At 59.7% G+C, this 49,572-nt stretch carries 47 protein-coding genes and 1 other RNA gene; 34 read left to right on the top strand and 14 right to left on the bottom strand.

Features of this window, described 5'->3' with window-relative positions; all coding sequences use genetic code 11:
• Positions 1 to 264: 264 nt before the first annotated feature.
• Positions 265 to 933: a gamma-glutamylcyclotransferase gene (locus AC3WWR_RS23215; RefSeq protein ID WP_020797262.1), complete on the top strand. Its 669-nt coding sequence runs from the start codon at positions 265 to 267 to the stop codon at positions 931 to 933.
• Here the strand turns inward: AC3WWR_RS23215 and glpT are convergent.
• Positions 909 to 2,258, bottom strand: a complete 1,350-nt coding sequence (gene glpT / locus AC3WWR_RS23210) for a glycerol-3-phosphate transporter (RefSeq protein ID WP_033045731.1) — start codon at positions 2,256 to 2,258, stop codon at positions 909 to 911. The genes AC3WWR_RS23215 and glpT overlap by 25 nt on opposite strands.
• A gap of 330 nt (positions 2,259 to 2,588) precedes the next feature.
• Here glpT and AC3WWR_RS23205 point away from each other — a divergent pair, with 330 nt between their 5' ends.
• Positions 2,589 to 3,203: an energy transducer TonB gene (locus AC3WWR_RS23205; protein WP_033042149.1), complete on the top strand. Its 615-nt coding sequence runs from the start codon at positions 2,589 to 2,591 to the stop codon at positions 3,201 to 3,203.
• Between the two features lie 50 nt (positions 3,204 to 3,253).
• On the opposite strand, the gene AC3WWR_RS23200 is transcribed toward AC3WWR_RS23205, so the two are convergent.
• A complete protein-coding gene (locus tag AC3WWR_RS23200; protein ID WP_020797265.1) occupies positions 3,254 to 4,231 on the bottom strand; it encodes an NADPH:quinone oxidoreductase family protein in 978 nt (325 codons plus the stop codon).
• A gap of 150 nt (positions 4,232 to 4,381) precedes the next feature.
• On the opposite strand from AC3WWR_RS23200, the gene AC3WWR_RS23195 reads away from it, so the two are divergent.
• Positions 4,382 to 4,789 carry a flagellar basal body-associated protein FliL gene (locus AC3WWR_RS23195; protein WP_020797266.1) on the top strand — a complete coding sequence of 136 codons (408 nt, stop codon included), beginning with the start codon at positions 4,382 to 4,384 and terminating at the stop codon, positions 4,787 to 4,789.
• A 113-nt stretch (positions 4,790 to 4,902) separates the two neighbouring features.
• Here AC3WWR_RS23195 and AC3WWR_RS23190 read toward each other — a convergent pair whose 3' ends face one another.
• On the bottom strand, positions 4,903 to 5,355 hold the full coding sequence (locus AC3WWR_RS23190; protein ID WP_020797267.1) for an EVE domain-containing protein: 453 nt from the start codon (positions 5,353 to 5,355) through the stop codon (positions 4,903 to 4,905).
• A 195-nt stretch (positions 5,356 to 5,550) separates the two neighbouring features.
• Here AC3WWR_RS23190 and AC3WWR_RS23185 point away from each other — a divergent pair, with 195 nt between their 5' ends.
• Positions 5,551 to 5,706, top strand: coding sequence for a hypothetical protein (locus AC3WWR_RS23185; protein WP_020797268.1), 156 nt, complete (start codon positions 5,551 to 5,553; stop codon positions 5,704 to 5,706).
• A gap of 33 nt (positions 5,707 to 5,739) precedes the next feature.
• On the opposite strand, the gene AC3WWR_RS23180 is transcribed toward AC3WWR_RS23185, so the two are convergent.
• The 4 genes from AC3WWR_RS23180 to AC3WWR_RS23165 all read right to left on the bottom strand — a co-directional run bounded on the left by AC3WWR_RS23180 (position 5,740) and on the right by AC3WWR_RS23165 (position 7,180).
• Positions 5,740 to 6,345 carry a 5-formyltetrahydrofolate cyclo-ligase gene (locus AC3WWR_RS23180; RefSeq protein ID WP_033042138.1) on the bottom strand — a complete coding sequence of 202 codons (606 nt, stop codon included), beginning with the start codon at positions 6,343 to 6,345 and terminating at the stop codon, positions 5,740 to 5,742.
• A gap of 102 nt (positions 6,346 to 6,447) precedes the next feature.
• A non-coding RNA gene (gene ssrS / locus AC3WWR_RS23175) (6S RNA) lies at positions 6,448 to 6,626 on the bottom strand.
• A 30-nt stretch (positions 6,627 to 6,656) separates the two neighbouring features.
• Entirely contained in the window at positions 6,657 to 6,974 is a 318-nt protein-coding gene (locus tag AC3WWR_RS23170) for a cell division protein ZapA (protein WP_008055229.1), read from the bottom strand.
• Positions 6,971 to 7,180, bottom strand: coding sequence for a TIGR02449 family protein (locus AC3WWR_RS23165; protein WP_007982902.1), 210 nt, complete (start codon positions 7,178 to 7,180; stop codon positions 6,971 to 6,973). The genes AC3WWR_RS23170 and AC3WWR_RS23165 overlap by 4 nt, the downstream gene beginning before the upstream one ends.
• A 197-nt stretch (positions 7,181 to 7,377) precedes the next feature.
• Here AC3WWR_RS23165 and AC3WWR_RS23160 point away from each other — a divergent pair, with 197 nt between their 5' ends.
• The 10 genes from AC3WWR_RS23160 (at position 7,378) to gcvP (ending at position 19,958) form a co-directional block, all read left to right on the top strand.
• Positions 7,378 to 7,935, top strand: a complete 558-nt coding sequence (locus AC3WWR_RS23160) for a YecA/YgfB family protein (protein ID WP_020797270.1) — start codon at positions 7,378 to 7,380, stop codon at positions 7,933 to 7,935.
• A gap of 26 nt (positions 7,936 to 7,961) precedes the next feature.
• On the top strand, positions 7,962 to 9,296 hold the full coding sequence (pepP, locus tag AC3WWR_RS23155) for a Xaa-Pro aminopeptidase (RefSeq protein ID WP_020797271.1): 1,335 nt from the start codon (positions 7,962 to 7,964) through the stop codon (positions 9,294 to 9,296).
• Complete coding sequence (gene ubiH, locus AC3WWR_RS23150) at positions 9,293 to 10,480, top strand: 2-octaprenyl-6-methoxyphenyl hydroxylase (protein ID WP_020797272.1); 1,188 nt, start codon at positions 9,293 to 9,295, stop codon at positions 10,478 to 10,480. The genes pepP and ubiH overlap by 4 nt, the downstream gene beginning before the upstream one ends.
• Complete coding sequence (locus AC3WWR_RS23145; RefSeq protein WP_033042136.1) at positions 10,473 to 10,958, top strand: DUF4442 domain-containing protein; 486 nt, start codon at positions 10,473 to 10,475, stop codon at positions 10,956 to 10,958. Before ubiH ends, AC3WWR_RS23145 begins: the two co-directional genes overlap by 8 nt.
• A 9-nt stretch (positions 10,959 to 10,967) precedes the next feature.
• On the top strand, positions 10,968 to 12,185 hold the full coding sequence (locus tag AC3WWR_RS23140) for a 2-octaprenyl-3-methyl-6-methoxy-1,4-benzoquinol hydroxylase (protein WP_168759239.1): 1,218 nt from the start codon (positions 10,968 to 10,970) through the stop codon (positions 12,183 to 12,185).
• A gap of 221 nt (positions 12,186 to 12,406) precedes the next feature.
• Positions 12,407 to 13,411 (top strand): extracellular solute-binding protein, encoded by a 1,005-nt coding sequence (locus tag AC3WWR_RS23135; protein ID WP_020797275.1) that lies wholly within the window; start codon positions 12,407 to 12,409, stop codon positions 13,409 to 13,411.
• Positions 13,412 to 13,549: 138 nt separating this feature from the next.
• Positions 13,550 to 15,166: an ABC transporter permease gene (locus tag AC3WWR_RS23130; protein ID WP_033044230.1), complete on the top strand. Its 1,617-nt coding sequence runs from the start codon at positions 13,550 to 13,552 to the stop codon at positions 15,164 to 15,166.
• Positions 15,167 to 15,321: 155 nt separating this feature from the next.
• Positions 15,322 to 16,404 carry a glycine cleavage system aminomethyltransferase GcvT gene (gcvT, locus tag AC3WWR_RS23125; RefSeq protein WP_020797277.1) on the top strand — a complete coding sequence of 361 codons (1,083 nt, stop codon included), beginning with the start codon at positions 15,322 to 15,324 and terminating at the stop codon, positions 16,402 to 16,404.
• A gap of 50 nt (positions 16,405 to 16,454) precedes the next feature.
• Positions 16,455 to 16,838 (top strand): glycine cleavage system protein GcvH, encoded by a 384-nt coding sequence (gene gcvH / locus AC3WWR_RS23120; protein ID WP_020797279.1) that lies wholly within the window; start codon positions 16,455 to 16,457, stop codon positions 16,836 to 16,838.
• 246 nt (positions 16,839 to 17,084) lie between these two features.
• The gene (gene gcvP / locus AC3WWR_RS23115; protein WP_492599109.1) at positions 17,085 to 19,958 is read left to right on the top strand and encodes an aminomethyl-transferring glycine dehydrogenase; all 2,874 of its coding nucleotides are present in this window, start codon (positions 17,085 to 17,087) and stop codon (positions 19,956 to 19,958) included.
• A 146-nt stretch (positions 19,959 to 20,104) separates the two neighbouring features.
• Here the strand turns inward: gcvP and AC3WWR_RS23110 are convergent, their stop codons facing one another.
• The 3 genes from AC3WWR_RS23110 to AC3WWR_RS23100 form a co-directional block, all read right to left on the bottom strand.
• Complete coding sequence (locus tag AC3WWR_RS23110; RefSeq protein WP_020797281.1) at positions 20,105 to 20,422, bottom strand: DUF2388 domain-containing protein; 318 nt, start codon at positions 20,420 to 20,422, stop codon at positions 20,105 to 20,107.
• A gap of 70 nt (positions 20,423 to 20,492) precedes the next feature.
• Positions 20,493 to 22,277 carry a type IV pilus assembly ATPase TfpB gene (gene tfpB / locus AC3WWR_RS23105; RefSeq protein ID WP_020797282.1) on the bottom strand — a complete coding sequence of 595 codons (1,785 nt, stop codon included), beginning with the start codon at positions 22,275 to 22,277 and terminating at the stop codon, positions 20,493 to 20,495.
• Positions 22,278 to 22,366: 89 nt separating this feature from the next.
• A complete protein-coding gene (locus tag AC3WWR_RS23100) occupies positions 22,367 to 22,705 on the bottom strand; it encodes an ACT-like domain-containing protein (protein WP_083349886.1) in 339 nt (112 codons plus the stop codon).
• A 126-nt stretch (positions 22,706 to 22,831) separates the two neighbouring features.
• Here AC3WWR_RS23100 and AC3WWR_RS23095 point away from each other — a divergent pair, with 126 nt between their 5' ends.
• Positions 22,832 to 23,302, top strand: coding sequence for an Lrp/AsnC family transcriptional regulator (locus AC3WWR_RS23095; RefSeq protein ID WP_020797284.1), 471 nt, complete (start codon positions 22,832 to 22,834; stop codon positions 23,300 to 23,302).
• Positions 23,303 to 23,388: 86 nt separating this feature from the next.
• On the opposite strand, the gene AC3WWR_RS23090 is transcribed toward AC3WWR_RS23095, so the two are convergent.
• Positions 23,389 to 24,756: a CYTH domain-containing protein gene (locus AC3WWR_RS23090; RefSeq protein WP_020797285.1), complete on the bottom strand. Its 1,368-nt coding sequence runs from the start codon at positions 24,754 to 24,756 to the stop codon at positions 23,389 to 23,391.
• A 156-nt stretch (positions 24,757 to 24,912) separates the two neighbouring features.
• Between AC3WWR_RS23090 and argE the strand changes: the two genes are divergently transcribed.
• Both argE and argA read left to right on the top strand, forming a co-directional pair.
• On the top strand, positions 24,913 to 26,082 hold the full coding sequence (argE, locus tag AC3WWR_RS23085; protein ID WP_020797286.1) for an acetylornithine deacetylase: 1,170 nt from the start codon (positions 24,913 to 24,915) through the stop codon (positions 26,080 to 26,082).
• A gap of 148 nt (positions 26,083 to 26,230) precedes the next feature.
• A complete protein-coding gene (gene argA, locus AC3WWR_RS23080; RefSeq protein ID WP_020797287.1) occupies positions 26,231 to 27,529 on the top strand; it encodes an amino-acid N-acetyltransferase in 1,299 nt (432 codons plus the stop codon).
• 148 nt (positions 27,530 to 27,677) lie between these two features.
• Here argA and tauA read toward each other — a convergent pair whose 3' ends face one another.
• A complete protein-coding gene (tauA, locus tag AC3WWR_RS23075) occupies positions 27,678 to 28,667 on the bottom strand; it encodes a taurine ABC transporter substrate-binding protein (RefSeq protein ID WP_083349885.1) in 990 nt (329 codons plus the stop codon).
• Positions 28,668 to 29,030: 363 nt separating this feature from the next.
• Here tauA and AC3WWR_RS23070 point away from each other — a divergent pair, with 363 nt between their 5' ends.
• The 9 genes from AC3WWR_RS23070 (at position 29,031) to AC3WWR_RS23030 (ending at position 38,143) form a co-directional block, all read left to right on the top strand.
• On the top strand, positions 29,031 to 30,368 hold the full coding sequence (locus AC3WWR_RS23070) for an OprD family outer membrane porin (RefSeq protein WP_492599108.1): 1,338 nt from the start codon (positions 29,031 to 29,033) through the stop codon (positions 30,366 to 30,368).
• A 399-nt stretch (positions 30,369 to 30,767) separates the two neighbouring features.
• Positions 30,768 to 32,129, top strand: coding sequence for an OprD family porin (locus AC3WWR_RS23065; protein WP_492599107.1), 1,362 nt, complete (start codon positions 30,768 to 30,770; stop codon positions 32,127 to 32,129).
• A gap of 380 nt (positions 32,130 to 32,509) precedes the next feature.
• Entirely contained in the window at positions 32,510 to 33,148 is a 639-nt protein-coding gene (locus tag AC3WWR_RS23060) for a peroxiredoxin (RefSeq protein WP_020797291.1), read from the top strand.
• A 312-nt stretch (positions 33,149 to 33,460) separates the two neighbouring features.
• Positions 33,461 to 34,054, top strand: coding sequence for an NADPH-dependent FMN reductase (ssuE, locus tag AC3WWR_RS23055; RefSeq protein ID WP_492599106.1), 594 nt, complete (start codon positions 33,461 to 33,463; stop codon positions 34,052 to 34,054).
• 106 nt (positions 34,055 to 34,160) lie between these two features.
• Positions 34,161 to 35,126 carry a sulfonate ABC transporter substrate-binding protein gene (locus AC3WWR_RS23050; RefSeq protein ID WP_020797292.1) on the top strand — a complete coding sequence of 322 codons (966 nt, stop codon included), beginning with the start codon at positions 34,161 to 34,163 and terminating at the stop codon, positions 35,124 to 35,126.
• A 25-nt stretch (positions 35,127 to 35,151) separates the two neighbouring features.
• Positions 35,152 to 36,300, top strand: coding sequence for an FMNH2-dependent alkanesulfonate monooxygenase (gene ssuD / locus AC3WWR_RS23045; protein ID WP_492599105.1), 1,149 nt, complete (start codon positions 35,152 to 35,154; stop codon positions 36,298 to 36,300).
• A gap of 8 nt (positions 36,301 to 36,308) precedes the next feature.
• Positions 36,309 to 37,091, top strand: coding sequence for an aliphatic sulfonate ABC transporter permease SsuC (gene ssuC / locus AC3WWR_RS23040; protein ID WP_020797294.1), 783 nt, complete (start codon positions 36,309 to 36,311; stop codon positions 37,089 to 37,091).
• Positions 37,088 to 37,894, top strand: a complete 807-nt coding sequence (gene ssuB / locus AC3WWR_RS23035; RefSeq protein WP_020797295.1) for an aliphatic sulfonates ABC transporter ATP-binding protein — start codon at positions 37,088 to 37,090, stop codon at positions 37,892 to 37,894. Before ssuC ends, ssuB begins: the two co-directional genes overlap by 4 nt.
• Positions 37,895 to 37,927: 33 nt before the next feature.
• Positions 37,928 to 38,143: a TOBE domain-containing protein gene (locus tag AC3WWR_RS23030; RefSeq protein ID WP_007967989.1), complete on the top strand. Its 216-nt coding sequence runs from the start codon at positions 37,928 to 37,930 to the stop codon at positions 38,141 to 38,143.
• A 40-nt stretch (positions 38,144 to 38,183) separates the two neighbouring features.
• Here the strand turns inward: AC3WWR_RS23030 and AC3WWR_RS23025 are convergent, their stop codons facing one another.
• Positions 38,184 to 38,819, bottom strand: coding sequence for a TetR/AcrR family transcriptional regulator (locus AC3WWR_RS23025; protein WP_020797296.1), 636 nt, complete (start codon positions 38,817 to 38,819; stop codon positions 38,184 to 38,186).
• 225 nt (positions 38,820 to 39,044) lie between these two features.
• Complete coding sequence (locus tag AC3WWR_RS23020; protein ID WP_015097275.1) at positions 39,045 to 40,421, bottom strand: glutamine synthetase family protein; 1,377 nt, start codon at positions 40,419 to 40,421, stop codon at positions 39,045 to 39,047.
• A gap of 278 nt (positions 40,422 to 40,699) precedes the next feature.
• On the opposite strand from AC3WWR_RS23020, the gene AC3WWR_RS23015 reads away from it, so the two are divergent.
• From AC3WWR_RS23015 to AC3WWR_RS22980, 8 genes are all read left to right on the top strand, one after another.
• Positions 40,700 to 41,059, top strand: coding sequence for a gamma-glutamyl-gamma-aminobutyrate hydrolase family protein (locus AC3WWR_RS23015; protein ID WP_083349880.1), 360 nt, complete (start codon positions 40,700 to 40,702; stop codon positions 41,057 to 41,059).
• Between the two features lie 37 nt (positions 41,060 to 41,096).
• On the top strand, positions 41,097 to 42,455 hold the full coding sequence (locus AC3WWR_RS23010) for a glutamine synthetase family protein (protein WP_008064954.1): 1,359 nt from the start codon (positions 41,097 to 41,099) through the stop codon (positions 42,453 to 42,455).
• A 59-nt stretch (positions 42,456 to 42,514) separates the two neighbouring features.
• On the top strand, positions 42,515 to 43,879 hold the full coding sequence (locus tag AC3WWR_RS23005) for an aspartate aminotransferase family protein (protein WP_033041957.1): 1,365 nt from the start codon (positions 42,515 to 42,517) through the stop codon (positions 43,877 to 43,879).
• A 169-nt stretch (positions 43,880 to 44,048) separates the two neighbouring features.
• A complete protein-coding gene (locus tag AC3WWR_RS23000; RefSeq protein WP_020797300.1) occupies positions 44,049 to 45,161 on the top strand; it encodes a polyamine ABC transporter substrate-binding protein in 1,113 nt (370 codons plus the stop codon).
• A 188-nt stretch (positions 45,162 to 45,349) separates the two neighbouring features.
• Positions 45,350 to 46,447, top strand: a complete 1,098-nt coding sequence (locus AC3WWR_RS22995; protein ID WP_033041955.1) for a polyamine ABC transporter substrate-binding protein — start codon at positions 45,350 to 45,352, stop codon at positions 46,445 to 46,447.
• Positions 46,448 to 46,519: 72 nt separating this feature from the next.
• Positions 46,520 to 47,662, top strand: coding sequence for an ABC transporter ATP-binding protein (locus tag AC3WWR_RS22990; protein WP_020797302.1), 1,143 nt, complete (start codon positions 46,520 to 46,522; stop codon positions 47,660 to 47,662).
• 35 nt (positions 47,663 to 47,697) lie between these two features.
• On the top strand, positions 47,698 to 48,579 hold the full coding sequence (locus AC3WWR_RS22985) for an ABC transporter permease subunit (protein WP_231989931.1): 882 nt from the start codon (positions 47,698 to 47,700) through the stop codon (positions 48,577 to 48,579).
• Positions 48,576 to 49,463, top strand: a complete 888-nt coding sequence (locus AC3WWR_RS22980) for an ABC transporter permease subunit (RefSeq protein WP_020797304.1) — start codon at positions 48,576 to 48,578, stop codon at positions 49,461 to 49,463. Before AC3WWR_RS22985 ends, AC3WWR_RS22980 begins: the two co-directional genes overlap by 4 nt.
• Positions 49,464 to 49,572: the final 109 nt, after the last annotated feature.

Genomic DNA, 49,572 nt, shown 5'->3' with positions numbered 1-49,572 from the left:
GGCTGCGATCTTTTGACCTTGCCTTGAAGATCAAAAGATCGCAGCCTGCGGCAGCTCCTACAGTTCCTCCCGTTATAACTCTCTATATAGCCGATCGGTATTTATAAAATAATATAAATGTCGGTAGGTTATATATCGTTCAAGTAATTAATTAAGAGTTGCGCCAATGCGCTTCAATTACTTGAATACATATGTGCCTTATTGCTACAGCGGTGCGTTCTATTTAGTAACTGTCTACTCGCGGGGAGCTGAACGCTATTCGCCATGAGCGCCATTGAATCTTCGTTTCTGAACCTGTCCTATCCTCCGCAGCTCGATCTGGGGCCGCAACTCACGCACGAACAATTGCTCAGCTCTATGCAGTCGACCATGGCGCGCCACAAAGGCGGGCCGGTGTGGTTGTTCGCGTATGGGTCGCTGATCTGGCGCCCTGAATGCACGGCGGTCGAGCGCGTTCGTGGGCGAGTGCATGGCTATCATCGCGGTTTGTACCTGTGGTCCCACGAGCATCGTGGCACGCCGGAAATGCCCGGGCTGGTCTTTGGTCTGGATCGCGGCGGCTCCTGCAGCGGTTTCGCCTATCGCTTGCCTGATGAACAGCTGGACGCGTCGTTGTATGCGCTATGGAAACGTGAGATGCCATTTCCGTCCTATCGCCCGCACTGGCTCAACTGCCGACTGGAAGACGGCAACCAGGTTCAGGCATTGGGATTTGTCCTGGAGCGGCATCTGCCCAGTTATGCCGGCAACCTGCCGGATCATGTCCTGAGCCACGTGTTCGAGAACGCTTGCGGGCGCTACGGCACTACTCGCGATTATGTCGAGCAGACCGCCCACGCCCTGCGTAGCCACGCCATGCCAGACCGCAATCTGGAGGCGCGGCTCAAGCGCTGCAAGTCAAAGGATGATCAAGCCAGTGCTTCGCGGCTCTGACTGGCGACTTGCTTGTGCCATAGGGTTGGCGCCAGGAAGGCCATCGCCAGCAGGCAGGCGCTGATCAGCAAGATGAAACCGCCGTCCCAGCCGAAATGGTCCACGGTGTAGCCCATCGCTGCACTGGCCGCGACCGAACCTCCCAGGTAGCCGAACAGCCCCGTGAAGCCCGCAGCCGTACCGGCGGCTTTCTTCGGTGCCAGTTCCAGTGCCTGCAGGCCGATCAGCATCACCGGGCCGTAGATCAGGAAGCCGATGGAGACCAGCGCAATCATGTCGACAGTCGGGTTACCGGCCGGGTTGAGCCAATACACCAGTGTCGCCACGGTCACCAATGCCATGAACACCATGCCTGTCAGGCCACGGTTGCCACGGAAGATCTTGTCTGACATCCAACCGCACAGCAACGTGCCCGGAATACCGGCCCACTCATAGAAGAAATACGCCCAGGACGTCTTGTCCACAGTGAAGCCCTTGGCCTCCTTGAGGTAGGTCGGTGCCCAGTCCAGCACGCCGTAGCGCAGCAGGTAGACAAAGACGTTGGCCAGGGCGATGTACCAGAGCATCTTGTTGCGCAGCACGTACTTGACGAAGATTTCCTTGGCGCTGAATTCCTCTTCGTGGCTCGCGTCGTAGCCTTCCGGATAGTCGTTCTTGTACTTCTCGATTGGCGGCAGGCCGACCGATTGCGGGGTGTCGCGCATGGTGATGAAGGCAAACACCGCCACGGCCATGGCCACTGCCGCCGGTACATAAAACGCAGCGTGCCAGTCGTTGAACAGGCCCATGCCGATCAGGAACAGTGGGCCGATCAAGCCACCACCCACGTTATGCGCCACGTTCCACAGCGACACCACGCCACCGCGTTCCTTCTGCGACCACCAGTGGACCATGGTCCGCCCACTTGGCGGCCAGCCCATGCCCTGCGCCCAGCCGTTGATGAACAGCAGGATGAACATGATGGTCACGCTGGACGTCGCCCAATGTGCGAAACCGAACGTGAACATCACCGCTGCCGAGACCAACAGGCCGAACGGCAGGAAGTAGCGCGGATTGGAACGGTCGGAAACGATGCCCATCAGAAACTTGGACAAACCATAGGCAATGGCAATCGCCGACAGCGCCACGCCCAATTCTCCACGGGTATAGCCCTCTTCGATCAGATAAGGCATGGCCAGGGAGAAGTTCTTGCGCAGCAGGTAGTAACCGGCGTAACCGATAAAGATACCGGCGAAGATCTGCCAGCGCAGGCGTCGGTAGGTGCTGTCTATTTTTTCTTCAGGCAGCGGAGCCTGATGTGCGGCAGGACGAAAGAAAGCAAACATTCAAGAGCTCCAAATTTCTTGTTTTGACTGCGGATGCGAATGTTACAGTTTCGTTACCGAAAATAGCATCGGTTCTCATCGACAAAACAGCGGAAATGTTGGAAATCGAGCGTTCTTTTATGAACATGTCGCTCAGACGTAAATGAAGGGCGGTGTAGGAAGCGTTACCGTTTCGACGTAGATGTGCCTGATCTGAACGCAATAGGGCAGCTTTTTGGGAAAGGTCCTGCGCTTTTACCGGAAGCCATGACCTTCAGCCCAAAGCCTTCGATCTTTACCCTTTGTCTGGCAGCCAGGTTTGGCGATGCAGGGTAAGAAGGGGGATGCGTTATGCGGTGGGTTATGTGTTTGGTGCTGTTGGTTTTGTCTGTTGAAAGTAGGGGAGGTGACGTGTTCCTGATACCGGAGCACAACCCCAAGCCGATTTATCCGCCAGCGCTGCAACGGGCCGGAATCATCGGTGATGTCAGGGTCAGGTTTACGGTCCATGCCGATGGCTCGGTCAGCAAGGTAAGTATTTTGCAAAGCGATCATCATGATTTGGCCGAGGCGTGCAGGGTGGCGATAGGGCAGTGGCGGTTCAAGCCATGGACGGTTGAGGATGGGAAGCCTGCGGAGCAGGAAGTGATTGCGCCGATGGTCTTTGGATTCAATTCAGCGTTACCCCTTCATCTCAATGAATGGCTTAAGAAACTGAAATGTCGCGATCTCAATGAAGTCACGGTCAACACGCCCGAACACGCCTGGGCTGATACCACTGCGTTCCACTACACCCGTGCCTATTTATCGAATGCCTTTTCTGCCACAACGTTGCCTAACGAGCGTCGCCTGGCGCTGATAGCCGGGATGAACAGGAAGGTGCCGGTCATTGTCAGGGAATGCCTGAACAATCCGGTGTCCAGGTACGTGAGGTTTTTACCGGAGGATATTCGCAAGTTGCTTTAGTTTGGGGCGGCCTGGACACCATTGATGGGAGTCCAGACCGTGTGGCGGGCTCAGCGAACCTGCACAACCACCTTGCCAACGGCCTTGCGCTGGCCCAGGTCATTGATGGCCTGCGCGGCATTGCTTAGCGGATACACCTGCGACACCAGCGGCTTCAACTTGCCTTCGGCAAACCAGCCAAACAATTGCTGGAAGTTGGCGGCGTTATCCTGCGGCTGACGCTGGGCGAACGAGCCCCAGAACACGCCGAGTACAGCCGCGCCCTTGAGCAGTGCGAGGTTTACTGGCAGTTCGGGAATGCGTCCGCTGGCAAAGCCCACCACCAGCAGGCGGCCGTTCCAGGCGATGGCGCGGATGGCCTGGTCGAACAGGTCGCCGCCCACCGGGTCGTAGATCACGTCGGCACCCTGGCCATCGGTCAGGCGCTTGATTTCGTCCTTGAGGCTGGTTTCGCTGTAGTTGATCAGCTCGTCGGCACCCGCGGCCTTGGCCACGGCAAGTTTTTCCGCGCTGCTGGCCGCGGCGATCACCCGGGCGCCCATGGCCTTGCCGATTTCCACAGCCGCCAGGCCGACACCGCCGGAGGCGCCCAGTACCAGCAGGGTTTCGCCGGGTTGCAGGTGGGCGCGCTGCTTGAGGGCGTGCATCGAAGTGCCATAGGTCATGCTGAAGGCGGCGGCGGTGTTGAAGTCCATGGAAGGCGGAATCGGCAACACGTTGTAACCCGGCACCGCGACCTGTTCGGCGAAGCTGCCCCAGCCGGTAAGGGCCATGACCCGGTCACCGACTTTCAGGTGGCTGACTTTTTCGCCCACGGCGCTGACTACGCCGGCGGCTTCACCGCCGGGGGAAAAAGGGAAGGGCGGCTTGAATTGGTACTTGCCCTCGATGATCAGCGTGTCGGGAAAGTTCACCCCGGCGGCGTGCACCTCCAGCAGGATTTCGTTCTTCTTCGCGACAGGACTGGCGACGTCTTCCAGCACCAGCGATTCGGCAGGGCCGAAGGCTTTGCACAGCACGGCTTTCATCAGGGCTATTCCTTTGGGAGTGTTGGCCGATAAGTGTAGGTGTGTGAGTCGACGGGTCAACGAGCATGCCCGGCCCTGATAACCAGCCATAAGCTTGTGCTGGCGTAGCGGGTGGTTATGCTAGGCCGCAAACCGGATAAGGAGCGAATTGTGAAAGCGTGGATCATGTTGTTGCTGGGCCTTTCCTTGCCTATGGCAGCGGTGGCCGAAGAGGCCAAGGAAGAGGTGGCGCCGAAGGTCAATTACGTCACCTTGAGCCCGCCGTTCGTGGGCAACTACGGGCTCGATGGCACGCCGAAGCTCAAGGTCTACAAGGCTGATGTGGCATTGCGTGTGACGGGTGACGAGGCCGCCAAAGCGGTGAAGGCCAACGAACCGTTGATTCGTAATCAACTGGTGGCGCTGTTTGCCCAGCAGTCCACCGAGACGATGAACAATGTCGAGGCTAAGGAAAAGCTGCGTCAGGAAGCCCTTAAGCAAACCCAGCAGATCATGAATGATGAAACCGGCAAACCGGTGGTTGAGGACCTGTTGTTCAACAACCTCATCATCCAATAAGGCTTGCGTTGCCCGGACGGGCCTCTTCGCGAGCAGGCTCGCTCTCACATTGGAATGCGTCCCCTGTGGGAGCGAGCCTGCTCGCGAAAGCATTCTGATTGCCGCCGCACATCTTACGGCTTAAGTGCTATCACCGCCGCCCACTGCTCCGCCGTCACCGGCATCACCGAAAGCCTCGAACCCTTCTGTACCAAAGGCATCTCCGCCAGCGCCGCCTGTTGCTTCAGATAATCGAGCTTCAACACCCTGGAAAACGTTTCCACATGAGCGACATCGATAGCACTCCAGGCGTTTTTATCCGGTGTTGCCTTAGGGTCGTAGTAATGGCTCTCAGGCTCCAGCGCCGTCGGGTCCGGATACGCCGCTTCGACAATCTTGCCAATCCCGGCAATCCCCGGCTCAGGGCAGCTCGAATGGTAGAAAAAGAACTCGTCCCCCACCGCCATTGCGCGCAAAAAATTACGCGCCTGATAGTTGCGAACCCCGTCCCAGCGCGCTCTGCCAAGCTGCTCCAGGCCTTTGATCGAGAGTTCGTCGGGCTCGGATTTCATCAGCCAATAGGCCATGGTTTGGCTCCTTGCGAAGTGGGTGGAAAGGTTGTCGGGCAATTTTATGACAAACCGACAGTCGGTTGACGCCAGCATTTGCGTGCGGGTTCACGTTGTCGCAAAATGCCGGCCTTTCAAGCTTGACGCTGCTGCACGGCCTACAAACGGAAACCGCTGCTGTCATCGTGTTGATATGCCTTTGGGGGGCAATCGATGAAACGCAAACCGGATTTACTTTGGATTTTGGTTATTTTGTTCGGCCTTGGCGTCGTGACCACTGGCTATGCCCAAAGCCTGTGGAACAACAAGACCGATGCACCCATCGAGGTCTCGGCGCTGCAGCAACAGTCGACAGCCTTCAAGCGCTGATCCTTGCTTTTTGACGCCTGAGCGTGGTGGCGTCTAGCCTGCGTAATACCAGGCCTTGTCCGTCACCGTTCCTTGCAACGGCACATCCCAGCTCGCTTGAGCCAGTCGCTCGACCTTCTGGCATTCATGGGCCAGCCCTAGCAATGTCGGTTTACGCCAGTCATTGCGGCGCGCCAGGTAGGCGAGGCTTCGATCATAGAAGCCGCCGCCCATGCCCAGGCGTCCGCCAACATCGTCAAACCCCACCAATGGCAGCAGCACCAGGTCCAGCGCCCAGACTTTGCGTTGTCGTGCGAGGTTGTGCCTGGGTTCGAGGATACGGAAGCGATTGGGCTTGAGCTTTTCGCCGGGGCGGATGCGCTGGAACACCATTTTGGTTCGCGGCCAGGCACTGAGCACCGGCAGATAGGTGGCCTTGCCCCGACGTTGAGCCGCACGCAACAACAGGCGCGGATCGATTTCACCGTCGGTGGGCAGGTAAAGAGAGATGTGTTTGGCGCGGCGGAACAGCGGTTGCTGGGCCAATTGCTTGTACAGCCCGCGAGCCGCCTGGCGCTGCTGACTGGTTGTCAGTGCGCGGCGGGCCTTGCGCAGCATGCGTCGAAGTTGCGGTCGAGGGAGCAGCGCAGGTTCGGTCATGGATTTTGGCTTCGGCAATACGGTTACCTAAAGCGCCTCTGTAAAAAAGCAGAGCAGTAAAAACGCCGATGCCGGTATTAAAACCGGCATCGGACTGGAATCAGGCTCCCCGGATGTGCCGCTGTCGACTTAGCCCTTGAACCCGAAAGTTCAAGGTGGAAGACGCAGTAGGCTTTAAGGCTTTCCGTCTAGCGGACATGCACACCAGCCCAACGTGCGACCTCCAGGGTATAGCAAATCGGCTCAGGGACATCGCCAACTGGCAAGCACCCCAGGGAGTGATCAGAGTATACCGCAAGCGGTGACGCGAATCAGCCCTTGGTGACATCCGGATCAGTGGCGAGCACCAGATCGACGCGATCGAGCAGGTCGCGCACCTGTTCGCGGGTTGAACCGCTGGCCTGGATATCCGGTCGTTCTTCCTTGTGCAGCAAATCGTGCGTGATGTTCAGCGCGGCCATCACGGCGATGCGATCGGCGCCGATGACTTTGCCGCTGCTGCGGATTTCGCGCATCTTGCCGTCCAGGTAGCGAGCGGCGCTCACCAGGTTGCTGCGCTCTTCCTGGGGGCAGATGATCGAATATTCTTTGTCGAGGATCTGCACAGTGACGCTATTGCTTGAACTCATGAGTCTTGCTCCAGGGCCTTGAGGCGCGAAATCATCGATTCGACCTTACGCCGGGCGATTTCGTTTTTTTCAATGAGGTGCGCGCGTTCCTCGCGCCAGGTCTTTTCCTGAGCTAGTAAGAGTCCATTTTGGCTCTTAAGTTGCTCGACTCGGGTAATCAACAGTTCGAGTCTGGCCATCAGCGCTTGCAGGTCGGTGTCTTCCATTGTGTCCACTGTTCGTCTGATGGGTGGTAACTGTAGGAGCGAGCATGCTCGCGATGAACCTGAGAACGCCGCGGGGTGTCAGGACCCCAGGGATATCGTTGACGACCATCGCGAGCGTGCTCGCTCCTACAGGGGTAGTCGATGTAGGATACAAGGCCTTCATTCTAGACATAGCGCCGTCTGGCGCCTAGCTGCCCATGACCATTCAGAATTCCCCGTACCAAGGCTTCGCCACCCTGCTGACCTCCAGCGGTCATAACGTCTCGCCTGCCGAACTGCACGGCCTGCTGCTCGGCCGCAGTTGCGCCGGCGCCGGTTTCGACGCCGAAGGCTGGCTGATCGACGCCGCCGAACTGCTCGAAAGCGAGCCGCAGGACAACGTTCGCAGCGCCCTGATCGGCCTGCAAGAGATGGTCAAGGGTGAGCTCACCGGCGACGACGTAACCGTGGTCCTGTTGCTGCCGACCGACGACGCTCCGCTGACCGAACGCGCCGTGGCTCTGGGCCAGTGGTGCCAAGGCTTCCTCAGTGGTTTCGGCTTGAATTGCCGCGACAGTAGCATGCTCAGCACTGAGGCAACTGAAGTGTTGCAGGATCTTGCAGCCATTTCCCAGGTGCAAGACGCGCTGGAAGAGTCCGAAGACGGCGAAACCGACTATATGGAAGTCATGGAGTACCTGCGCGTCGCGCCGCTGCTGCTGTTCTCGGAAACCAAGAAAGACGCAGCGGCTGCGGCCAAGCCGTCGCTGCACTGATCAATGCCAGGGAACGCCATCTGCCCATGATTCATATCCCGAAATCGGAATACAGCCGTCGCCGCAAGGCCCTGATGGCGCAGATGGAACCCAACAGCATCGCCATCCTGCCCGCCGCCGCGGTAGCCATCCGCAACCGCGACGTCGAGCACGTCTATCGCCAGGACAGCGACTTCCAGTACCTCAGCGGTTTTCCCGAGCCTCAGGCCGTGTTGGTCCTGATGCCAGGGCGCCTGCATGGTGAATACATCCTGTTCTGCCGTGAACGCAACGCCGAACGCGAGTTGTGGGACGGCCTGCGCGCCGGGCAAGAGGGTGCGATTCGCGACTTCGGTGCCGACGACGCCTTCCCGATCACCGACATCGACGACATCCTGCCCGGCCTGATCGAAGGCCGTGACCGCGTCTACTCGGCCATGGGCAGCAACCCGGAATTCGACCGGCACCTGATGGAATGGATCAACGTGATCCGCTCCAAGGCCAACCTCGGCGCCCAGCCGCCGAACGAATACGTTGCCCTGGATCACCTGCTGCACGACATGCGCCTGTATAAATCGGCGGCAGAGGTGAAGGTGATGCGCGAAGCCGCACGGATTTCCGCCCAGGCACACGTGCGTGCGATGCAGGCCAGCCGCGTCGGGTTGCATGAGTTCAGCCTGGAAGCCGAACTCGATTACGAGTTTCGCAAAGGCGGGGCGAAGATGCCGGCCTACGGCTCGATCGTCGCGGCGGGGCGCAATAGCTGCATCCTGCATTACCAGCAGAATGACGCGCTGCTCAAGGACGGCGATCTGGTGCTGATCGACGCCGGTTGCGAGATCGACTGCTACGCCAGCGACATCACGCGTACCTGGCCGGTCAACGGCAAATTCAGCGCAGAACAGAAGGCAATCTACGAATTGGTGCTGGCCGCCCAGGAAGCCGCGTTTGCCGAGATTGCCCCGAACAAGCACTGGAACCAGGCCCACGAAGCCACGGTGCGGGTGATTACCTCGGGCCTGGTCGAGCTGGGACTGATGCAGGGTAACGTCGACGAACTGATCGCCAGCGAAGCCTACAAGGCGTTCTACATGCACCGCGCCGGTCATTGGCTGGGCATGGATGTGCATGACGTCGGCGAGTACAAGGTCGGTGGCGAATGGCGCGTGCTGGAAGTGGGCATGGCGCTGACCGTGGAGCCGGGGATCTACATTGCTCCGGACAACCAGAGCGTGGCGAAGAAATGGCGCGGCATTGGCGTGCGCATCGAGGACGATGTCGTGGTCACCAAGGCCGGCTGTGAAATCCTGACGAAAGGCGTACCGAAAACCGTCGCCGAGATCGAGGCCCTGATGGCGCAAGCACGGACACAAGCGGCATGAATCGAGTCAACCTGGCGATTATCGGTGGCGGCCTGGTCGGCGCCAGTCTGGCGTTAGCCTTGCAGGCCGGGGCAAAGGCCCGTGGCTGGAAGATCGTGCTGATCGAACCGTTTGCCCCCGGGGACAGCTATCAACCCAGTTACGATGCGCGTTCCACGGCGTTGTCCTTCGGTGCGCGGCAGATTTATCAGCGCCTGGGCGCCTGGCAGGAAATCTCCCGCCGCGCAGAGCCGATCAAGCAGATTCACGTCTCTGACCGTGGGCGTTTTTCCACGGCGCGACTGTCGGCGATGGAAGAGGGCGTTCCGGCGCTGGGGTATGTGGTGGAAAACGCCTGGCTTGGCCATTGCCTGTGGCAAGGCCTGGACCAGGACGTGATCAGTTGGCGTTGTCCGGCGGAAGTCACGCGCATGGAGCCGCTCACTGATGGCTACCGCCTGACCCTGAATGACGAAACCACGCTCGATTGCGACCTTGCGGTGCTCGCCGATGGCGGCCGTTCAGGCTTGCGCGAGCAACTGGGCATCGGCATCAAGAAACGCCCATACAACCAGAGCGCGCTGATCGCCAACATCACCCCGAGCGAAGCCCATGACGGCATGGCGTTCGAACGTTTCACCGACGACGGCCCAATGGCGTTCCTGCCGTTGCCGGACAATCGTTGCGCGCTGGTCTGGACCCGCCAGGGCATGGATGCACAGCGCCTGGCCGCCCTTGATGAGCGCAGTTTCCTGAGCGAGCTGCAGGGGGTGTTCGGTTATCGCCTTGGCACGTTGAAGCAAGTCGGTGTGCGGCACTTGTATCCGCTGGCGCTGGTGGAGGCCGAAGAGCAGGTGCGCTCGCACCTGGTGGTTCTCGGCAATGCTGCCCACAGCCTGCATCCGATTGCCGGCCAGGGGTTCAACCTGTCCCTGCGCGATGCCCAGGCGCTGGCCGATGCGCTGCTCGCCAGCGAACGCCTGCCGGGCGACTTCGCCACCTTGCAGGATTACCGCGAGCGCCAGCGATTGGACCAGAGCCTCACCGTGGGCTTCTCCGACCAGGTCACGCGCCTGTTCGGCAGTACTCAGCCGCTGGTCTCATTGGGCCGCAATCTGGGCCTGCTCGGTCTTGATCTGCTGCCGCCGGCCAAGCGCTGGTTCGCCCGGCAAGCCATGGGCCTGGGTACTCGCCCTGATGTTTAAGTGGCTGACGCGCAGGTTTGGCAAGGCCCGCTTGATGTGCCGGTTCATGAACCTCTATCCGCCGTACCTTGGTGCCGGGGTTCGGGTGCGGTACATCAGCGATGACTTTCGTGATGTCCAGGTGTCCATGGGCTTGAGTTGGTACAACCGCAACTACGTCGGCACGCAGTTTGGCGGCAGCCTGTATTCAATGGTCGATCCGTTCTTCATGCTGATGCTGATGGAAAACCTTGGTCGCGAGTACATCATCTGGGACAAGTCCGCCGACATCGATTTCATTGCGCCGGGCAAAGGCCCGGTATTCGCCCGTTTCAACATCGATGACACCTTGCTCGACGAGATCCGCCGGCAGACGGCGGAGGGCAAGAAGTACCTGCCGCAATTGCAGGTCGATATCCATGACGGCGCCGGCCACCTGGTGGCGCGTGTCGGAAAAACCCTTTACGTGCGGCTCAAGCCGCAAGCGAGACAGGCTTAAAGCATGGAAATGCGCGCAGATCTGCTGATTGTCGGGGCCGGAATGGTCGGCAGCGCCCTGGCGCTGGCGTTGCAGGACAGCGGGCTGGAAGTCCTGCTGCTCGATGGCAGCCCGTTGAGCGTCAAACCCTATGACCCGCAGGCGCCGTTCGAGCCGCGCGTGAGTGCATTGTCCATTGCCAGTCAGCGAATTCTCGAACGCCTGGGTGTTTGGGACGGTATTGCCAGCCGGCGCAGCAGTCCCTACAGCGACATGCACGTCTGGGACGGCAGCGGCACCGGGCAAATCCACTTTTCGGCGGCCAGCGTGCATGCCGATGCCCTGGGCCATATCGTCGAGAATCGTGTGGTTCAGGACGCCTTGCTCGACCGCTTGCACGACTGTGACCTGGGCATGCTGGCCAATGCGCGCCTGGAACAAATGCGCCGCTCCGGCGACGACTGGCTGCTAACCCTGGCCGATGGCCGCACCTTGCGCGCGCCGCTGGTGATCGCGGCGGATGGGGCCAACTCGGCGGTGCGACGCCTGACTGGTGTCGCCACGCGGGAATGGGATTACCTGCATCACGCCATCGTCACCAGCGTGCGCAGCTCTAAACCTCATCAAGCGACCGCCTGGCAGCGGTTTACCGACAATGGCCCGCTGGCGTTCCTGCCGCTTGAACGCGACGGTCAGCAGGATTGGTGCTCGATCGTCTGGTCGACCACGCCGAGCGAAGCCGGGCACTTGATGGAACTCGATGACGAGGATTTCTGTCGTGCGCTGGAGCGGGCCTTCGAAGGTCGACTTGGCACGGTACTGAGTGCGGACCCACGCCTGTGCGTGCCGCTGCGTCAGCGCCATGCCAAGCGGTACGTGGCAGAGGGCCTGGCCTTGATCGGCGATGCCGCGCACACCATTCACCCGCTGGCCGGGCAGGGCGTGAACCTCGGTTTCCTGGATGCTGCCGTGCTGGCCGAAGTGCTATTGCAAGCGGCAACCCGTGGCGAGCGACTGGCGGACGTGAAGGTGCTGAGCCGTTACGAACGTCGGCGGATGCCGCATAACCTGGCGTTGATGGCGGCAATGGAAGGTTTTGAACGGCTGTTCCAGGCTGACCCGTTGCCGGTGCGCTTGTTGCGTAATGTCGGGTTGAATTGGGTCGATCGGATGCCCGAGGCCAAGGCGCTGTTTGTGCGTGAGGCGTTGGGGTTGATCGGGGATTTGCCGGCGCTGGCCAAGGCTTGACATCTTTGCTGCGGCTGATGGCCTCTTCGCGAGCAGGCTCGCTCCCACAATGGAATGCATTACAACAGTGGGAGCGAGCCTGCTCGCGAAGGCGTCGGTACATTCACCATTGATTCCCACCCGTGCAACATCTGGTAACTCCTCCGGAAACTGTTCGATTGAGAAGCGAAATGTGAGTCCTTATCATTTGATCTCACTTTTTCAATCGAGAGACCGCTCCCATGTTGGCACCGAAGCGTCTACTGACCGCACTGGCCCTGACCCTGATCGGCAGCACCGCCGCCCAGGCCGCTGACGAGGTGGTGGTCTATTCCTCGCGCATCGATGAACTGATCAAGCCAGTGTTCGATGCCTACACCGCGAAAACCGGCACCCAGGTGAAGTTCATCACCGACAAGGAAGCGCCGCTGATGCAGCGAATCAAGGCCGAGGGTGAGAACACTCCCGCCGACCTGCTGCTGACCGTCGATGCCGGCAACCTCTGGCAAGCCGAGCAGATGGGCATCCTCCAGCCCTTCACCTCGAAAACCATAGACGCCAACATTCCGCTGCAATACCGTGCGGCCTCCCACGCCTGGACCGGCCTGAGCCTGCGGGCGCGGACCATCGCCTATTCCACCGACCGAGTGAAACCGGGCGAACTGACCACCTACGAAGCACTGGCCGACAAGAACTGGGAAGGCCGCCTGTGCCTGCGCACGGCGAAAAAGGTCTACAACCAGTCCTTGACCGCCACCCTGATCGAAGTGCACGGCGCCGAGAAAACCGAGCAGATCCTCAAGGGCTGGGTCAACAACCTGTCCACTGACGTGTTCTCCGACGACGTGGCAGTGCTCGAGGCCATCAATGCTGGCCAGTGCGACGTGGGCATCGTCAATACCTACTACTACGGTCGCCTGCACAAGCAAAAACCGGATCTGCCGGTTAAACTGTTCTGGCCGAACCAGGCGGATCGCGGCGTGCACGTCAACCTGTCGGGCATTGGCCTGATCAAGCACGCGCCGCATGCGGAAGCGGCCAAGGCCCTGGTGGAGTGGATGACCACGCCAGAGGCACAGAAGATCTTCGCTGATGTGAATCAGGAATACCCGGCCAACCCGACCGTGCAACCCTCCGCCGAAGTCGCTGCGTGGGGCAAGTTCGTCGCCGATACCCTGCCGGTGGAAGTTGCCGGCAAGCGCCAGGCCGAAGCGATTCGCATGATGGATCGCGCTGGCTGGAACTGAGTCGCCCGCAATAAAGAGCAAAAGATCGCAGCCTTCGGCAGCTCCTACAGGGTGATCACCGACCCAATGTAGGAGCTGCCGGAGGCTGCGATCTTTTTGCGTTTTCCCTACACTTCAAGATTTTGCGAGAGCTATACCTTGGCCCACCCCGCCCAACGCCGCTGGTATCCCCTGGTCTTCGCCATCGCTGCGCTGGTCCTGCTTCCCCTGAGTGTCCTGCTGCTGTCCTGGCAAGCCATCGACCCGCAGATCTGGTCCCACCTCTGGGAAACCCAGATGCCGCGCCTGCTGGGCAACACCCTGACCCTGGTATTCGGTGTCGGCGTTGGCGTCACGGTCCTGGGGGTGAGCCTGGCCTGGCTCACCAGCCTTTGCGAATTCCCCGGTCGGCGTTGGCTGGACTGGGCACTGATGCTGCCCTTTGCGATTCCGGCCTACGTGCTGGCATTCGTCTTTGTCGGGCTGCTGGATTTTGCCGGTCCCGTGCAAACCCTGTTGCGAGAGTGGTTCGGCAGCGGCCTGCGTTTGCCGCGTGTGCGCTCCACGGGAGGGGTGATCCTGGTCCTGGTGCTGGTCTTCTATCCTTACGTTTATCTGCTGGCGCGCACCGCTTTCCTGGCTCAGGGCAAGGGGCTGATGGAAGCGGCACGGGTGCTCGGTCAATCCCCATGGCAGGCGTTCTGGCGCGTGGCGATGCCCATGGCGCGCCCGGCCATCGGTGCTGGCGTAGCCTTGGCGCTGATGGAAACCCTGGCGGATTTCGGTGCCGTGTCAGTGTTCAACTTCGACACCTTCACCACCGCCATCTACAAGACCTGGTACGGGTTCTTCAGCCTCTCCAGCGCCGCGCAACTGGCCAGCCTGTTGCTGCTGGTGGTGATGCTCGTGCTCTACGGCGAGCGGCGTGCCCGCGGCGCCAACCGTGCGAGCAATGAACGGCCACGGGTCAAGGCGTTGTATCACCTGCGCGGTCTCAAGGCACTGTTGGCGACGGGGTGGTGCGCTCTGGTGTTCGCCTGCGCCTTTGTCATTCCTATGCTGCAGCTGGTGGTGTGGTTCTGGCAGCGCGGTCGCCTGGATCTGGATGAGCGTTACACCGGCCTGATCATTCACACGTTGTACCTGGGGGCGATGGCGGCGTTGATCACCGTCAGTGTCGCCCTGGTATTGGCGTTTGCCCGGCGGCTGGCGCCGACCCGGGGGATTCGCGCCGGGGTGAGCCTGGCCAATCTTGGCTACGCCTTGCCCGGATCGGTGCTGGCGGTTTCGATCATGCTGGCGTTCAGTTACCTCGATCGCGTGTTGGTGATCCCGCTCTCCGGCTGGCTCGGCGGGGCTGGCAAGCCATTGTTGCTGGGCAGTCTGTTGGCGCTGCTGCTAGCTTACCTGGTGCGCTTCATCGCTGTGGCCTACGGTCCGCTGGAAAGCAGTCTGGCGCGTATACGGCCATCTTTGCCCGAAGCGGCACGTAGCCTGGGCGTCAGTGGGCCGCGACTGTTTTTCAAAGTGTATCTACCTTTGCTGCTCCCCGGTTCGATGAGCGCGGCCTTGCTGGTGTTCGTCGATGTGCTCAAGGAAATGCCCGCGACCCTTCTGATGCGCCCGTTCGGCTGGGACACGCTGGCGGTGCGGATTTTCGAAATGACCAGTGAAGGTGAGTGGGCGAGGGCGTCTTTACCGGCCTTGACCCTGGTTTTGGTCGGGCTGCTACCAGTCATCGGATTGATACGACGTTCGGCGCATCGAAACAGCTAGGTGCCAGTCCTACACCTTGCGGCTACAATGCGCGGCATTCGGTGCGGTCCGTCTGACAGATAAGGTAGTGAAAGCGGCTGGAAGCCTTTTATTTCAAGGTTCCCGCACAAATTATCACTCGACCGCACCTTCGCCACGCCCGGAAGGAGAAACCCATGGGACAGCGTACGCCTCTGTATGACCTTCATCTTGCCCTCGGCGCGAAGATGGTCGATTTTGGCGGTTGGGATATGCCTCTGCATTATGGATCCCAGGTCGAGGAGCACCATCAAGTGCGCCGCGATTGCGGTGTTTTTGATGTATCCCACATGACCGTGATCGATGTCGACGGCCCCCAGGCCAAGGCTTGGCTCCAGCATTTGCTGGCCAACGACGTCGAACGCCTGCATAAACCCGGTACCGCGTTGTACAGCACCATGCTCAATGAGCGCGGCGGTATCGTCGACGACATGATCGTCTATCGTCTCGAAAGCGGTTACCGCTTGGTGGTCAACGCCTCCACCCGCGACCAGGACCTGGCGTGGATGCAGGCGCATCTCGATGGTTTCGACGTACAGCTCAACGAGCGATCCGAATTGGCAATGCTGGCCATTCAAGGCCCCCATGCCCGGCACAAGATTGCCGAGCTGGTGAGCCAGGCACGCGGCGCACTGATCCAGAAACTCAAGCCGTTCGAAGGTCGGCCCGACGGTGACTGGTTCATCGCACGCACCGGCTACACCGGTGAAGACGGCCTGGAAATCATTCTGCCTGCCGACCAGGCGCCGGGGTTCTTCAACGATCTGGTGGGGGCGGGCATTTCCCCCATAGGCCTGGGCGCGCGCGACACCCTGCGGGTCGAGGCGGGCATGAACCTGTACGGTCAGGACATTCACCAGGACGTTTCCCCGCTGGCCTCCAATATGGCCTGGAGCATCGCGTGGGAGCCTTCCACTCGCCAGTTCATCGGCCGCCCGGCGCTGGAAGCCGAGCGCAGCGGTGGCGTACAACATAAACTGGTCGGTCTGGTCCTTGAGGAACGCGGGGTTTTGCGCGCTCATCAGGTGGTTCGCATCGCCAATGTTGGCGAAGGGGAGATCACCAGTGGTAGTTTCTCTCCTACGCTAAGCAAGTCCATTGCACTGGCGCGGGTGCCGATGGCCACCGCCGACCGCGCGGAAGTGGAAATCCGTGGCAAGTGGTACCCGGTCCGAGTGGTCAAGCCGACCTTCGTGCGCCATGGCAAAACCTTGATCTAACCTTTCCCGGCGGATGTTGACCGCCGATAAATTTCCTGAGGACACAGAACATGAGCAATATCCCTGCCGACCTGCGTTTTGCCGAGAGTCACGAATGGGCTCGCCTGGAAGCCGATGGCACCGTCACCGTGGGCATCAGCGATCACGCGCAGGAAGCGCTGGGTGATGTGGTGTTCGTTGAGCTGACTGAAGTCGGCAACGTCTTCGCCGCCGGTGATCAGTCTGGTGTGGTGGAGTCGGTCAAGGCCGCTTCCGACATCTATTCCCCGGTTGCCGGTGAAGTGATCGCGGTCAACGAAGCTCTGAGCGGTGAGCCTGAGTTGCTCAACTCCGACCCGTACGGCGCGTGGATCTTCAAGCTCAAGCCAAGCAACACGGCTGACCTGGACAAGCTGCTTGATGCAGCGGGTTACAAGGCCGCCATCGGCGAGTAAGCCTTCAGCGTTATCTCAAAGCCCCGACCTGTCGGGGCTTTTTTGCTTCTGGCGATTTTTCCCCTGTAGGAGCGAGCACGCTCGCGATGGTCGTCAACGATGACGCTGGAAGCCTGACACCCCGCGGTGTTCTCAGGTTCATCGCGAGCATGCTCGCTCCTACAAGGGTTCGGGTCTGGCATCGACTGCTATGCTGGATTGACCGAGTTGCATCGACGCTGAGCGCCAGCCAAGAGAGAGCCCGTCATGTCCCAGTTGCCGTCCCTGAGCCAGTTACGCGACCCCAATGCCTTTCTTCGCCGCCACCTTGGCCCTGATGCCGCCGAGCAGCAGGCGATGCTCGACAGCCTTGGCCTCGGCAGCCGGGTCGAATTGATCGAGCAGACGGTCCCGCCGGGAATCCGCCTGAACCGACCACTCGACCTGCCGCCAGCCCTCGACGAAGAAGCCGCACTGGCCAAGCTGCGCGGTTACGCTGAGCAAAACCAGGTCTGGACCAGCCTGATCGGCATGGGCTATCACGGCACGTTGACCCCCGCCGTCATCCTGCGCAACGTCCTGGAAAATCCCGGCTGGTACACCGCGTACACGCCCTATCAACCGGAAATCGCCCAAGGCCGGCTTGAAGCGCTGTTGAATTTCCAGCAGTTGACCATCGACCTCACGGGACTTGAACTGGCCAACGCCTCGCTGCTGGATGAAGCCACTGCGGCCGCGGAAGCCATGGCCCTGGCCAAGCGGGTTGCCAAGTCGAAAAGCAATCTGTTCTTTGTCGACGAAAACTGCCATCCGCAGACCATTTCCGTGGTGCAGACCCGTGCCGAAGGCTTCGGGTTCGAGCTGATCGTCGACGCTGTGGATAAGTTGAAACAGCACCAGGTATTTGGTGCACTGCTGCAATATCCCGACACCCACGGCGAGATCCGTAATCTACGTCCGCTGATTGATCATCTGCATGCCCAGCAGGCGCTGGCGTGTGTCGCCACTGATTTGCTGAGCCTGCTGCTGCTCACCCCGCCGGGGGAGCTGGGTGCCGACGTGGTGTTCGGTTCATCCCAGCGTTTTGGCGTGCCCATGGGTTACGGCGGCCCTCACGCGGCGTTTTTCGCCAGCCGTGACGAGTACAAGCGGGCGATTCCCGGCCGCATCATCGGCGTGTCAAAAGACGCCCGCAGCAACGTTGCCCTGCGCATGGCGCTGCAAACCCGCGAGCAGCATATCCGTCGTGAAAAGGCCAACTCGAACATCTGCACCGCTCAAGTGCTGCTGGCCAATATCGCCAGTTTCTACGCGGTTTATCACGGCCCCGAAGGGCTGAAACGGATTGCCCAGCGCGTCCATCGGCTGACCTGCATCCTTGCCGCGGGCCTTGAGCGCAAGGGCATTACCCGTCTCAACCAACACTTCTTCGACACCCTGACCCTGGAGGTCGGTGGCACCCAGACCGCAATCATCGAAAGCGCCCAGGCCGCGCAAATCAACCTGCGCATTCTGGGGCGTGGGCAATTGGGTGTGAGCCTCGACGAAACCTGCGATGAAACCACGGTGGCGAAACTGTTCGACCTGTTCCTGGGGGCCGATCATGGGCTCAGTGTCGACGAGCTGGACGCTGAAACCCTGGACGGCGGCATTCCCGACACGCTGGCACGGACCTCGCCCTATCTGCGCCACCCGGTGTTCAACGCCCACCACAGCGAAACCGAGATGCTGCGCTACCTCAAGCAACTGGAAAACAAGGATCTGGCACTCAATCAATCGATGATCCCGCTGGGCTCGTGCACCATGAAGCTCAACGCCACCAGCGAAATGATCCCGATTACCTGGCCGCAGTTCGCCAACCTGCACCCGTTTGCGCCCAGAGAACAGGCCCTCGGTTATTCATTGATGATCGAAGAACTGGAGCGCTGGCTTTGCGCGATTACCGGTTTTGATGCGATCTGCATGCAGCCCAACTCCGGGGCCCAGGGCGAATATGCCGGCCTGCTGGCGATCCGCAAATACCACGAGAGCCGCCAGCAGGGCGGGCGGGATGTCTGCCTGATTCCTTCGTCGGCCCACGGCACCAATCCGGCCTCGGCGCAGATGGCCGGGATGCGCGTGGTGATCGTCGAGTGTGACGAGGCGGGCAACGTCGATCTGGAGGACCTGAAAGACAAGGCCGCCCAGGCCGGGGATAAGCTGGCGTGCCTGATGGCGACTTATCCGTCGACCCACGGCGTGTATGAAGAAGGCATCAGCGAAATCTGTGAAGTTATCCACAGCCATGGCGGCCAGGTGTACATGGACGGCGCCAACCTCAACGCCCAGGTCGGACTGGCGCGCCCGGCGGACATCGGCGCCGATGTGTCACACATGAACCTGCACAAGACCTTCTGCATTCCCCATGGCGGCGGCGGGCCGGGCATGGGGCCGATTGGCGTGCGCGCCCACCTGGCGCCGTTCGTGGCCAATCACCCGGTCGTGCCTATCGAAGGACCGCAACCACAGAATGGCGCAGTCAGTGCGGCGCCCTGGGGCAGTGCAAGCATCTTGCCGATCAGCTGGATGTACATCGCCATGATGGGGCCGCAATTGGCCGACGCCAGTGAAGTGGCGATCCTGGCGGCCAATTACCTGGCGCGGCACCTGTCCGGCGCGTTTCCGGTCCTCTACACCGGCCGCAACGAGCGAGTGGCCCACGAATGCATTCTCGACTTGCGACCCCTCAAGGCGCTGACCGGCATCAGCGAGGAGGACGTTGCCAAGCGCCTGATGGACTACGGCTTCCATGCACCCACCATGTCGTTCCCGGTGCCGGGAACGTTGATGGTCGAGCCCACCGAAAGCGAATCGAAGGCAGAGCTGGACCGTTTTATCGGCGCGATGCTGAGCATCCGCGCGGAAATTACCGAGGTGCAGAATGGCAACTGGCCGGCCGAGGACAACCCGTTGAAACGAGCGCCGCATACGCTGGCGGACATCACTGGCGTGTGGGAACGGCCTTACAGCATCGTGCAGGCGGTCACACCGGATGCGCACACCAAGGCGCACAAGTATTGGCCGGCGGTGAACCGGGTGGACAATGTCTACGGCGACCGGAACCTGTTTTGTGCGTGTGTACCGCTGGACGAGTACCGTTAGGCAAGATCAAAAGATCGCAGCCTGCGGCAGCTCCTACATTGAAGCGCGATCCCCTGTAGGAGCTGCCGCAGGCTGCGATCTTTGCTTTTAAACGTCCATAAAAAATGCCGCTCATGTGAGCGGCATTTTTCGTTCGGCAACCTGGCTTATTCCGAAGCCACGGCATTCTTCGCCAGGATCGCATTCGCCAGTTCCATATCCGTGGCCTGCAAACCCGGGTTGTCGGCGCGGACTTTCTGCATTGCCGCTTCCAGGTACGGGCCGCGGATGCTGCCGTCACTGGCCACAAAGCTGCCGGCATCGTCCTGGGCCGCGACGATCATCTTGTTATCCTTGAACGTCAGGTAGGTCGAGCCGGTGGTTGCACCGGAGGTAAGGACGTTACGCCAAAAGCTATCAGCCATCGCCGAGCCGACAGGCAGGGACAACAAGGCGATGGTAGCGACAGCAACTTTGAAACGCATGATGGGTGACTCCACTGATTAACTGCGATGTTGGATTGTCGACCCCCAATCGAGTTCCGTAACGGTCCACCTACTTCTGCTCGCTCTGCGGAGTCACCCGCAACACCTCCTCAATCGTCGTCAGGCCCGCCGCCACTTTCTGCGCCCCCGACAGTCGCAGGCTGCGCATGCCCTCCTTGAACGCCTGGCGCCGCACCGCCAGCAAGTCAGTGTCGGGATTGATCAGCGCCTTCAAGCCGTCGCTCAATTGCATGATTTCGTACACCCCGGCACGACCGTGGTAGCCGGTATCGCGACATTCCAGGCAGCCAATGGCGCGCTGGGCGTTGCCAGGCAAGGGGGCCTGCCAGGGCCGGGTCAGGGTTTGCCAGTCTTCCTCGCCCAGGGTTTGCGGGGCCTTGCAGTGTGGGCAAAGGGTACGCACCAGGCGTTGGGCCATCACGCCGAGTACGGTGGCCTTGATCAGGTAGTGCGGCACGCCCAGTTCCAGCAAACGGCTGATGGCGCTGGGTGCATCGTTGGTGTGCAGCGTCGATAACACCAGGTGCCCGGTGAGGGCCGCCTGGATGGCCATCTCGGCGGTTTCCAGGTCGCGGATCTCGCCGATCATGATGATGTCCGGGTCTTGCCGCATCAGCGCCCGGACACCGGCGGCGAAAGTCAGGTCGATGTTGTGCTGGACCTGCATCTGGTTGAACGCCGGCTCGACCATTTCTATCGGGTCTTCGATGGTGCAGAGGTTGACTTGCGGCGTCGCCAGTTTTTTCAGCGTGGTGTAGAGCGTAGTGGTCTTGCCCGAACCGGTCGGCCCGGTGACCAGGATGATGCCATTGGGCTGGCGGGTCATGTCCTGCCAGCGCCGCAGGTCATCGGCGGAAAAACCCAACTGATCAAAATCCTTGAGCAGCACCTCCGGGTCAAAGATCCGCATGACCATTTTTTCGCCGAAGGCCGTGGGCAAGGTCGAGAGCCGCAACTCGACTTCTCCGCCCTCCGGAGTCTTGGTTTTCACCCGGCCGTCCTGGGGTTTGCGTTTCTCCGCAACGTTCATTCTGCCCAGGCTTTTGAGGCGACTGACGATGGCCATGGTCACCTGGGGCGGGAATTGGTAGACGTTGTGCAATACGCCGTCGATGCGGAAGCGCACCGTGCCCTGTTCGCGTCGGGGCTCGATGTGGATATCGCTGGCGCGCTGCTGGAAGGCGTACTGGAACAGCCAGTCGACGATATTGACGATGTGCGCGTCGTTGGCGTCGGGCTCCTGGTCGCTGGCGCCGAGGTTGAGCAACTGCTCGAAATTGCCCAGGTGGCTGACCTGCTGATCGGCGCTGTTCGCGCCGCTGACCGATTTGGCCAGGCGAAAGAACTCCACGCTGAAACGCTGGATGTCCACCGGGTTGGCCACCACGCGCTTGATCGGCAACTTCAGCACGTGGGCCAGGTCTGCTTCCCAACCCGTTACATAAGGCTGGGCGCTGGCGATGGTTACTGCGTCGCGATCGACCGACACCGCGAGAATCTTGTGGCGCTGGGCGAAGGCGTAGGACATCAGCGGCGTCACGGCCGCGACGTTGATTTTCAGCGGATCGATCCGCAGGTAAGGCTGGCCCGCCTGCTGGGATAGCCACAGGGTCAGGCTTTCAAGGTCGAGGTGCTTGCCCGGACGGCTGAGGTCGTCCAGGTGTTGGCTGGCGATGAACTCCAGCGGGTGTATCTGGCCATCGGCGGCGTGACGGCGTCGGGCGTTCAACGCCTGTTCGGCCGAGTCCTGGCTGACAAAGCCCTGGGCGACCAGTTCACGCAGCACATCATTGAGGTCCAGCCAGCGGTCCTGAAGGGCGATTTGAACGGACATGCGGGCTCCTTTTGAAAACAGTGCGCAAAGGATAGTCGTGACCCTGCAAGCCGTTGGGCCACTACCCGACGAAGCCGTATCGGGGTTTTTCAGCCCGCCGCCAGAACCGCTTCTCCCCAGGCGCAATCCGCCGCTTGCAGATCGACCGAACAGACGCTGATCAGGTTGCGCAGTTTTTGCGCAATCACCTGGGCGCGATGCCAGCTCAAGCCGTCGATGACCACATCGATGGCCAGCAAATCGTCGTGACGCTGCACCTGCACCTGTTGCGGGGTCAGGCACTGCAAGGCGAACAGGTTGAGCGCGCGGCATAACAGGTCCGGTTCGGCTTCGGCGAGCAATTGATAGTGAACGCGGCAATGGGTGTTGCCGGCATTCCAGGCATCGGCGCGGGTTAGCGAGGTATTCACGGCTTCCAGGTAAGGCATGCTCGATCTCCAATCTGATTGGAGAAATTTTTACATTCGGTGGCGGGTATTTCTTATCTATGATTGGACATATTCGCGTTATGTTGAATTAAGTAATTCGCAAGATCATCATTTGAAGGTTTTTTTATGCATAGCGAGTTGGACAGCTACGACCGTAGGATTCTCGCCTTGCTGCAGGAGGATGCTTCGCTTTCAAGCGCGCAGATCGCCGAACAGGTGGGGCTTTCGCAGTCACCCTGTTGGCGGCGGATTCAGCGAATGAAAGAGGAGGGGATCATTCGCAGCCAGGTCACCTTGCTCGACCGCAAGAAAATCGGCCTGAACACGCAGATTTTTGCCCAGGTAAAACTCAACGCCCATGGCCGTTCGAACTTCACCGAGTTCACCGAGGCCATTCGAGGTTTTCCTGAAGTATTGGAGTGCTACGTGCTGATGGGGGCGGTGGACTTCATGTTGAGGATCGTCGCGGCGGATATCGAGGCGTACGAGCGGTTCTTCTTCGAGAAGCTGTCGCTGGTGCCGGGGATACAGGAGGTGAACTCGATCGTGGCGTTGTCTGAGATCAAATCGACGACCAGTTTGCCAGTGTTGCGGTAAAGCAAAAGATCGCAGCCTGCGGCAGCTCCTACAGGGGTACACAATTCTATGTAGGAGCTGCCGAAGGCTGCGATCTTTTAGCGGTGTTACAGGCGCAGTAGCATCTTCCAGGCACGATTCTGATAAACCGCGATCGCCTGTTGCTTGCGCGCATCCAGGGTTTCGTCGGTGATCGGCTCGTTGGCCAGTTGCGCCAGCTTGTTCAGCTCGCCGTAGAGGCGATCCATTTCCGGGATCTCCAGCACGTTGCGTGCGTGGTGCAACCAGACCTGAATGCGCTCGATACGCGGCAGTTGCTCGGCCAGGTCTTCCGGCTGTTGCTGGTAGCGCTGCAATTGCAGCGAGGTGGCTTCCTCGCCCAGCAGGCGCGGCAGCCAGCTGCCCAATTGCGCGGCGCCCTGGCGATTGCCCCGGGTATTACGCTCGGCGGTCCAGGTGCGGGCCAGCAACCAACGCGAGGTGTTCAGGGAGAACAGGCCCCAACGCGGGTCTTCGAGTTCTTCGAGGAACTGCTCCGGCGCGGCTTTGCGAACGTCTTCATCGTCCAGGCCAGCCTGTACCAGCGGGCGCCAGTCTTCCAGCAGGGCGTCGAGGGCGACACGCAAATCGTGGGTCGACTGGCGCGGTGCGGCTTGACCGAGGCTGCTGATCAGCGCGCGCATTTCAGCCAGGTTCTCGACCCAGTCCTGCAACAGGCGCCAGTGGCCATTGAAACGATACTGCTCGGCCAGGCGCTGGCTGCTGCCCAGCAAGTGCCAGCTGAGTGCGGCGAAGGCGTCGTCCAGTGGCGTTTCGGCGCTGATCTGCGGTGCCGGCAGGCTCAAGGAGTAACTGTGGGCGTCGTACAGGCGATAGCCACGTTCGGCCTTGCTGATGTCGCATGGCATCAGCGCCAGTTTTTCAGCCAGTTCGGCGGCCAGTTCCAGCAGCGCAGCGGGTTCGCCTTCGCGCAATTCCAGTTCCAGTTCGCAGATTTCTTCTTTTTGCTTGCCGACCACCACGTGGCCCAGGTCCAGTGCCGCTTCGATGACCACTTTGGTCTTGCCGCGGCCCCAGGCGATTTCCGCGCGCTCGCGGACGAAGTCGGTGGTGAAGATGGCTTTCAGGGTTTTCTTGTCCAGTTCGGCCAGTTCTTCGGGCCAGCATTCGCCGTCCAGTTTTTTCAGGTCGAGCTTGGCTTTGGGCAGGTTCCAGTCGTACTCGTTACGTACGGACAGGCCAGCGACGCTTTGGCCGCGGGTCTTTAGGGTCTGGATCACTTCTTCGCCATCCTTGCGCAGGCGCAGGGCGACTTTGGCCCGGGCCAGGTCACGCTCAGGGGTGTCGAAGTATTGATTCATCAACTCACGGCGTTCCCAGCCACTTTTGTTGCGTTTTTTCAGTAACGGGTGCTCGCGCAGGGCGGCGAGGGTTTCGCGGCTGACGCGGAGCTTGATTTCGGTTTCTTTCTGCATGGCCGGAAAATCCAGGATCGGGAGCGCAGCCGGGGGAAAAGGTGGCTGCCAAGGTCGTGCAGTGTACAGGACTCAACCTGCCTACGCCGTGCGACGGTTTATTCCTGTCACCGGATGGCTCTATGATGGACTTCAATTCGGGAGTTGGAGTCAGCGATGCCTTTGCCGTCCATGAAAGATCAGTTCGCTGCACTGATCGCTGCGCCATCCGTCAGTTGCACCCAGCCAAGCCTCGATCAATCCAATCGTCCGGTGATCGACTTGCTGGCCGCCTGGCTCGGTGATCTGGGTTTTGCCTGCGACATCCAGCAGGTCAGCCCCGGCAAATTCAACTTGCTGGCCAGTTTTGGCAGTGGCCCCGGCGGGCTCGTGCTGGCCGGTCACAGTGATACGGTGCCGTTCGATGGCGCGTTGTGGCAGACCGACCCCCTGAAGCTGACTGAGGTCGACGGGCGCTGGGTCGGCCTGGGCAGTTGCGACATGAAGGGCTTTTTCGCCCTGGCCATCGAAGCCGTCCGGCCGCTGCTCGACCAACCGTTCAAGCAGCCGCTGCTGATCCTTGCCACCTGCGATGAAGAAAGCTCGATGTCCGGCGCCCGGGCACTGGCCCAAGCGGGACGGCCGCTGGGACGTGCAGCCGTGATCGGCGAGCCGACCGGGCTCAAGCCGATCCGCATGCACAAAGGCATCATGATGGAGCGCATCGATATCCTCGGGCAGAGCGGCCACTCCTCGGACCCGCGCCTGGGGCACAGCGCACTCGAAGCCATGCACGATGCCATCGGTGAACTACGCGGCTTGCGCCTGTTGTGGCAGCGTGAATTCCGTAATCCGCAATTCAGCGTGCCGATGCCGACCATGAACTTCGGCTGCATCCATGGTGGCGACAACCCCAACCGCATCTGCGGCCAGTGTTCGCTGGAGTTCGATCTGCGGCCGTTGCCGGGCATGGATCCCAAGATCCTGCGAGCCGATATTTCGCAGAAGCTCAAGGCGATTGCCGAGCGGCACCAGGTAAAAATCGATTACGCACCGCTCTTCCCCGAAGTGCCTCCTTTCGAGCAGGCTGAGGATGCGGAACTGGTACGCATTGCCGAAAAGCTCACCGGCCATGGCGCCGAAGCAGTGGCATTTGGCACCGAAGCGCCTTATCTTCAGCGACTTGGCTGCGAAACACTGGTGCTTGGCCCGGGCGATATCGCCTGTGCCCACCAACCGGGGGAATTCCTCGAAATGTCACGTTTGCAGCCTACGGTGCATCTATTACGACAGTTGATTGAACATTACTGCCTGACGCCGGCCCAAAAATCGGTACCAACCGGTTGAATGCGCAGTTTAAATTGCCGGTGTCCCAACCCGTATTCATGAGGAGAGCGCGCGTGTCGCCAAGCCTGTTCCGACGATAACCATCAGCCCGCTGTGCGTTTTCTGTTCCGCCCTTTTTTCGGCTGCTATTTATTACAGGCCCAGGTTCATGCCCGAATACGTCAATTGGCTTCGTCACGCTTCGCCCTACATCAACGCCCACCGCGATTGCACCTTTGTCGTCATGCTGCCCGGCGATGGCGTTGAACACCCGAACTTCGGCAACATTGTCCACGACCTGGTGTTGTTGCACAGCCTGGGCGTGCGCCTGGTGCTGGTGCACGGTTCGCGCCCGCAAATCGAAGCACGCCTCGAGTCTCGCGGCCTGACCCCGCATTACCACCATGGAATGCGCATTACCGATGCGGCGACCCTGGAGTGCGTGATCGATGCGGTCGGCCAACTGCGCATCGCCATCGAAGCGCGGCTGTCCATGGACATGGCGTCTTCGCCGATGCAAGGCTCGCGCTTGCGGGTGGCCAGCGGCAACCTGGTGACGGCGCGTCCCATCGGCGTGCTTGAAGGTGTCGACTATCACCACACCGGTGAAGTGCGTCGGGTTGACCGCAAGGGCATCAATCGCTTGCTGGACGAGCGCTCCATCGTGCTCTTGTCGCCACTGGGCTATTCGCCGACCGGCGAAATTTTCAACCTCGCTTGTGAAGATGTCGCCACGCGCGCGGCCATCGACCTGGGCGCAGACAAACTGCTGCTGTTTGGCGCCGACCTTGGTTTGATCGATGAACACGGCAGGCTGGTACGCGAACTGCGTCCGCAGCAGGTGCCGGCGCATTTGCAGCGTCTGGGCAGTAATTACCAGGCCGAGCTGCTGGATGCCGCCGCTGAAGCCTGCCGTGGCGGCGTGGCCCGCAGCCATATCGTCAGCTATGCCGAAGACGGTGCGCTGCTGACCGAGCTGTTTACCCGTGACGGTGGCGGTACGCTGGTGGCCCAGGAGCAATTCGAGGTGGTGCGCGAAGCGGCCATCGAAGACGTCGGCGGCTTGCTGGACTTGATCAGCCCGCTGGAAGAGCAGGGCATCCTGGTACGCCGCTCCCGCGAAGTACTCGAGCGTGAGATCGAGCAGTTCAGCGTGGTCGAGCGTGAGGGCATGATCATCGCCTGCGCGGCGCTGTATCAGATCGCCGATTCCGATGCCGGAGAGTTGGCGTGCCTGGCGGTGAACCCGGAGTACCGTCATGGCGGTCGCGGTGATGAGCTTCTCGAGCGCATTGAAACCCGTGCACGGGCCCAGGGGTTGAAAACCTTGTTCGTCCTCACCACGCGCACGGCTCACTGGTTCCGCGAGCGTGGCTTCGTGCCGAGCAGCGTCGATCGCCTGCCGTCGGCACGGGCGTCGCTGTACAACTACCAGCGTAACTCGAAGATCTTCGAAAAAGCCTTGTGATTGTGCGGTCACGGTCGACCGGATCGTTCCCAAGCTCTGCGTGGGAACGCCTCAACGGACGCTCCGCGTTTGGCTTCTGAGTGGGGACGCGGAGCGTCCCGGGCTGCATTCCCACGCGGAGCGTGGGAACGATCAAGTGCAGGGGGGGTTATTGCTGCACGAATTTTGCGCTGACATACGGTGAGTAATCCGGCAGCACCGTTTCAACCTTCCCCTGTTCCTTCAAGAATTTCGCCGTCTCGCCAATCGCCAGCGCCGTACCGCCGGCCAGCAGGGCGCTGGTCTGTTGTGCCTTGGCATCCGGGAACGCGGACCCGGCCAGCAATTCCGGTACATCGGCTGCATTGGCTCCGGTCAATTTGGCGATTTTCTGCACCGGTACCGAATCCTCGGTCCAGCTGTCCTTATGCGCCGCATAGTCGGCAAATGAGTCGAGGGTGACCTTGGCGAACCGGGCGATGACCTCTGGGTGCTTCTCGGCGTAATCCTTGCGCGCTACCCAGACTTCGAAGGTCGGTGCACCCCATTGGCCGACTTGTGCGGCATCGGTCAAGGTCTTGCCGGTCTTGCGGATTTCCCCCAGGGCTGGCGACCACACAAATGCGCCATCAATGTCTCCACGCTTCCAGGCGGCGGCGATTTCTGCCGGTTGCAGGTTCACCACTTTGACTTTCGACGCGTCCAGGCCCCAGTGCTTAAGCGCGCCCAACAGGCTGTAGTGGGATGTGGAAACGAACGGCGTGGCGATGGTCTTGCCGATCAGATCTTGCGGTTTTTCGATACCACTGCCATTGCGCACCACCAAGGCTTCGGCGGCATTGATCTGTGCGGAAACGAGGAACGCGACGATCGGCAGATTGCGCGAGGCCGCGGCGGCCAGTGGGCTGGAGCCGAGGTTGCCGATCTGCACGTCGCCGGAAGCAATGGCGGTGACCACTTCCGGGCCACTGTTGAAGCGCCGCCAGTCGATTTTCTCGCCAATGGTTTTTTCATAAAGGCCATCGGCCTGGGGGACTTTGCTTGGATCAATGCCGGTCTGGTAGCCAACCGTGAGGTTTGCCGCATGGGTGGAAAAAGAAAATACGAGCGATACACAAACTGTAACAAATGGCTTGGATAGTGCGCGTCTGATCGACATGGCGTTGGCCTTTATGAAAGGTTTTGTTTCGGAATTGCTTCCAAACCTAATCGATCTAAAAAACGCCTAATAAATACCATTTAGGAATTAGCTTATGAGCCGGAGGCTCTAGCCTGAGGAAAGGCAAAAAATGAGCGAAATTCCTAAACGGTATGAGAAAAGAAACCATCCATTCTTTTCAGGTTTATGACGAAAGCATGACCGGCAAGGACCAAAAAATCGGGGATTAGACTATGGTCGTAGACACATGTAGTTACGATTGACTTGTGGGTCACGCTCTGGCGCTAATCGCGCATCTTAGATTCCAGGCATATGACCCGGAACCAGGACCAATAAGAATTAGAGACGAGAGGAGTTTAAACAATGAACAAGTCGACCTTGACCCTGGCCGTGGCCGTAGGGGTTCTGGCGCAGCAGGCAGGCGCCGCCGGTTTCATCGATGACAGCAAGGCTTCCGTTAGTTCGCGCACCTATTATTTCGACTCGGATAAGCGTGAAGGTGCCAGTACGCCTGCCAACCGGCAGCGTGAAGCGGCGGAAGGCCTGAAGTTCGATTACCAGTCGGGCTTCACCCAAGGCACCGTTGGCTTCGGTATCGACGCCCAGGCACTGGTCGGCATCCATCTGGACGGCGGCAAGGGCCATCACCCGGACAACAACTCCTTCTCCCCTAGCGATTCCGATGGTTCGGCAGAGAGTTCGTGGAGCCGTGTAGCGGGTAACGTCAAGGCGCGTTTCTCCAAGACCGAGGCCCACCTCGGTGGTGCCTTGCAACCCAACATGCCGATCCTGATCGCGAACGACAGTCGCGTACTGCCACAAACCTTTGAAGGTGGCACCATCACCTCGAAGGAAATCGACAACGTCACCTTCAACGTCGGTCAGCTGGAGCACGCGACAGGTCGCGCCTCCTCTAACAGCACTGGCCTGGCCGTGGCTGGCGGTACTCAGGACAGCAACCAGTTCCGTTACGCCGGTGCTGACTGGAAGGTCACCAAGGACCTGCTGCTGCAGTACTACTACGCGAACCTGGAAGACTACTACAAGCAGAACTTCCTCGGCCTGGTGCACGTTTACCCGATCGGGACCAACCAATCGTTCAAGACTGACATTCGCTACTTCGACAGCAGCTCTGACGGCAAGAACGGCCAGGCCGGTTACCGGTTCAACAACAACAACGGCTATGCAAAGACCCCGGGCGAGGTTGATAACAAAACCTGGAGCGCCACGTTCACCTATACCCTGGGTGGCAGTGCATTCCTGCTCGGGCATCAGCGTGTCAACGACGACGGCGGCTTCGTCTTCCTCAACCAAGCCAACGTTGTCGATGGCAACGGTCGCAACGAAGGTGCTGGCGGCGCCAGCTTCTACTCGTTTACCGATGCCACCGTGGGCAGCTTTATCCGTGCCGGTGAAAACACCACCTACGGTCAGTACTCTTATGACTTCGCTTCGCTGGGTGTTCCAGGTTTGAAAGCGTCGGCTGCTTACCTGTACGGCCAGGACATCAAGGCCACCAACGGCGTGGGCAAGGACCTGAACGAGCGCGAGACCGACCTGCGTGTGGATTACGTGATTCAAACCGGTCCGCTTAAAGGCTTCGGTACGACGCTGCGTCACGGTATGTATCGTGGTAACACCAGTACCCTTGATGAAGACCAGACCCGTGTGATCTTCAACTACACCTACGCCTTCAAGTAAGCCGTAGCAGAAAGCCTCGTCGGCGGACGAGGCTTTTTTTCGTCTCCAGTTTTATATTCCATAAACAATGCATGAGATTATTTTTTATTCTTTTTAGATTTTTACTCAAGCGCTTAAAGTTAGGCCATCCGATACGCACCGTAAGCTTCGGATCGAGTTTCAAATTCCCGGACACCCAAAAATTCAAGGCATCGGCTTGTCGTCGATACCTCGGGCTGTACTGTCTGGGCATATTCCTAAATGCGATTAAAATATATTTTTCAATTCTTTTTAGGATTATGAAGGGGTATTCTGCGCGGCCCAAAAAAGACCGATCCAGACGGTCTGGCGCTAATGGCGCCGGCGGATCCAGGGCATTCGACCCAGGACCAAGAATTAGAAAACGATAGGAGCGAAACAATGAACAAGTCGAACCTGGCCGTGGCAGTGGCCGTAGGGGTTTTGGCGCAGCAAGCAAGCGCCGCCGGTTTCATCGAAGACAGCAAGGCAACGTTGGGGCTGCGCAACTTCTACATCAACACTGACTATCGTGACGGCGCTGCTCAGCCGAACAAGAACGAAGAATGGGGCCAAGGCTTCGACCTGCGTTTCATCTCCGGCTACACCCAAGGCACTGTCGGCTTCGGTATCGATGCGATCGGCCTGTTGGGCGTGAAGCTGGATTCGGGCGGCGGCACTAATGGCAACGTTAACGCCAATGGCACCCCTGGTAACGCTTATGGCGGCACTGTGTTCCCAAGCAAGTCCAACGGCGAAGCGGTTGATAACTTCTCCAGCCTGGGCCTGACTGCCAAGGCCAAGATCTCCCAGACTGAACTGAAACTGGGTACCTTGCAGCCAAAACTGCCGGTGATCGTCACCAACGATGGTCGTCTGCTTCCACAAACCTGGCAGGGTGGCCAACTCAGCTCGAGCGATATCAAGGACCTGACATTGATCGGTGGTCAGATCGAGCAGGTAAAAGGTCGTAACTCGAGCAACAACGAACAGTTGTCGATCTCGGGCGCCAACAGCCGTGCCTCAACAGGTCGAGACAGCAATAAGTTCATCTACGCCGGTGGTGACTACAAGCTCACCAAGGACCTGACAGCCCAGTACTACTACGGCAACCTTGAAGAGTTCTACAAGCAACACTTCCTGGGCCTGGTGCACAACTGGGCAATCGGCCCCGGTGTGTTGAAGTCGGACTTGCGCTACTTCAACAGTTCCGATGACGGTGCCAACGGTCACGATCCGCTGTACTTCACCACCGGCAACTACAACGCTCCAAACGGTAAAGGCAAGGTCGACAACAACCTGTACAGCGGCCTGTTCCTGTATTCCGTTGCCGGTCACACCTTTGGTGGTGGTTACCAGGTCAGCAACGGCAGCAGCGATTTCCCGTGGCTGAACCAGGGCGACGGATCGTCGGCCTACATCATCACTGACTCGCAAATCCAGAAGTTCGCCCGTGCCGGCGAACGCACCTGGCAGGCACGCTACTCGTATGACTTCGCCAAGGTTGGCGTGCCTGGCCTGACGGCGGGCGTGGTGTACCTGCATGGCGACGATATCGATACCGTCAACTCTGCCGGTCGCGAAGCGGCCAGCGGCGCTTCCGAGTGGGAACGCGACCTGACCGTGGGTTACGTCGTTCAGTCCGGTGCGTTGAAAAACCTCGGCGTGATGTGGAAAAACGCCACCTGGCGTACCGATCTGCCGAACACTCGCTCCCAGGACGAGAATCGCCTGATCGTCAGCTACTCGATCCCGCTGTTGTAATAGCGTGTGGGAGCGAGCCTGCTCGCGAAAGCGGTGTGTCATTCAGCGGGTTTGTGGCTGATACGACGCCTTCGCGAGCAGGCTCGCTCCTACAGGGTAACCGACGCAAAAAAAAGCCCCGCCCGGCATCACGCCGGGCGGGGCTTTTGCGTTTTCGAGGCGGGCTCACCCCCGTAAACCGGCCTCGTATTTCCCCTCTTTTACAGCAACTCAAGGCCTTCTCGAACCTTGTGGCCGATGTTGGGGGCGATGGGTTCGGGCGTCCAGTGAAGAGATGTTTAATATTCCTTTGCGATCTAAATAAATCAATATTTATTCTTTTTAATAGATAAGAAATGCAGGCACAGTTGATCTCAACAGCACTCACCAGGAGCAGCACCATGAGTATCAGACTGGGCGATATCGCCCCGGATTTCGAACAGGATTCCAGCGCCGGTACCATCCGGTTTCACCAGTGGCTGGGCGATAGTTGGGGTGTGCTGTTTTCCCACCCGGCCGACTTCACGCCGGTGTGCACCACCGAGCTGGGCTTTACGGCGAAGTTGAAAGACGAATTCGCCAAGCGTGGGGTCAAGGCCATCGCGCTGTCCGTCGACCCGGTGGAATCGCACCACAGGTGGATCGAAGACATCAACGAAACCCAGGGCACCGTGGTCAACTTCCCGATTCTCGACGACGCCGACCGCAAGGTTTCGGACCTGTACGACTTGATCCATCCGAACGCCAACGACACCTTGACGGTGCGCTCGCTGTTCGTGATCGACCCGAACAAAAAGGTACGGTTGACCATCACCTACCCGGCGAGCACCGGTCGCAACTTCCATGAAATCCTGCGGGTGATCGACTCGCTGCAACTGACCGACAACTTCAAGGTGGCCACCCCGGCCAACTGGCAGGACGGTGATGAGGTGGTGATCGTGCCATCGCTCAAGGATGAAGATGAAATCAGGCAGCGCTTTCCCAAAGGCTATCGAGCCATTAAGCCGTACTTGCGCCTGACACCGCAGCCGAATCGCTGAAGTCTGCGCGTTCCCACGCGCAGCAAAGGAACGCCTCAACGGACGCTCTGCGTTCGGCTTTCGAGGGGACGCGGAGCGTCCCGGGCTGCATTCCCACGCAGAGCGTGGGAACGATCAAGAACACAAAGCAGGGGGTTTTCAGGCCGTTTCGACGGCCTTTTTTTTGTCAGGAAGAAACTGAAGTTATATCGCCAAAACGAATAACCAAATGAATAAATATGATTTATAGATATATAAATCACCTGTTAAGGTCACTCTATCCAAGCGAGATCGCAAACCGCGAATCGCAACGCCGCTCAAGGAATCGTCTGAATGTTGGTCGTCTCACTCGGTGGCAGCCCCAGCCAGCGCTCCCGTTCCGGGGTGTTGCTGGAGCGCTCCCAGCGTTGGTTGCAAGGGCAGGGTGTGGAAGTGGTGAGCTATCAGGTGCGGGACTTCCCGGCCGAAGACTTGCTGCATGTACGCTTCGACAGTCCGAAGGTGATCAACCTGCTTCAACAGATTGAAAACGCCGATGGCCTGCTGATTGCCACGCCGGTCTACAAGGCTTCTTTCTCAGGTGCGTTGAAAACCGTGCTGGATCTGCTGCCCGAGCGCGCCCTGGCGCATAAAGTGGTGCTGCCCATGGCAACCGGGGGCAGCATTGCCCACATGCTGGCGGTGGATTACGCACTCAAGCCGGTATTGTCGGCATTGAAGGCCCAGGAGCTGCTCCAGGGGATTTTCGCCGTCGACAGCCAGATCGCTTACGGCGAAGGCAGTGCGCAGGCACAGTTGGCGCCGGAGCTGGAGCAAAGATTGAACGAGTCGCTGGAGTTGTTTTTCAGCGCCATGGCGCGACGGCCCAAGCCGCTCGACCCGCAGCTATTGAATGATCGTTTGTTGAGTGCTCGCTGGAGCATCTGAGCTCCACTGAACATAAGCCCCATTCCAAATTGATGTACTGGCCTTACTCGCCCGCTAACGGGCAAGCAGGTGCAGCCAAAAACCCAACTGCAAAAAGGAGAGCGCCATGCGCCCTGTCATTTTGCGTCGTGGTCTGGTCGCTCTGTTTGCTGCGGCTGTCACCTTCGGCGCCATTACTCAAGCTCAGGCCGAGACGCTTCGTATCGGTTACCAGAAATACGGCACCCTGGTGCTGCTCAAAGCCAAGGGCACTCTGGAAAAACGCCTTGCCGCCCAAGGCGTGGACGTGCAATGGACTGAATTCCCCGGTGGTCCGCAACTGCTCGAAGGCCTGAACGTCGGCTCCATCGACTTCGGCGTCACTGGCGAAACCCCGCCAGTGTTCGCCCAGGCCGCGGGCGCGGATCTGCTTTACGTCGCCTACGAACCGCCAGCGCCGCACAGTGAAGCGATCCTGGTACCGAAGGACTCCCCGATCAAATCGGTGAAGGACCTCAAGGGCAAGAAAGTCGTCCTGAACAAAGGCTCCAATGTGCATTACTTGCTGGTCCGCGCCCTGGAAGACGCCGGCCTCAAGTACAGCGATATCCAGACCGTATTCCTGCCGCCGGCTGATGCCCGCGCCGCGTTCGAGCGTGGCAGCGTCGATGCCTGGGTCATCTGGGACCCTTACCAGGCTGCCGCCGAACAGCAGCTGCAGGCGCATACCCTGCGCGATGGCCAGGGCATCGTCGATAACCACCAGTTCTACCTCGCCACCAAGCCCTATGCGCAGAAAAACCCCGAGGTGATCAAGACCCTCGTGGAAGAAGTGCGCGCAGTCGGTGAATGGTCCAAGGCCAATCCGGACGATGTGACCCAACAGGTTTCGCCACTGCTTGGCCTGCCAGCGGACATCACCCTGACGTCCGTGAAACGCCAGGGCTACGGCGCGCTGTTCCTGACCCCGGAAGTGGTCGCCGCCCAACAGAAAATCGCCGACAGCTTCTACCAGCTCAAGCTGATTCCCAAGCCTTTGAGCATCAAAGACGTGATCTGGACGCCGCCGGCAGCCGTTGCCAAAGCACAGTAATCGATTCCTTAAGGAGACCACTCCAATGAGCCTCAACATCTTCTGGTTCCTGCCTACCCACGGCGACGGCCATTACCTTGGCACCGCCGAAGGCGCTCGCGCCGTCGATCACGGTTACCTGCAACAAGTCGCGCAAGCGGCGGATCGCCTGGGTTTCGGCGGCGTGCTGATCCCTACCGGTCGTTCCTGCGAAGACTCGTGGCTGGTGGCCGCGTCGCTGATTCCAGTGACCCAGCGTTTGAAATTTCTTGTCGCACTGCGCCCCGGGATCATTTCCCCGACGGTGGCGGCGCGTCAGGCGGCGACCCTGGATCGTTTGTCCGGTGGGCGTGCATTGTTCAACCTGGTGACAGGCGGTGATCCGGAAGAATTGGCCGGCGACGGTTTGTTCCTGACCCACGAAGAGCGCTATCAGGCCTCGGTCGAATTCACCCGCATCTGGCGTCGGGTGCTGGAAGGCGAAACCGTCGATTACGATGGTCAGCACATCAGTGTGAAGGGCGCCAAGCTGCTCTATCCGCCGATCCAGCAACCGCGTCCGCCGCTGTATTTCGGAGGCTCGTCGGAAGCGGCCCAGGATCTGGCGGCAGAGCAGGTCGAAATGGTCCTGACCTGGGGCGAGCCGCCGGCCGCCGTTGCCGAAAAAATCGCCCAGGTGCGCGCCAAGGCCGCCAAGCTCGGGCGCACTGTGCGCTTCGGTATTCGCCTGCATGTGATCGTGCGCGAAACCAATGCCCAGGCGTGGCAAGCGGCGGACCGACTGATCTCGCACCTGGACGACGACACCATCGCACGTGCCCAGGCTTCGCTGGCGCGTTTCGACTCGGTTGGCCAGCAACGTATGGCGGCTCTGCACGGCGGCAGTCGCGATAACCTGGAAGTCAGTCCCAACCTGTGGGCCGGTGTCGGCCTGGTGCGCGGCGGTGCCGGCACGGCGCTGGTGGGTGATGGTCCAACCGTGGCTGCCCGTGTAAAGGAGTACGCGGACCTGGGTATCGATACCTTTATCTTTTCCGGTTATCCACACCTGGAAGAGTCGTATCGCGTTGCCGAACTGCTGTTCTCGCACTTGGATATCGAGCGTCCCGAGTTGCCGAAAAGCGCCGGTTACGTCAGCCCGTTTGGCGAGATGGTTGCTAACGACATTCTCCCTAAAGCTGCGTCCCAGAGCTGAGGCGCACCATGAAGAAAGTCATTCACAGCCTTGCGCCATGGGCATTACCGGTCTTGCTGTTAGCGGTGTGGCAGTTGTCGGTGTCGGCGGGCTGGTTGTCGACGCGGATTCTGCCGGCGCCCATTGCCGTGATCGAAGCCGGGGTGAGCCTGGTCAGCAGTGGTGAAATCTGGACGCACCTGGCTATCAGCGGTTGGCGCGCGGCGCTGGGTTTCGCCATTGGCGGCGGCATCGGCCTGACCCTGGGCTTTATCACCGGCCTGTCGAAATGGGGCGAGCGCCTGCTCGACAGCTCGGTGCAGATGATCCGCAACGTGCCGCACCTGGCGCTGATTCCCTTGGTGATCCTGTGGTTCGGCATCGACGAGTCGGCGAAGATTTTCCTGGTGGCCCTGGGCACCTTGTTCCCGATCTACCTCAACACCTATCACGGCATCCGCAACGTCGACCCGGCGTTGGTGGAAATGTCGCGCAGCTACGGTCTGTCGGGTTTCAGCCTGTTTCGCCAAGTGATTCTGCCGGGGGCCTTGCCTTCGATCCTGGTCGGTGTGCGCTTTGCCCTGGGCTTCATGTGGCTGACGCTGATCGTCGCCGAAACCATCTCCGCCAGCTCCGGCATTGGCTACCTGGCGATGAACGCCCGGGAGTTCCTGCAGACCGACGTGGTGGTGCTGGCGATTCTGCTATACGCGGTGCTCGGCAAACTGGCCGACCTCGCGGCCCGTGGACTTGAACGCGTATGGCTGCGCTGGCATCCGGCCTATCAGGTCGTCAAGGGAGGTGCTGCATGACTGCCCAACAACCTCCACGCCTGCTGCGCGGAATCCCGCTGGCGGTGCGCAAGCTGCAAAAAACCTTCGGCTCGCGGCAGGTGCTGCGTGAGATCGACCTGCACGTTCCGGCCGGTCAATTCGTAGCAGTGGTCGGCCGTAGCGGCTGTGGCAAAAGTACCCTGCTGCGCTTGCTTGCTGGCCTCGACAAACCTACGGCTGGTGAATTGCTCGCCGGCACCGCTCCGCTGAGCGAGGCGCGGGAAGACACCCGGCTGATGTTCCAGGAAGCGCGTCTGCTGCCGTGGAAAAAGATCATCGACAACGTTGGCCTCGGCCTCAAGGGCAACTGGCGTCCGCAAGCGCTGAAAGCCCTGGAAGCGGTCGGCCTGGCGGATCGCGCCAACGAGTGGCCGGCGGCGTTGTCCGGAGGGCAGAAGCAACGTGTGGCGCTGGCTCGCGCACTGATCCATCAACCGCGCCTGCTGTTGCTCGACGAGCCGTTGGGTGCGCTGGATGCGCTGACCCGAATTGAAATGCAGCAGATGATCGAGCGGCTCTGGCAACAACACGGCTTTACGGTGTTGCTGGTCACCCACGACGTCAGCGAAGCGGTGGCGATCGCCGATCGGGTGATCCTGATCGAAGACGGTGAGGTCGGCCTCGACCTGCACGTGGAACTGCCGCGCCCTCGGGTCCGCGGCTCCCATCGGCTGGCGGCGCTGGAAACCGAAGTGCTCAACCGCGTGCTGTCACTGCCGGGGCAACCACCGGAGCCGGAACCTGTTTCACCCTTGCCTACGCAGTTGCGTTGGGCTCAATAACTCAAGCCTCAATCAACGACAGGAATCAACATCATGACTATCAAGGCCATCAACGTTCGCAACCAGTTCAAAGGCTCCATCAAGGAAATCGTACTCGGTGACGTGCTGTCGGAAATCGATGTGCAGACCGCTTCCGGCATCGTCACGTCGGTGATCACCACGCGTTCGGTGAAAGAGCTGGAACTGGCGGTGGGCAGCGAAGTGATCGCGTTCGTGAAATCCACCGAGGTGTCGATCGCCAAATTGTGAGTCGTACGTGTGATCGTTCCCACGCTATGCGTGGGAACGATCAGCGTGCGGAGCGCTTGGGCAGGTACGGCGGCAGATACAGCCCCAGATACGCATCGAACACCCGCATCCCTTCCTCAGCCATGCGCGGCGTGATCTGCCCGTGCTGCTGCACCGAGCGCGCATAAACCCGGTCCCCGAGCTCCATGGCCAAGGCAAACACATCGACATCGTCCGGCAACCTTGGCAGCTCGAAATGGTGATCGAACAACTTGTGCATCAGGTCGCCCAACTCAATGTCGTGCTGGCGGTCGGCCTGGGTGACTTCGGTCAGGCCGTGCTGGGCCAGAATCAATTGGCGGGCCGCGGCGTCTTCGCTGTAGATCTCAAGCATCCGTTGCTCGACCAGTCGCGACAGGTCACGCCAACCACTTAAAGCGTCATGGTCGATAGGTGCCTGCAGGCAGGCGCGGAAGGCCGCGTGGACGTCGGCCGTCAGCGCCTCCAGCAGGGACGGGACGCTGGCGAAGAAGTGGTAGACGGAGGAGGGCGGGATTTGTGCGCGTTCGGCGACACTGTAGATCGACAGACTGGCCACGCCCTCGGCGGCCAGCAGCGTGCGGGCGGCATCGAGTATCGAATCGATCCGGGCCTGGCTGCGTGCACGGGGTTTGCGAACGGTGGCGGTGCGCGTCATTGGAGTCTCCTGCGGGGCAGGGGGCATTGTACGAGCAGGGTTTGATGTTGTCTGCCTGGACGCCTTCGCGAGCAGGTCGCTCCCACAAGGATTGCCTGTGTTCACGAAAATGATGTTCACTGAAATTTACTGTGGGAGCGAGCCTGCTCGCGAACCGCCGCAGGCGGCCATAAAAAAACGCCGCTGGCTGTGAGGCCGGCGGCGCTTCTTGTTCACTGCAACCACTTACACGGTATGCAGGTACCAGTTGTACTCGAGGTCGGAGATGGAGTGTTCGAACTCCTCCAGCTCGCTCTCTTTACAGGCCACGAAGATATCGATGTATTTCGGATCGATGTACTTGGCCATGACTTCGCTGTCGTCCAGCTCGCGCAACGCATCACGCAAGTTGTTTGGCAGGCTCTGCTCGTTCTGCTCGTAGCTGTTGCCTTCCACCGGGGCACCTGGCTCGATCTTGTTGACCAGGCCGTGGTGCACGCCTGCCAGGACCGAAGCCATCAGCAGGTACGGGTTGGCATCGGCACCGGCCACGCGGTGTTCGATACGTACGGCATCGGCGGAGCCGGTCGGTACGCGAATCGCTACGGTGCGGTTGTCCAGGCCCCAGCACGGCGAGTTCGGCACATAGAACTGCGCGCCGAAACGACGGTAGGAGTTGACGTTCGGGCAGAGGAAAGCCATCTGCGCCGGTAGGGTCTCGAGCACACCGCCGATCGCGTGACGCAGCGCGGCGTTCTGCTCGGGATCCTCACTGGCAAAAATATTCTTGCCGTCTTTGTCGAGAATCGAAATGTGCACGTGCAGACCGTTACCCGCCTGGCCCGGGTAAGGCTTGGCCATGAAGGTGGTGTCCATTTCATGGTCGTAGGCGATGTTCTTGATCAGACGCTTGAGCAGCACTGCGTAGTCGCAGGCCTTGATCGGGTCGGCCACGTGGTGCAGGTTCACTTCGAACTGCGCCGGGGCACTTTCCTTGACGATGGCGTCGGCAGGGATGCCTTGCTCTTTGGCACCTTCCAGAATGTCCTGGAGACAGTCGACGTATTCGTCGAGGTCGTCGATCAGGTAGACCTGTGTCGAGTGCGGGCGTTTACCGGAAACCGGCGAGCGAGGCGGTTGCGGACGACCGTTCACGTTCTCCTGGTCGATCAGGTAGAACTCCAGTTCAAACGCGGCGCAGATGGTCAGGCCCATTTCGTCGAACTTGCGCACGACGTTGGCCAGCACTTCGCGAGGGTCGGCGAAGAATGGCTCGCCTTCGAGTTCGTGCATGGTCATCAGCAGTTGCGCGGTCGGGCGCTTTTGCCATGGCTCGTTGCACAGGGTATCGGGAATTGGATAGCAGATTCGGTCAGCATCACCGATGTCCAGGCCCAGGCCGGTGCTTTCCACCGTAGAGCCATTGATATCCAGAGCAAATAGAGAGGCCGGCAGGTTGATGCCTTTCTCGTAAACCTTGTGGAGGCTGGTGCGTTCGATGCGCTTGCCGCGCACCACACCATTCATATCCGCAATCAGAAGGTCAACGTACAGAACCTCAGGATGTTCCTTAAGGAACGCGTTCGCTTCGTTAAGCTGAACGGCACGCGGGGGTACCGACATGATGCAACACCTTTGTTGTTAAAAATATCAATCATTGATCTTTTCGGATTCCAGTCAACCCGAACGGCATGCCGAAGTCAAGCGAGGCCTTTTTTGCCCTAAAAAAGCGCTCGCATGGCTTTTTTGAGGCTCTTTGGGGCGTTTTCATCCCCCGTGGCCGTTTGACGCCCGCAGGCTTGAGCGGGCCGTGTTGTATTTTTTACGGGGGTGTTGTGTAAAAAAATGAACAAGGCTAAGCTCGAATCAAACCCATAACAGCAATAATACCGGGGTGCTTCATGTATCGCCTGCCGATAATCGGCGTCACCGCCTGCTCTTCGCAGACCGGTCTGAATGCTTATCACATCAGTGGCGACATCTGCGTCAGCGCCAAGGCTCCAGCGGCTCCTGGCCTGTCGGTGATCTTCCCGTCCCTGGCGGATCAACCGTTTCTGTCCGATATTCTGGACGGCCTCGACGGCACACCCATTACGGTTACTCCATTCAATATAGAACCGATTCACAATAGCGGCTCGGCCTTTGTGCAGGGCACCGCTCGTGATTCTGCACGCCTGGTATGTGCAGAAGTACACACAAGCACGATAGCCTGGCGCAAACTTGTATTTCAACGCGACGCCGATGCGTCAACTATCGCCTGACCTCAAGCGTCAGGAAACTCAAAGCCTAGAGGCATTTATGAGTAACAACCTCGACCAGCTCACCGATTGGTTGAAAGACCACAAGATCACAGAAGTCGAATGCATGATCGCCGACTTGACCGGGATTACCCGGGGCAAGATTTCGCCGACCAACAAATTCATCGCCGAGAAAGGCATGCGTCTGCCAGAAAGTGTGCTGCTGCAGACCGTGACCGGCGATTACGTCGAAGACGACATCTATTACGAGCTGCTCGACCCGGCCGACATCGACATGATCTGCCGTCCCGACCAGAACGCGGTGTTTCCGGTGCCATGGGCCATCGAACCGACCGCCATCGTCATCCACGATACCTATGACAAGCAGGGCAACCCGATTGAGCTGTCGCCGCGCAACGTGCTCAAGAAGGTCCTGAAACTCTATGCCGACAAAGGCTGGCAGCCGATCGTGGCGCCGGAAATGGAGTTCTACCTGACCAAGCGCAGCGACGACCCGGATTATCCGTTGCAGCCGCCGATCGGCCGCTCCGGGCGTCCGGAAATCGGTCGCCAGTCGTTCTCCATCGAGGCGGCGAACGAATTCGATCCATTGTTCGAGGACGTCTATGACTGGTGCGAATTGCAGGAACTGGACCTCGACACGCTGATCCACGAAGACGGCACGGCGCAGATGGAAATCAACTTCCGTCATGGCGATGCCCTGTCCCTGGCCGACCAGATCCTGGTGTTCAAGCGCACCATGCGCGAAGCCGCCCTCAAGCACGACGTGGCAGCTACCTTCATGGCCAAGCCGATGACCGGCGAGCCTGGCAGTGCCATGCACTTGCACCAGAGCATCATCGACATCGAGACCGGCAAGAACATCTTCTCCAATGAAGACGGGACCATGAGCGAGCTGTTCCTGCAGCACATCGGTGGCCTGCAGAAACTGATTCCCGAGTTGCTGCCGCTGTTCGCCCCCAACGTCAACTCGTTCCGCCGCTTCCTGCCGGACACCTCGGCACCGGTAAACGTGGAATGGGGCGAAGAGAACCGCACCGTGGGCCTGCGTGTACCGGATGCCGGGCCGCAAAACCGGCGTGTGGAAAACCGCCTGCCGGGTGCCGATGCCAACCCGTACCTGGCCATTGCCGCGAGCCTGCTGTGTGGCTACATCGGCATGGTCGAAGGCCTGAACCCGAGCGCACCGGTGGTGGGTCGTGGTTATGAGCGCCGCAACCTGCGCCTGCCACTGACCATCGAAGACGCGCTCGAGCGTATGGAAAACAGCGCAACCATCGAGCGCTACCTGGGCAAAACTTTCATCACTGGCTACGTCGCGGTCAAGCGGGCCGAGCATGAAAACTTCAAGCGCGTGATCAGTTCGTGGGAACGGGAATTCCTGCTTTTTGCCGTCTGACGCGCCGTGCGCCGCCGTTGTCGGGTGGCGCTCTCACCTGGAATTTTTAGGAGATTGGTATGACCAGCAACAACCCGCAAACCCGTGAATGGCAAACCCTGAGCAGCGATCACCACCTGGCCCCGTTCAGCGACTTCAAGCAGCTGAAAGAGAAAGGCCCGCGGATCATCACCAACGCCAAGGGCGTCTACCTGTGGGACAGCGAAGGCAACAAGATCCTCGACGGCATGGCCGGCCTATGGTGCGTAGCCATTGGTTACGGTCGCGATGAACTGGCGGACGCCGCCAGCAAGCAGATGCGCGAGCTGCCCTACTACAACCTGTTCTTCCAGACCGCTCACCCGCCGGTGCTGGAGCTGGCCAAGGCCATCGCCGATGTCGCGCCAGAAGGCATGAACCACGTGTTCTTCACCGGTTCCGGCTCTGAAGGCAACGACACCATGCTGCGAATGGTTCGTCACTATTGGGCAATCAAGGGCCAGCCGAAGAAAAAGGTCATCATCAGCCGCAAGAATGGCTATCACGGTTCCACCGTGGCCGGCGCGAGCCTGGGCGGCATGACCTACATGCACGAACAGGGCGACTTGCCGATTCCGGGCATCGTCCACATCGCCCAGCCATACTGGTTCGCCGAAGGCGGCGACATGACCCCGGAAGAGTTCGGGATCTGGGCTGCCAATCAGTTGGAAGAGAAGATTCTGGAAGTCGGCGTGGACAACGTCGGTGCATTTATTGCCGAGCCAATCCAGGGCGCCGGCGGCGTGATCATTCCGCCAGACACCTACTGGCCGCGCATCAAGGAAATCCTCGCCAAGTACGACATCCTGTTCGTGGCCGACGAAGTGATCTGCGGCTTCGGCCGTACCGGTGAGTGGTTCGGCAGCGACTTCTACGACCTCAAGCCGGACATGATGACCATCGCCAAAGGCCTGACCTCCGGCTATATCCCCATGGGTGGCCTGATCGTGCGCGATGAAGTGGTCGAAGTGCTCAACGAAGGCGGCGATTTCAACCACGGTTTCACCTACTCCGGGCACCCGGTGGCGGCGGCTGTAGGCCTGGAAAACATCCGTATCCTGCGCGACGAAAAAATTGTCGAGCGCGTCAAGGCAGAAACGGCACCGTATTTGCAGAAACGTCTGCGCGAACTGAACGATCACCCATTGGTGGGCGAAGTTCGTGGGGTAGGCCTGTTGGGGGCAATCGAACTGGTTCAGGACAAAGCTACTCGCAAGCGTTATGAAGGCAAGGGCGTCGGCATGATCTGCCGGCAGTTCTGCTTCGATAACGGGCTGATCATGCGTGCCGTGGGGGACACCATGATCATCGCGCCACCGCTGGTGATCTCGCCTGCGGAAATCGATGAGTTGGTGACCAAGGCACGCAAGTGCCTTGACCTGACCCTGAGTGCGTTGCAGGCCTAAGTGCTAGGCTCTGAGCGGGAGTCATGAAACTTTCGCTCAGAGCTGTCAGAAACGTTGGCCTTTCCTTGAAAGACCGCCTCGGATCTTGCCAGACTAGCCGCGGTTCCAGTTGTCCGGGTTCGGCCGCTGAACAAAGTGGTTCAAAAAAGAAAAATTTGGAGCATTACGCATGAAGGCATTAGGAAAAAAGCTTGCTGGCAAGACTCTCCTCGCCATGTCCCTGATGGGCATTATGGCGGGTGCGGTCCAGGCGGACGACAAGGTGTTGCACGTCTATAACTGGTCCGACTACATCGCTCCGGACACGATCAAGAAGTTTGAAGACGAGTCTGGGATCAAAGTGGTCTACGACGTCTTCGACAGTAATGAAACCCTCGAAGCCAAGTTGCTGGCAGGCAAGTCCGGTTATGACATCGTCGTACCGTCGAACAACTTCCTGGCCAAGCAGATCAAGGCTGGCGTCTACCAGAAGCTGGACAAGTCCAAGCTGCCAAACTGGAAAAACCTGAACACCGACTTGCTCAAGGCGGTATCGGTGAGCGACCCGGGTAACGAGCACGCCTTCCCTTACATGTGGGGTTCGATCGGCATCGGCTTCAACGCCGAGAAGGTCAAGGCTGCACTGGGCGCCGATGCGCCGACCAATTCCTGGGATCTGCTGTTCAAACCGGAAAACGCCGCCAAGTTGAAGTCGTGCGGTATCAGTTTCCTCGATTCGCCTACCGAGATGATTCCGGTGGCGTTGCATTACCTGGGCTATCCAACCGACAGCCAGGACAAGAAACAACTGGCCGAAGCCGAAGCACTGTTCCTGAAAATCCGTCCTTCGGTAGGCTACTTCCACTCGTCCAAGTACATCTCCGACCTGGCCAACGGCAACATCTGCGTGGCCGTGGGTTACTCGGGCGACATCTACCAGGCCAAGGCGCGTGCCGCCGAAGCCGGTGACAAAGTGAAAGTCAGCTACAACATTCCAAAAGAAGGTGCTGGCAGCTTCTACGACATGGTCGCCATCCCTAAAGATGCCGAAAACGTCGAAGGCGCCTACAAGTTCATGACCTTCCTGCAGAAGCCGGAAATCATGGCTGAAATCACCAACGCCGTGCGTTTCCCGAACGGTAACGCGGCCGCCACGCCATTGGTTGATAAAGAAATCACCGCCGACCCAGGCATCTACCCGCCAGCGGACGTGCTGGCCAAGCTGTACGCGATTGCCGACTTGCCGGCCGCGACCCAGCGGATCCTGACTCGCAGCTGGACCAAGATCAAATCCGGTAAATAAGCCGGTTTGATGCAACAACCTGTTGTTGCCACCTGCGCGGCGGCAACAACAGGATCAATTAAATGACAGAAAGTTTTGCTGGAACGGTTTTTCGAGGGTAAGTTGCGCGCCGGTTTTGTTGTAAGGCAGCCATGGCTGTCATGTAACGCGGGGCAACTTGAGCCCAACTCATTTTAGAGGACCTCCACTTGCCTATTTTTTCTTTGTTGCGCAATGCCATGCTGGTCGCTGCCGGGTTGACGCTTGCCGTCAATGTTCAGGCTGCCGGCACCGTGCATATTTATAACTGGTCGGATTACATCGGCGAGACCACCCTGGCCGACTTCCAGAAAGAGACCGGTATCAAACCGGTTTATGACGTATTCGATTCCAACGAAACCCTGGAAGGCAAGTTGCTGGCCGGGCGTACCGGTTATGACGTGGTCGTGCCGTCCAACCACTTCCTCGGCAAACAGATCAAGGCCGGTGCTTTCCAGAAGCTCGACAAATCGAAGTTGCCGAACTATTCGAACCTCGATCCGGTGCTGCTCAAGCGCCTGGAGCAAAACGATCCGGGTAACCTGTACGCCGTGCCGTACCTGTGGGGTACCAACGGCATCGGTTACAACCCCGAAAAGGTCAAGGCTGCGCTGGGCGTCGACAAGATCGATTCCTGGGCGGCGGTCTTTGAGCCGGAGAACATCAAGAAGCTGCAAAGCTGCGGCGTGGCGTTCCTCGATTCCGCCGATGAAATGATGCCGACGGTCCTCAACTACATGGGCCTGGATGCTAATAGCACCAACCCCGAAGACTACAAAAAAGCCGAAGCCAAGTTGCTGGCGGTTCGGCCTTACGTGACTTACTTCCACTCCTCCAAATACATCGCGGACCTGGCCAACGGCGATATCTGCGTGGCCATCGGTTTCTCCGGTGACATGTTCCAGGCCCGCAACCGCGCGGCCGAAGCGAAGAAGGGCGTGGACATCGCCTATTCGATTCCCAAGGAAGGCGGTGCGCTGTGGTTCGACATGCTGGCGATTCCGAAGGATTCGGCCAACGTCAAGGAAGCGCACGCGTTCATCAACTATTTGCTGAAACCTGAGGTGATTGCCCAGGTCAGTGATTACGTCGGCTACGCCAACCCTAACCCCGGGTCGGACAAACTGATGGAACAGTCCATTCGCACCGACGAAGCGGTTTATCCACCGCAAGCGGTACTCGACAAGACCTACGTGTCCATCGAGTTACCACCAAACATACAACGTTTGATGACCCGCAGCTGGACCAAGGTCAAGTCGGGTAAATAGCTTCAAGGCTCAAACTATCCAAGGTTGGCTCACCTTGAGCGAACTGCACTCTTTTTGTTGGGAGTTTCGTAAATGGCAGTTGCCTCCGGCGCCTATAAGAAAGCCCTCGAGGGCGACCAGACACCTAAACAGGTGCTGGTCAAAATCGACCGGGTCACGAAGAAGTTCGACGAGACGATTGCCGTGGACGACGTGTCCCTGGAAATCAAGAAAGGCGAGATTTTCGCCCTGCTCGGCGGTTCGGGATCGGGCAAATCCACCCTGCTGCGCATGCTCGCCGGCTTCGAACGACCGACTGAAGGGCGGATCTTCCTCGACGGCGTGGACATCACTGACATGCCGCCGTACGAGCGGCCGATCAACATGATGTTCCAGTCTTACGCCCTGTTCCCGCACATGACCGTGGCGCAGAACATCGCCTTCGGCCTCAAGCAGGACAAACTGCCCGCCGCTGAGATCGATGCGCGCGTGGCCGATATGCTCAAGCTGGTTCAGATGACCCAGTACGCCAAGCGCAAGCCGCATCAGTTGTCCGGTGGCCAGCGCCAGCGTGTGGCCCTGGCCCGTTCGCTGGCCAAGCGTCCAAAGCTGCTGCTGCTCGACGAACCGATGGGCGCGCTGGATAAAAAACTGCGTTCGCAAATGCAGCTGGAGCTGGTCGAGATCATCGAGCGCGTTGGCGTGACCTGCGTGATGGTGACCCACGACCAGGAAGAGGCCATGACCATGGCCGAGCGCATAGCGATCATGCACCTGGGCTGGATCGCCCAGATCGGCAGCCCGATCGACATCTACGAAACCCCGACCAGCCGCCTGGTCTGCGAATTCATCGGCAACGTCAACATCTTCGACGGTGAAGTGATCGACGACGCCGAGGGCCACGCGATCATCACCTGCAAGGACCTCGACCGGAAGATCTATGTGGGCCATGGCATCAGCACCTCGGTGCAGGACAAATCCGTGACCTATGCGATCCGTCCGGAAAAGCTGCTCGTGACCCCGACCATGCCGACCTGTGAATACAACTGGTCCAGCGGCAAAGTGCACGACATCGCCTATCTCGGTGGTCACTCGGTGTTCTACGTCGAACTGCCGAGCGGCAAGATCGTCCAGTCGTTCGTCGCCAACGCCGAGCGCCGTGGCCAGCGACCAACCTGGGGTGACCAGGTGTACGTGTATTGGGAAGACGATAGCGGCGTGGTACTTCGCTCATGAACATGCGCAAATTCAAACGCCGCCTCAATCGAATAATTCCCGGTGGCCGCCAGCTGGTCATCGGGGTTCCCTTCATCTGGCTGTTCCTGTTCTTCATGTTGCCGTTCTTCATCGTCCTGAAGATCAGCTTCGCCGAAGCCGACGTGGCCATCCCGCCGTACACCGAGATCTACAGCTACGCCGAACAGAAACTGCAGGTGCTGCTGAACCTGGGCAACTACGTGATGCTCGGCGACGACGAGTTGTACATCGCCGCTTACCTCGGCTCGTTGAAGATGGCACTCTTCAGCACCATCCTCTGCCTGCTGATCGGCTACCCGATGGCCTACGCCATCGCCAGTGCCCGCAAAGAGCTGCAAACGGTGCTGGTTCTGCTGATCATGATGCCGACCTGGACCGCGATCCTGATCCGCGTCTATGCGTGGATGGGCATCCTCAGCAACAACGGCCTGCTCAACGGTTTCCTGATGACCATGGGCTGGATCAGTGAGCCGCTGCAGATCCTCAACACCAACCTCGCCGTGTACATCGGTGTGGTGTATTCGTACCTGCCGTTCATGATCCTGCCGCTGTACGCCAACCTGGTGAAACACGACACCAGCCTGCTGGAAGCCGCGTCGGACCTCGGTTCGAGCACCTTCAACAGCTTCTGGAAGATCACCGTGCCGCTGTCGAAAAACGGCATCATCGCCGGCTGCATGCTGGTGTTCATCCCGGTGGTGGGCGAGTTCGTGATCCCGGAACTGCTTGGCGGTCCGGAGACCCTGATGATCGGTAAAGTGCTCTGGCAAGAGTTCTTCAACAACCGTGACTGGCCGGTGGCATCCGCCCTGGCGGTGGTGATGCTGGCGATCCTGATTGTGCCGATCATCCTGTTCAACCGCAGTCAGGCCAAGGAAATGGAGGGTAAAGAATGAAACGCTTCCGTTTCTCCAGCCTGATGCTGGTACTGGGTCTGTTGTTCATCTATCTGCCGATGCTGATCCTGGTGATCTACTCCTTCAACGCCTCGAAGCTGGTGACGGTGTGGGGCGGCTGGTCGATCAAGTGGTACGTCGGCCTGATGGACAACACCCAACTGATGGGCTCGGTGGTGCGTTCGCTGGAAATCGCCTGCTACACGGCGGTGGCGGCAGTCGCACTGGGAACGCTGGCCGCGTTCGTCCTGACCCGCATCACCCACTTCAAGGGCCGTACGCTGTTCGGCGGCCTGGTCACCGCGCCGCTGGTGATGCCGGAAGTGATCACCGGTCTGTCGCTGTTGCTGCTGTTCGTGGCCATGGCACAGATGATCGGCTGGCCGCAGGAGCGTGGCATCGTGACGATCTGGATCGCCCACACCACGTTCTGTGCGGCGTATGTGGCGGTGGTGGTGTCGGCGCGCTTGCGTGAACTGGACCTGTCCATCGAAGAAGCGGCCATGGACCTCGGTGCGCGGCCATGGAAGGTGTTCTTCTTGATCACCATCCCGATGATCGCGCCATCCCTGGGCGCCGGCGGCATGATGTCGTTTGCCCTGTCGCTGGATGACCTGGTGTTGGCGAGCTTCGTGTCGGGCCCGGGTTCCACGACCTTGCCGATGGAAGTGTTCTCGGCGGTGCGCCTGGGCGTGAAGCCCGAGATCAACGCCGTGGCCAGCCTGATCCTGCTGGCAGTGTCGCTGATGACGTTCCTGGTCTGGTTCTTCAGCCGTCGCGCCGAAGAAGCGCGCAAGCGTGCGATCCAGCAAGCCATCGAAGAAAGCGCTGCCGATTCGTGGAAGCAACCGGACGTGCGTCGCGCGCAGCCGGAAGCGGCGTGAGTCTTAAATCGGGTTGACCACAATCCTGTGACCAACCCAAATCTAATGTGGGAGCGGGCTTGCTCGCGAAAGCGGAGTGTCAGTCACGAATATGTGGACTGACACTCCC

Source organism: Pseudomonas sp. EB271-G4-1, assembly GCF_058791355.1.
This window is presented reverse-complemented; position numbering and strand designations above follow the sequence as displayed.

What these genes read in the sequence shown, in the direction of transcription:
- AC3WWR_RS23185 (WP_020797268.1), top strand. Translation starts at nt 5,551, where the DNA reads ATGAAACGCAAACCGGATTTACTTTGGATTTTGGTTATTTTGTTCGGC.
- AC3WWR_RS23160 (WP_020797270.1), top strand. Translation starts at nt 7,378, where the DNA reads ATGACCATTCAGAATTCCCCGTACCAAGGCTTCGCCACCCTGCTGACC.
- AC3WWR_RS23000 (WP_020797300.1), top strand. Translation starts at nt 44,049, where the DNA reads ATGAAGGCATTAGGAAAAAAGCTTGCTGGCAAGACTCTCCTCGCCATG.
- AC3WWR_RS23020 (WP_015097275.1), bottom strand. Translation starts at nt 40,421, where the DNA reads ATGTCGGTACCCCCGCGTGCCGTTCAGCTTAACGAAGCGAACGCGTTC.
- AC3WWR_RS23015 (WP_083349880.1), top strand. Translation starts at nt 40,700, where the DNA reads ATGTATCGCCTGCCGATAATCGGCGTCACCGCCTGCTCTTCGCAGACC.
- AC3WWR_RS23170 (WP_008055229.1), bottom strand. Translation starts at nt 6,974, where the DNA reads ATGAGTTCAAGCAATAGCGTCACTGTGCAGATCCTCGACAAAGAATAT.
- pepP (WP_020797271.1), top strand. Translation starts at nt 7,962, where the DNA reads ATGATTCATATCCCGAAATCGGAATACAGCCGTCGCCGCAAGGCCCTG.
- tauA (WP_083349885.1), bottom strand. Translation starts at nt 28,667, where the DNA reads ATGTCGATCAGACGCGCACTATCCAAGCCATTTGTTACAGTTTGTGTA.
- AC3WWR_RS23135 (WP_020797275.1), top strand. Translation starts at nt 12,407, where the DNA reads ATGTTGGCACCGAAGCGTCTACTGACCGCACTGGCCCTGACCCTGATC.
- gcvT (WP_020797277.1), top strand. Translation starts at nt 15,322, where the DNA reads ATGGGACAGCGTACGCCTCTGTATGACCTTCATCTTGCCCTCGGCGCG.
- ssuB (WP_020797295.1), top strand. Translation starts at nt 37,088, where the DNA reads ATGACTGCCCAACAACCTCCACGCCTGCTGCGCGGAATCCCGCTGGCG.
- AC3WWR_RS23010 (WP_008064954.1), top strand. Translation starts at nt 41,097, where the DNA reads ATGAGTAACAACCTCGACCAGCTCACCGATTGGTTGAAAGACCACAAG.
- AC3WWR_RS23005 (WP_033041957.1), top strand. Translation starts at nt 42,515, where the DNA reads ATGACCAGCAACAACCCGCAAACCCGTGAATGGCAAACCCTGAGCAGC.
- ssuE (WP_492599106.1), top strand. Translation starts at nt 33,461, where the DNA reads ATGTTGGTCGTCTCACTCGGTGGCAGCCCCAGCCAGCGCTCCCGTTCC.
- AC3WWR_RS23215 (WP_020797262.1), top strand. Translation starts at nt 265, where the DNA reads ATGAGCGCCATTGAATCTTCGTTTCTGAACCTGTCCTATCCTCCGCAG.
- ubiH (WP_020797272.1), top strand. Translation starts at nt 9,293, where the DNA reads ATGAATCGAGTCAACCTGGCGATTATCGGTGGCGGCCTGGTCGGCGCC.
- AC3WWR_RS23065 (WP_492599107.1), top strand. Translation starts at nt 30,768, where the DNA reads ATGAACAAGTCGAACCTGGCCGTGGCAGTGGCCGTAGGGGTTTTGGCG.
- AC3WWR_RS23095 (WP_020797284.1), top strand. Translation starts at nt 22,832, where the DNA reads ATGCATAGCGAGTTGGACAGCTACGACCGTAGGATTCTCGCCTTGCTG.
- glpT (WP_033045731.1), bottom strand. Translation starts at nt 2,258, where the DNA reads ATGTTTGCTTTCTTTCGTCCTGCCGCACATCAGGCTCCGCTGCCTGAA.
- gcvH (WP_020797279.1), top strand. Translation starts at nt 16,455, where the DNA reads ATGAGCAATATCCCTGCCGACCTGCGTTTTGCCGAGAGTCACGAATGG.
- AC3WWR_RS23030 (WP_007967989.1), top strand. Translation starts at nt 37,928, where the DNA reads ATGACTATCAAGGCCATCAACGTTCGCAACCAGTTCAAAGGCTCCATC.
- AC3WWR_RS23060 (WP_020797291.1), top strand. Translation starts at nt 32,510, where the DNA reads ATGAGTATCAGACTGGGCGATATCGCCCCGGATTTCGAACAGGATTCC.
- AC3WWR_RS23190 (WP_020797267.1), bottom strand. Translation starts at nt 5,355, where the DNA reads ATGGCCTATTGGCTGATGAAATCCGAGCCCGACGAACTCTCGATCAAA.
- AC3WWR_RS23145 (WP_033042136.1), top strand. Translation starts at nt 10,473, where the DNA reads ATGTTTAAGTGGCTGACGCGCAGGTTTGGCAAGGCCCGCTTGATGTGC.
- AC3WWR_RS23165 (WP_007982902.1), bottom strand. Translation starts at nt 7,180, where the DNA reads ATGGAAGACACCGACCTGCAAGCGCTGATGGCCAGACTCGAACTGTTG.
- AC3WWR_RS23180 (WP_033042138.1), bottom strand. Translation starts at nt 6,345, where the DNA reads ATGACCGAACCTGCGCTGCTCCCTCGACCGCAACTTCGACGCATGCTG.
- AC3WWR_RS23205 (WP_033042149.1), top strand. Translation starts at nt 2,589, where the DNA reads ATGCGGTGGGTTATGTGTTTGGTGCTGTTGGTTTTGTCTGTTGAAAGT.
- AC3WWR_RS23090 (WP_020797285.1), bottom strand. Translation starts at nt 24,756, where the DNA reads ATGCAGAAAGAAACCGAAATCAAGCTCCGCGTCAGCCGCGAAACCCTC.
- AC3WWR_RS22980 (WP_020797304.1), top strand. Translation starts at nt 48,576, where the DNA reads ATGAAACGCTTCCGTTTCTCCAGCCTGATGCTGGTACTGGGTCTGTTG.
- tfpB (WP_020797282.1), bottom strand. Translation starts at nt 22,277, where the DNA reads ATGTCCGTTCAAATCGCCCTTCAGGACCGCTGGCTGGACCTCAATGAT.
- ssuD (WP_492599105.1), top strand. Translation starts at nt 35,152, where the DNA reads ATGAGCCTCAACATCTTCTGGTTCCTGCCTACCCACGGCGACGGCCAT.
- AC3WWR_RS23100 (WP_083349886.1), bottom strand. Translation starts at nt 22,705, where the DNA reads ATGCCTTACCTGGAAGCCGTGAATACCTCGCTAACCCGCGCCGATGCC.
- argE (WP_020797286.1), top strand. Translation starts at nt 24,913, where the DNA reads ATGCCTTTGCCGTCCATGAAAGATCAGTTCGCTGCACTGATCGCTGCG.
- AC3WWR_RS22990 (WP_020797302.1), top strand. Translation starts at nt 46,520, where the DNA reads ATGGCAGTTGCCTCCGGCGCCTATAAGAAAGCCCTCGAGGGCGACCAG.
- AC3WWR_RS23140 (WP_168759239.1), top strand. Translation starts at nt 10,968, where the DNA reads ATGCGCGCAGATCTGCTGATTGTCGGGGCCGGAATGGTCGGCAGCGCC.
- AC3WWR_RS23025 (WP_020797296.1), bottom strand. Translation starts at nt 38,819, where the DNA reads ATGACGCGCACCGCCACCGTTCGCAAACCCCGTGCACGCAGCCAGGCC.
- AC3WWR_RS23070 (WP_492599108.1), top strand. Translation starts at nt 29,031, where the DNA reads ATGAACAAGTCGACCTTGACCCTGGCCGTGGCCGTAGGGGTTCTGGCG.
- argA (WP_020797287.1), top strand. Translation starts at nt 26,231, where the DNA reads ATGCCCGAATACGTCAATTGGCTTCGTCACGCTTCGCCCTACATCAAC.
- gcvP (WP_492599109.1), top strand. Translation starts at nt 17,085, where the DNA reads ATGTCCCAGTTGCCGTCCCTGAGCCAGTTACGCGACCCCAATGCCTTT.
- ssuC (WP_020797294.1), top strand. Translation starts at nt 36,309, where the DNA reads ATGAAGAAAGTCATTCACAGCCTTGCGCCATGGGCATTACCGGTCTTG.
- AC3WWR_RS23110 (WP_020797281.1), bottom strand. Translation starts at nt 20,422, where the DNA reads ATGCGTTTCAAAGTTGCTGTCGCTACCATCGCCTTGTTGTCCCTGCCT.
- AC3WWR_RS23200 (WP_020797265.1), bottom strand. Translation starts at nt 4,231, where the DNA reads ATGAAAGCCGTGCTGTGCAAAGCCTTCGGCCCTGCCGAATCGCTGGTG.
- AC3WWR_RS23050 (WP_020797292.1), top strand. Translation starts at nt 34,161, where the DNA reads ATGCGCCCTGTCATTTTGCGTCGTGGTCTGGTCGCTCTGTTTGCTGCG.